Source organism: Glaciecola sp. MF2-115, from assembly GCF_047250385.1.
In the GTDB taxonomy this organism is placed as follows: Bacteria; Pseudomonadota; Gammaproteobacteria; order Enterobacterales; family Alteromonadaceae; genus Glaciecola.
In genome coordinates this window covers 57,672-115,342 of the sequence record NZ_JBLBVM010000049.1, presented here as the reverse complement: position 1 = coordinate 115,342, position 57,671 = coordinate 57,672, and the positions used below count along the sequence as shown (strand labels likewise).

51 protein-coding genes (2 of these 51 cut by a window edge) are annotated in these 57,671 nt (G+C 42.2%); 25 read left to right on the top strand and 26 right to left on the bottom strand.

From position 1 onward, the window contains the following. The 3 genes in view from hutG to hutI are tightly spaced (at most 2 nt apart) and all read right to left on the bottom strand, a layout consistent with a single transcriptional unit that may run on beyond the window. Positions 1-22, bottom strand: partial view of an N-formylglutamate deformylase gene (gene hutG / locus ACKLNX_RS08745; protein WP_411693059.1) — the beginning only. The gene continues 788 nt to the left of window position 1, outside the view; only the first 22 of its 810 coding nucleotides appear in the window; it begins with the start codon at positions 20-22; its stop codon lies beyond the left edge, outside the window. Between the two features lie 2 nt (positions 23-24). Then, positions 25-1,557: a histidine ammonia-lyase gene (gene hutH, locus ACKLNX_RS08740; protein WP_412972054.1), complete on the bottom strand. Its 1,533-nt coding sequence runs from the start codon at positions 1,555-1,557 to the stop codon at positions 25-27. Continuing rightward, positions 1,554-2,780, bottom strand: a complete 1,227-nt coding sequence (gene hutI / locus ACKLNX_RS08735; RefSeq protein WP_412972053.1) for an imidazolonepropionase — start codon at positions 2,778-2,780, stop codon at positions 1,554-1,556. The genes hutH and hutI overlap by 4 nt, the downstream gene beginning before the upstream one ends. Here hutI and ACKLNX_RS08730 point away from each other — a divergent pair. Together ACKLNX_RS08730 and ACKLNX_RS08725 are read left to right on the top strand one after the other, a co-directional pair. Then, the gene (locus ACKLNX_RS08730; RefSeq protein WP_412972052.1) at positions 2,779-4,215 is read left to right on the top strand and encodes a formimidoylglutamate deiminase; all 1,437 of its coding nucleotides are present in this window, start codon (positions 2,779-2,781) and stop codon (positions 4,213-4,215) included. The two genes, hutI and ACKLNX_RS08730, sit on opposite strands and share 2 nt — an antisense overlap. Next, positions 4,212-4,934, top strand: a complete 723-nt coding sequence (locus ACKLNX_RS08725; RefSeq protein ID WP_412972051.1) for a GntR family transcriptional regulator — start codon at positions 4,212-4,214, stop codon at positions 4,932-4,934. Before ACKLNX_RS08730 ends, ACKLNX_RS08725 begins: the two co-directional genes overlap by 4 nt. Before the next feature lie 56 nt (positions 4,935-4,990). Here the strand turns inward: ACKLNX_RS08725 and ACKLNX_RS08720 are convergent, their stop codons facing one another. Together ACKLNX_RS08720 and ACKLNX_RS08715 are read right to left on the bottom strand one after the other, a co-directional pair. Next, positions 4,991-5,389, bottom strand: a complete 399-nt coding sequence (locus tag ACKLNX_RS08720; RefSeq protein WP_412972050.1) for a diacylglycerol kinase — start codon at positions 5,387-5,389, stop codon at positions 4,991-4,993. 81 nt (positions 5,390-5,470) lie between these two features. Beyond that, a complete protein-coding gene (locus tag ACKLNX_RS08715) occupies positions 5,471-7,789 on the bottom strand; it encodes a YgiQ family radical SAM protein (protein WP_412972049.1) in 2,319 nt (772 codons plus the stop codon). A gap of 236 nt (positions 7,790-8,025) precedes the next feature. On the opposite strand from ACKLNX_RS08715, the gene ACKLNX_RS08710 reads away from it, so the two are divergent. Both ACKLNX_RS08710 and ACKLNX_RS08705 read left to right on the top strand, forming a co-directional pair. Next, the gene (locus tag ACKLNX_RS08710) at positions 8,026-8,382 is read left to right on the top strand and encodes a biotin/lipoyl-containing protein (protein WP_412972048.1); all 357 of its coding nucleotides are present in this window, start codon (positions 8,026-8,028) and stop codon (positions 8,380-8,382) included. A 21-nt stretch (positions 8,383-8,403) separates the two neighbouring features. Further along, positions 8,404-8,781: a hypothetical protein gene (locus ACKLNX_RS08705; protein WP_412972047.1), complete on the top strand. Its 378-nt coding sequence runs from the start codon at positions 8,404-8,406 to the stop codon at positions 8,779-8,781. A gap of 29 nt (positions 8,782-8,810) precedes the next feature. Here the strand turns inward: ACKLNX_RS08705 and ACKLNX_RS08700 are convergent, their stop codons facing one another. After that, entirely contained in the window at positions 8,811-9,548 is a 738-nt protein-coding gene (locus ACKLNX_RS08700; protein ID WP_412972046.1) for a hypothetical protein, read from the bottom strand. Positions 9,549-9,557: 9 nt separating this feature from the next. Next, a complete protein-coding gene (locus ACKLNX_RS08695; RefSeq protein ID WP_411693049.1) occupies positions 9,558-10,478 on the bottom strand; it encodes an aminotransferase class IV in 921 nt (306 codons plus the stop codon). A 150-nt stretch (positions 10,479-10,628) separates the two neighbouring features. On the opposite strand from ACKLNX_RS08695, the gene ACKLNX_RS08690 reads away from it, so the two are divergent. Continuing rightward, entirely contained in the window at positions 10,629-11,165 is a 537-nt protein-coding gene (locus ACKLNX_RS08690) for a hypothetical protein (RefSeq protein ID WP_412972045.1), read from the top strand. 66 nt (positions 11,166-11,231) lie between these two features. Further along, positions 11,232-13,247: an MFS transporter gene (locus ACKLNX_RS08685; RefSeq protein ID WP_412972044.1), complete on the top strand. Its 2,016-nt coding sequence runs from the start codon at positions 11,232-11,234 to the stop codon at positions 13,245-13,247. 138 nt (positions 13,248-13,385) lie between these two features. Here the strand turns inward: ACKLNX_RS08685 and ACKLNX_RS08680 are convergent, their stop codons facing one another. The 7 genes from ACKLNX_RS08680 to ACKLNX_RS08650 all read right to left on the bottom strand — a co-directional run bounded on the left by ACKLNX_RS08680 (position 13,386) and on the right by ACKLNX_RS08650 (position 20,773). Further along, positions 13,386-13,982: a porin family protein gene (locus tag ACKLNX_RS08680; RefSeq protein ID WP_411693046.1), complete on the bottom strand. Its 597-nt coding sequence runs from the start codon at positions 13,980-13,982 to the stop codon at positions 13,386-13,388. 340 nt (positions 13,983-14,322) lie between these two features. Beyond that, positions 14,323-15,021: a GNA1162 family protein gene (locus ACKLNX_RS08675; RefSeq protein WP_411693045.1), complete on the bottom strand. Its 699-nt coding sequence runs from the start codon at positions 15,019-15,021 to the stop codon at positions 14,323-14,325. Positions 15,022-15,024: 3 nt separating this feature from the next. Beyond that, on the bottom strand, positions 15,025-15,372 hold the full coding sequence (locus tag ACKLNX_RS08670; RefSeq protein ID WP_412972043.1) for a DUF4810 domain-containing protein: 348 nt from the start codon (positions 15,370-15,372) through the stop codon (positions 15,025-15,027). Continuing rightward, on the bottom strand, positions 15,369-15,710 hold the full coding sequence (locus ACKLNX_RS08665; protein ID WP_412972042.1) for a hypothetical protein: 342 nt from the start codon (positions 15,708-15,710) through the stop codon (positions 15,369-15,371). The genes ACKLNX_RS08670 and ACKLNX_RS08665 overlap by 4 nt, the downstream gene beginning before the upstream one ends. A 3-nt stretch (positions 15,711-15,713) precedes the next feature. Further along, positions 15,714-16,679 (bottom strand): CsgG/HfaB family protein, encoded by a 966-nt coding sequence (locus ACKLNX_RS08660; RefSeq protein ID WP_412972041.1) that lies wholly within the window; start codon positions 16,677-16,679, stop codon positions 15,714-15,716. Between the two features lie 183 nt (positions 16,680-16,862). After that, on the bottom strand, positions 16,863-18,764 hold the full coding sequence (locus ACKLNX_RS08655) for a hypothetical protein (protein WP_411693041.1): 1,902 nt from the start codon (positions 18,762-18,764) through the stop codon (positions 16,863-16,865). Positions 18,765-18,925: 161 nt separating this feature from the next. Then, positions 18,926-20,773 carry an alpha/beta fold hydrolase gene (locus tag ACKLNX_RS08650; protein ID WP_412972040.1) on the bottom strand — a complete coding sequence of 616 codons (1,848 nt, stop codon included), beginning with the start codon at positions 20,771-20,773 and terminating at the stop codon, positions 18,926-18,928. 289 nt (positions 20,774-21,062) lie between these two features. Here ACKLNX_RS08650 and ACKLNX_RS08645 point away from each other — a divergent pair, with 289 nt between their 5' ends. The 4 genes from ACKLNX_RS08645 (at position 21,063) to ACKLNX_RS08630 (ending at position 23,673) form a co-directional block, all read left to right on the top strand. Continuing rightward, positions 21,063-21,611, top strand: a complete 549-nt coding sequence (locus ACKLNX_RS08645; protein ID WP_412972039.1) for a DUF2780 domain-containing protein — start codon at positions 21,063-21,065, stop codon at positions 21,609-21,611. 188 nt (positions 21,612-21,799) lie between these two features. Then, on the top strand, positions 21,800-22,429 hold the full coding sequence (locus ACKLNX_RS08640) for a histidine phosphatase family protein (protein ID WP_411693038.1): 630 nt from the start codon (positions 21,800-21,802) through the stop codon (positions 22,427-22,429). Between the two features lie 6 nt (positions 22,430-22,435). Beyond that, positions 22,436-23,026 carry a nicotinamide riboside transporter PnuC gene (pnuC, locus tag ACKLNX_RS08635; RefSeq protein ID WP_411693037.1) on the top strand — a complete coding sequence of 197 codons (591 nt, stop codon included), beginning with the start codon at positions 22,436-22,438 and terminating at the stop codon, positions 23,024-23,026. Then, positions 23,023-23,673, top strand: a complete 651-nt coding sequence (locus ACKLNX_RS08630) for an AAA family ATPase (RefSeq protein WP_412972038.1) — start codon at positions 23,023-23,025, stop codon at positions 23,671-23,673. Before pnuC ends, ACKLNX_RS08630 begins: the two co-directional genes overlap by 4 nt. A 344-nt stretch (positions 23,674-24,017) precedes the next feature. Here the strand turns inward: ACKLNX_RS08630 and ACKLNX_RS08625 are convergent, their stop codons facing one another. Next, positions 24,018-26,888, bottom strand: coding sequence for a DUF2339 domain-containing protein (locus ACKLNX_RS08625; RefSeq protein WP_412972037.1), 2,871 nt, complete (start codon positions 26,886-26,888; stop codon positions 24,018-24,020). 264 nt (positions 26,889-27,152) lie between these two features. Between ACKLNX_RS08625 and ACKLNX_RS08620 the strand changes: the two genes are divergently transcribed. The 9 genes from ACKLNX_RS08620 (at position 27,153) to ACKLNX_RS08580 (ending at position 35,386) form a co-directional block, all read left to right on the top strand. Continuing rightward, positions 27,153-28,118: an alpha/beta hydrolase gene (locus ACKLNX_RS08620; protein ID WP_412972036.1), complete on the top strand. Its 966-nt coding sequence runs from the start codon at positions 27,153-27,155 to the stop codon at positions 28,116-28,118. A gap of 188 nt (positions 28,119-28,306) precedes the next feature. Further along, on the top strand, positions 28,307-29,569 hold the full coding sequence (gene kynU, locus ACKLNX_RS08615; RefSeq protein ID WP_412972072.1) for a kynureninase: 1,263 nt from the start codon (positions 28,307-28,309) through the stop codon (positions 29,567-29,569). Next, complete coding sequence (locus ACKLNX_RS08610; protein ID WP_412972035.1) at positions 29,566-29,913, top strand: MGMT family protein; 348 nt, start codon at positions 29,566-29,568, stop codon at positions 29,911-29,913. Before kynU ends, ACKLNX_RS08610 begins: the two co-directional genes overlap by 4 nt. Before the next feature lie 219 nt (positions 29,914-30,132). Continuing rightward, positions 30,133-30,714 carry a YHS domain-containing (seleno)protein gene (locus ACKLNX_RS08605; RefSeq protein WP_412972034.1) on the top strand — a complete coding sequence of 194 codons (582 nt, stop codon included), beginning with the start codon at positions 30,133-30,135 and terminating at the stop codon, positions 30,712-30,714. 162 nt (positions 30,715-30,876) lie between these two features. Next, entirely contained in the window at positions 30,877-31,176 is a 300-nt protein-coding gene (locus ACKLNX_RS08600) for a DUF2282 domain-containing protein (RefSeq protein ID WP_412972033.1), read from the top strand. Further along, positions 31,112-32,155 carry a DUF692 domain-containing protein gene (locus tag ACKLNX_RS08595; protein ID WP_412972032.1) on the top strand — a complete coding sequence of 348 codons (1,044 nt, stop codon included), beginning with the start codon at positions 31,112-31,114 and terminating at the stop codon, positions 32,153-32,155. The genes ACKLNX_RS08600 and ACKLNX_RS08595 overlap by 65 nt, the downstream gene beginning before the upstream one ends. Next, positions 32,152-32,973 carry a putative DNA-binding domain-containing protein gene (locus tag ACKLNX_RS08590; protein WP_412972031.1) on the top strand — a complete coding sequence of 274 codons (822 nt, stop codon included), beginning with the start codon at positions 32,152-32,154 and terminating at the stop codon, positions 32,971-32,973. The genes ACKLNX_RS08595 and ACKLNX_RS08590 overlap by 4 nt, the downstream gene beginning before the upstream one ends. A gap of 229 nt (positions 32,974-33,202) precedes the next feature. Beyond that, positions 33,203-33,634 carry a DoxX family protein gene (locus tag ACKLNX_RS08585; RefSeq protein ID WP_412972030.1) on the top strand — a complete coding sequence of 144 codons (432 nt, stop codon included), beginning with the start codon at positions 33,203-33,205 and terminating at the stop codon, positions 33,632-33,634. Then, the gene (locus ACKLNX_RS08580; protein ID WP_412972029.1) at positions 33,635-35,386 is read left to right on the top strand and encodes a monovalent cation:proton antiporter-2 (CPA2) family protein; all 1,752 of its coding nucleotides are present in this window, start codon (positions 33,635-33,637) and stop codon (positions 35,384-35,386) included. It begins immediately after the preceding gene. 143 nt (positions 35,387-35,529) lie between these two features. On the opposite strand, the gene ACKLNX_RS08575 is transcribed toward ACKLNX_RS08580, so the two are convergent. From ACKLNX_RS08575 to ACKLNX_RS08540, 8 genes are all read right to left on the bottom strand, one after another. After that, positions 35,530-35,820: a GIY-YIG nuclease family protein gene (locus ACKLNX_RS08575; RefSeq protein WP_411693026.1), complete on the bottom strand. Its 291-nt coding sequence runs from the start codon at positions 35,818-35,820 to the stop codon at positions 35,530-35,532. Positions 35,821-36,090: 270 nt separating this feature from the next. Beyond that, entirely contained in the window at positions 36,091-37,704 is a 1,614-nt protein-coding gene (locus tag ACKLNX_RS08570; protein ID WP_412972028.1) for a serine hydrolase, read from the bottom strand. A 298-nt stretch (positions 37,705-38,002) separates the two neighbouring features. Next, on the bottom strand, positions 38,003-38,761 hold the full coding sequence (locus tag ACKLNX_RS08565) for an SDR family oxidoreductase (RefSeq protein ID WP_412972027.1): 759 nt from the start codon (positions 38,759-38,761) through the stop codon (positions 38,003-38,005). An 8-nt stretch (positions 38,762-38,769) separates the two neighbouring features. Beyond that, positions 38,770-39,834, bottom strand: coding sequence for a phosphotransferase family protein (locus ACKLNX_RS08560; protein WP_412972026.1), 1,065 nt, complete (start codon positions 39,832-39,834; stop codon positions 38,770-38,772). Further along, positions 39,834-41,054 (bottom strand): acyl-CoA dehydrogenase family protein, encoded by a 1,221-nt coding sequence (locus ACKLNX_RS08555; RefSeq protein WP_412972025.1) that lies wholly within the window; start codon positions 41,052-41,054, stop codon positions 39,834-39,836. The genes ACKLNX_RS08560 and ACKLNX_RS08555 overlap by 1 nt, the downstream gene beginning before the upstream one ends. 224 nt (positions 41,055-41,278) lie before the next feature. Beyond that, positions 41,279-41,875, bottom strand: a complete 597-nt coding sequence (locus tag ACKLNX_RS08550) for a thymidine kinase (RefSeq protein WP_412972024.1) — start codon at positions 41,873-41,875, stop codon at positions 41,279-41,281. An 80-nt stretch (positions 41,876-41,955) separates the two neighbouring features. After that, positions 41,956-43,989 carry a putative bifunctional diguanylate cyclase/phosphodiesterase gene (locus tag ACKLNX_RS08545; protein WP_412972023.1) on the bottom strand — a complete coding sequence of 678 codons (2,034 nt, stop codon included), beginning with the start codon at positions 43,987-43,989 and terminating at the stop codon, positions 41,956-41,958. Positions 43,990-44,165: 176 nt separating this feature from the next. After that, the gene (locus ACKLNX_RS08540) at positions 44,166-46,430 is read right to left on the bottom strand and encodes an acyl-CoA dehydrogenase (protein WP_411693019.1); all 2,265 of its coding nucleotides are present in this window, start codon (positions 46,428-46,430) and stop codon (positions 44,166-44,168) included. Between the two features lie 280 nt (positions 46,431-46,710). Between ACKLNX_RS08540 and ACKLNX_RS08535 the strand changes: the two genes are divergently transcribed. The 3 genes from ACKLNX_RS08535 (at position 46,711) to ACKLNX_RS08525 (ending at position 48,875) form a co-directional block, all read left to right on the top strand. Then, positions 46,711-46,968, top strand: a complete 258-nt coding sequence (locus ACKLNX_RS08535; protein ID WP_411693018.1) for a DUF3081 domain-containing protein — start codon at positions 46,711-46,713, stop codon at positions 46,966-46,968. Positions 46,969-47,254: 286 nt separating this feature from the next. Next, positions 47,255-48,166 carry an LpxL/LpxP family Kdo(2)-lipid IV(A) lauroyl/palmitoleoyl acyltransferase gene (gene lpxL / locus ACKLNX_RS08530; protein ID WP_412972071.1) on the top strand — a complete coding sequence of 304 codons (912 nt, stop codon included), beginning with the start codon at positions 47,255-47,257 and terminating at the stop codon, positions 48,164-48,166. A 91-nt stretch (positions 48,167-48,257) separates the two neighbouring features. Further along, the gene (locus tag ACKLNX_RS08525) at positions 48,258-48,875 is read left to right on the top strand and encodes a TcpQ domain-containing protein (protein ID WP_412972022.1); all 618 of its coding nucleotides are present in this window, start codon (positions 48,258-48,260) and stop codon (positions 48,873-48,875) included. Here ACKLNX_RS08525 and glnE read toward each other — a convergent pair. Further along, a complete protein-coding gene (gene glnE, locus ACKLNX_RS08520) occupies positions 48,872-52,006 on the bottom strand; it encodes a bifunctional [glutamate--ammonia ligase]-adenylyl-L-tyrosine phosphorylase/[glutamate--ammonia-ligase] adenylyltransferase (protein ID WP_412972021.1) in 3,135 nt (1,044 codons plus the stop codon). The genes ACKLNX_RS08525 and glnE overlap by 4 nt on opposite strands. A gap of 79 nt (positions 52,007-52,085) precedes the next feature. Between glnE and ACKLNX_RS08515 the strand changes: the two genes are divergently transcribed. Then, positions 52,086-52,991, top strand: coding sequence for a DUF350 domain-containing protein (locus ACKLNX_RS08515; protein ID WP_412972020.1), 906 nt, complete (start codon positions 52,086-52,088; stop codon positions 52,989-52,991). A gap of 138 nt (positions 52,992-53,129) precedes the next feature. Here the strand turns inward: ACKLNX_RS08515 and ACKLNX_RS08510 are convergent, their stop codons facing one another. After that, a complete protein-coding gene (locus ACKLNX_RS08510) occupies positions 53,130-53,483 on the bottom strand; it encodes a GIY-YIG nuclease family protein (RefSeq protein WP_412972019.1) in 354 nt (117 codons plus the stop codon). Between the two features lie 53 nt (positions 53,484-53,536). On the opposite strand from ACKLNX_RS08510, the gene hldE reads away from it, so the two are divergent. Beyond that, a complete protein-coding gene (gene hldE, locus ACKLNX_RS08505) occupies positions 53,537-54,958 on the top strand; it encodes a bifunctional D-glycero-beta-D-manno-heptose-7-phosphate kinase/D-glycero-beta-D-manno-heptose 1-phosphate adenylyltransferase HldE (RefSeq protein ID WP_412972018.1) in 1,422 nt (473 codons plus the stop codon). Between the two features lie 42 nt (positions 54,959-55,000). Continuing rightward, positions 55,001-56,050 (top strand): XrtA/PEP-CTERM system-associated ATPase, encoded by a 1,050-nt coding sequence (locus ACKLNX_RS08500; protein WP_412972017.1) that lies wholly within the window; start codon positions 55,001-55,003, stop codon positions 56,048-56,050. A gap of 258 nt (positions 56,051-56,308) precedes the next feature. Here the strand turns inward: ACKLNX_RS08500 and ACKLNX_RS08495 are convergent, their stop codons facing one another. Then, positions 56,309-57,671 carry the 3' portion of a TIGR03016 family PEP-CTERM system-associated outer membrane protein gene (locus ACKLNX_RS08495; RefSeq protein ID WP_412972016.1) on the bottom strand. The gene runs 302 nt beyond the window's last position, so only the last 1,363 of its 1,665 coding nucleotides appear in the window; the start codon falls outside the window, past its right edge — the gene reads right to left on this strand; the stop codon is at positions 56,309-56,311.

Sequence of the window (57,671 nt, the reverse complement as noted above, 5' to 3'; positions counted from 1 at the left end):
GAATAATATCAACGACTTTCATGTTTATAACTCAAGTTGAATAACATGATCATCCAAATCACAAAGTGAGGATGAGTTGTGAACTAAATCCGCCAATGCCTCGATGTCTTTGCTCACCATGCGATCATCATCTAAGGACGGGCAGCGACCGCGTATTGTTGCAATCACATCCTTCAAGTGCGGACTAGTTTGCAGAGGTGCGCGAAGCTCAATACCTTGTGCTCCAGCCATCGCTTCAATTCCTAAGATAACCGCAAGGTTTTTGTTCATTTCTAGTAAGCGGCGTGCAGCGTGACAAGCCATCGACACATGATCTTCTTGGTTTGCTGAAGTGGGGGTGGAGTCTACAGAGCGCGGATTGGATAGCGCTTTGTTTTCACTCATCAAGGCTGCTGATGTGACTTCCGCAATCATCAATCCTGATTTCAAGCCTGGATCAGGTGCTAGGAAGGCGGGTAAACCGAAACTCAGAGCTGGGTCGACGAGCAAAGCTACTCTGCGCTGAGAAATACATCCAATTTCAGAAATTGATATGGCGATTTGATCTGCCGCTAAAGCGACGGGTTCGGCATGAAAGTTACCGCCTGAAATAATATTGCCGTCAGATAAAATCAATGGGTTATCGGTCGCCGCATTTGCTTCTATTTGCAAGATCTTGCCGGCGAATTGTAATTGGTCCATACAAGCACCAATCACTTGAGGTGCACATCGTAAGCAATAAGGGTCCTGAACTCGTTCATCACCGACTTGATGACTTTCGCGTATCGCTGAGCCTGCTAATAGGTCACGTAATCTTTGTGCACTATCTATTTGACCTTTCTGGCCGCGTAGTTGATGAATTTCATCATGAAACGGTGCGCTTGACCCCATTGCCGCATCAATAGAAAGGGCAGTGGTTGTAAGGGAAGTGATGGCTAATCGCCATGCGCCAAAGAGTCCGGCTAAAGCCAGCGCGGTTGAAGCTTGTGTTCCGTTTAATAGTGCCAAGCCTTCTTTTGCCTGAAGTACTGTGGGTGTTAAACCTTCAATGTTCAGGGCGTCTAGCGCGACGACTCTTTTGCCTTTGTAGAATACGTCGCCTTCGCCAATTAAGGCTGCCGCCATATGTGCTAATGGTGCAAGATCACCCGAAGCACCAACAGAACCTTGCGCTGGGATCACCGGAATAATGTCGGCTTTCACCATGTCTTGTATTAGCTTGATGACGGAGACTCTTACACCTGATGCGCCACGACCTAAAGACAAACACTTTAAAGCCATGATTAATCTAACGACATTGTTAGGAAGAGGTTCGCCAATACCTGCACAGTGTGAACGCACTAAGTTACGCTGCAAATTCTCTAAATTATCAGCGTCTATTCTAACTGATGCCAGTTTGCCAAAGCCTGTGTTAACACCATAGATTGTCTCGTTGCTTTTCACTCGGGCATTTAGCTTCTGTGCACCGGCTTCTACAACATCGTAAGTCTCTGGTGTTAATTCAAAGCTGAGCTCCTCTCGGTAAAGGCGTTCTAATTGAGCTAAGGTCGTTTGCCCGGGCGATAGTATAAGTGTCATGAAGGCTCCTGATGGGAAATACGTTTTTGTAAAAGTGATGCGCCAATCCAATATGAGAGTTCGGCTGGGTGTGCCGCATCCCAAACGGCTAATTCGGCGTGAGCACCCACTTTCACTTCACCGTACTCATTTTGTAAACCAAGGGCTTTAGCAGCACATCTTGTAGAGCCTGCTAGCGCCTCTTCTGGTGTCATAGAAAATTGAGTACATGCCATATTCATGGCTGTTAAAATGGATGAAATTGGGGAGCTACCTGGATTGCAATCGGTGGCAACTGCCATATCGACAGCATGTAAGCGAAAGCTTTCAATGGGAGGTTGCTTGCTTTCATTTAAGGTATAAAAAGCGCCGGGAAGCATTACTGCCACTGCGCCAGATTTTGCGAAGGTGGGAACATCGTCTTCTGCAAGGTATTCAAGATGATCCGCAGACAAGCCATTGTATTTAGCCGCTAGTAGTGCACCTTTTTGATCGGACAACTGCTCGGCGTGCAATTTAATCGGTAAACCCAAGGCACTTGCCTCGGCAAATACACGTTCTATTTGTACACATGAAAATGCGATGTTTTCACAGAAGCCATCAACGGCATCAACTAAGTTTTCACTGGCAGCTTGCCGCAAACCAGGAATTACAACATCATCAATGTAGTCATCAAATCTGTTAGCGTTTTTACCTGCGTATTCTGGCGGAAGAGCATGTGCAGCAAGCCACGTAGTCAATATTTTAACGGGTCTTAAAGTGGCGAGTTTGCGGGCAACACGCAACATGCGTAATTCATGTTCGATGCTCAGGCCATAGCCTGATTTAATTTCAACAACGCCGACGCCTTCACTAATCAAGGCATCCAGTCTTTTTAATGCACCGTTGAGTAGTTCTTCGTCCGAAGCATTTCTAGTCGCATTCACTGTAGAAACAATGCCGCCGCCCGCTTTGGATATTTCAGAATAACTAGCACCTTTCAATCGTTGTTCAAACTCTTGGGCGCGATTGCCTCCAAAAACTAAATGAGTATGACAATCGATGAGTGCTGGTGTGACTAAACGGCCTTCCAATGATTCGCTTTCAAGCTTGGTATATTCCGCTGGCAATTCATTCATTTTTCCTCGCCAAAGGATACGACCAGCGCTTACTACGAACGCTGCATTTTCGATAAGACCATAATTATTTGCACCCTGTTCCATGGTTGCCAGTGTGCAGTCTTTATACAGGAAGTCAGTTTGCATGATTGTTGCCAAGCTTATTCAATATGATATTATGTGTGCACATATTACAATTAGATTATTGCTTATGGCAACCTCAATTTTTGCGAAGCAGGTGTTGACCTCATCGGGATGGCAAGAGAATGTAGCCATTCACGTAGATGACGAAGGATACATTTCCGCTATATCAAAATCACAGAGTGGTGAAGACCATCGTGTTGGTATTCTACTTCCCGCTTTATCTAATCTGCATAGTCACAGTTTTCAGCGTGCCATGGCTGGCTTAGCGGAAAAACGAGGCTCGAATCCCATAGATGATTTCTGGACTTGGCGCAAAGTGATGTACCGTTTCCTTGAGATCCTAAAACCGCATGATGTAGAGGCAATAGCTGCACAAGTGCAAATGGAGATGCTTGAATCAGGTTACGCATCGTCAGCGGAATTCCATTATTTACATCACGATCACAATGGCGCTCATTACGATAATGTCGCGGAGTTGTCAGAACGCCTTTTTCAAGCCTCACTCAGCACCGGTATTGGCTATACGCATTTGCCAGTGCTGTATATGCATGGTGGTTTAGACAAAAGAAAGTTACAGGGCGGTCAATTGCGTTTTGGCTGTAATATTGACGAATATCAGACCTTACATAGTCAACTGAGTCAGGGGATGAAGCGTTTACCTAAGGACTTTGTGTTGGGAGTCGCTCCACATTCTTTGCGCGCAGTGAGTAAAGAAGCCTTGTTGATTGCCAATAATTTAGATAAAACGACACCGATGCATATTCACATTGCTGAGCAACAAATTGAAGTGAACGAAGTGATGAATGCATTGAACAAACGTCCTGTGCGTTGGTTGCTAGATAATTTTGATGTTGATAAGCGATGGTGTTTGATCCATGCCACGCATATGGATGAGACTGAAGTACTCGACCTCGCAAAGTCAGGCGCAGTAGCTGGGCTTTGTCCGATCACCGAGGCTAACCTAGGCGACGGTATCTTTGATGCGAATAAATTTTTGCAGGCCGGTGGGCGCTTTGGACTGGGCTCCGATTCAAATGTGAAGATAGCATTGAGCGAAGAATTACGAATGTTAGAGGTTTCTCAACGACTGCGTGATCAAAGACGCGTTGTATTGAGTAGTGATGATATGCCGTCTAATGGGCGCTATATTTATGAACGAGCAGCAACAGGCGGAGCACAAGCGCTTGGTCGCAATGCAGGACGAATCGAAGTTGGTGCGTTGGCTGATTTGGTGGCACTTGATGATGAGCATTACTCTATTGCTGGTCTTTCAAAAGACATCGTACTCGACACTTGGATTTTCGCTTGCGGCGATGAGCTAGTAAGTCATGTTTGGGCTGCAGGGCGACATGTGGTGAGTGATGGCGCGCATATTCGCCACAACGAAATCACCAATCAATTTAAACAAACGATGCAACGTTTAAGAAAAGAGTTATGACAACAAAAGCGATGACAACAAAAGCGATGACAACAAACTCCCATCAAAACGTAAGAAAAGCCTTGAGAGAGCGGATTGAATCGGGAGAGTGGGAGCTAGGAGCTTTGATTCCGGGGGAAATAGCCTTAGCTGAAGAGTATGGCTGTGCGCGCACAACAATCAACCGCGCTTTGCAGAACTTAGCGGATAGTGGTTTAGTAGTACGTAAACGCAAAGGGGGCACACGTGTTTGTAAAATGCCTGTGCGTCATGCGAAATTTGAAATCCCTATTGTGCGTGAACAAGTTGAAGCAACAGGCGCCAAGTATAGTCATCAGTTGATTAATCAAAAACAAATAGCGCCGCCCATGGCTATTCGTACTCGTTTGCAAATTCCCGCAGGACAAAAGGCTTTATTTATGGAAACGGTGCATTTATCAGACTCGCGTCCCTTTGCCTATGAAGAGCGCTGGGTTAATATTCAAACTGTGCCTGAAATACTTGACGCTCCCTTGGAAACGCTAAGCGCAAACGAATGGCTAGTTACTACTGTTCCATTCTCTAGTGGAGATGTCGTTTTCTCTGCGCAAAATGCAGATGAGCGAATTGCCGAGGCGCTAGATAGTAAAGTGGGCAATGCGATATTTGTGTTGGACAGAACGACATGGATTAATGATTCTTTCATTACTGCAATGAAGCTATACTATAAAGATGGGTATCAGTTGTATTCAACCTTGTAGCTTTTGATTCTTCGTATTAAAAGTTTCAAAAATAAACAGCTCAAAAATAAACGAGCTCAAAAATAAACAAACTCAAAAATAGACACACCCCATATCAAAATGACTAATAGCACTGCCGTAAAAACTCCAGCAGAACCTAGGTCCTTTGCTCTTCCTATCAGCTCATTGTATTCCGGCATTGTCGCATCTGAAACCGCTTCGATAGCGGTGTTGATAATTTCTGAGAATAGCAAAAAAACTAAACTTGCGATGAGCACAAACCAGTGCGTAGTTGACTGAGCTATAAAAAAGCTAAGAGGGCAAAGTAACAACGCAATAAAAGCATATTGTCTGAATCCAGATTCGTACAACCAAGCAACTTTGTAACCCTTTAATGAGCAAGCAATTGCACGCGGTATACGCTTAATACCGCTTACGTTTTTAGCAATGCTCGGACTTTTACTTTCTTTATGCATCTTATCTATACCGCAATCAACTTATACCGCTTTCGATAAAGGCACTTAATTAAGGCAACCTAGAGTCGAATTTTCACTTACTTAGCGCTTATTCTTGGGTTTACGTGCTTTGCCGTTAGCGTTAGCTGAGCCTTTGTTACCCGCTTTCGCCGCTTCTAAATTATGCGGCTGATTATCACTAAACCGCGTCAAACCTTGCTGATGCTTAGGCGTCTTGGCATTCTTCCCTTTGGCATAGGCTTTATTGGCTGAACGTTTAGCGAACTCTTTGTGATCATTGCCTTTCAATTCATTGCGGCTTTCATAAGGCACTAAACACTTAGGACCATTACCAATAAGGTGAGGCTTACCCATTTCAATCAATGTTTTACGTAGCAATGGCCAGTTGGCTGGATCGTGGTAACGTAAAAAAGCGCGATGTAAGCGACGGTGAATTTCACCTTTAGGCACTTCAACCACTTCACTCTTGTGATTAACCTTGTGTATCGGGTTTTTATTGGTGTGGTACATCGTTGTGGCATTTGCCATTGGCGATGGGTAGAAGTTTTGTACTTGGTCTAGCTTGAAGTTGCGTTCTTTCAACCACAAAGCAAGATTCAACATGTCTTCGTCTTTCGTCCCAGGGTGAGCTGAGATGAAATACGGGATAAGAAACTGTTCTTTGCCAGCTTCTTTAGTGTACTTATCGAACATTTCTTTGAAACGGTCGTAAGTGCCCATGCCTGGCTTCATCATCTTATCGAGAGGTGACTTCTCAGTATGCTCTGGCGCAATCTTTAAATAACCACCAACATGATGCATAACTAACTCACGCACGTAGTCTGGATGTTCAATCGCTAGATCGTAGCGCACACCTGAAGCGATTAGGACTTTTTTCACGCCCTCTACTTTTCGTGCTTTCTTGTACAGTTCGACGGTAGGTGTTTGGTCCGTGTCTAAATGACCACAGATATCAGGCCATACGCACGATAGGCGACGGCAAGTTTGTTCAGCTTTCGGGCTCTTACAGCGCAACTTATACATGTTGGCTGTTGGGCCACCTAAGTCAGAGATAACACCCGTAAAACCAGGGACTTTGTCACGAATTTCTTCTATTTCACGGATGATCGATTCTTCTGAGCGACTCTGTATTACACGTCCTTCATGCTCTGTAATTGAACAGAATGTACAGCCACCAAAGCAGCCGCGCATAATATTCACTGAAGTCTTGATCATGTCATAGGCAGGTATTTTTGCTTTGCCATAACTAGGATGTGGTACTCGAGCATACGGTAAATCGAATATCGCATCCATTTCTTCGGTTTCTAAAGGGAAGGCCGGTGGATTAATCCAAATCAGGCGATCACCATGACGCTGCGCCAATGCGCGTGCACAACCAGGATTGGTCTCTTGGTGTAATATTCTTGAAGTGTGTGCGTAGTGTGTCTTTTCTGCTCTTACCACATCGTATGGAGGCAACAAAACATAGGTTTTTTCCCATGGCTTACGGCGCACTGTCTTCGATGTGAATGGTTGAATGACAATGGGCTTGGCTTTTTCAGCGTCAATGGCCGCTTGCTTATCTTCTTCACCCTGAATGGCACACTTGTCCTCAATCATTTCATAAGGGCTAGTAATAGGGTCGATTTTTCCAATAGTATCAACGTGCGTTGAGTTAACGCCTTGCCAACCGGGTAGTGGCTCTTTTCGAATGACAGCAGTGCCTCGAATATCTTGCATTTGGTCTATTGTTTCACCCGCTGCAAAACGGCTAGCCATTTCAAGCAATGGACGTTCAGCGTTACCAAACATTAGCATGTCAGCTTTCGAGTCAAACAAGACCGAGCGTTTTACTTTATCGGACCAATAATCATAATGCGCTATGCGGCGCAGACTGGCTTCAATGCCGCCAATGATGACAGGTTTTTTATAGGCTTCTTTGCAGCGTTGAGTGTAAACAGTTACTGCACGATCGGGACGTTTACCACCTTCGTTGTTTGGCGTGTAAGCATCGTCGTGGCGAAGTTTGCGGTCGGCAGTGTAACGATTAATCATCGAGTCCATGTTGCCAGCAGTGACGCCGAAGAATAAATTGGGTTCGCCCAGCTGCATGAAATCGTCTTTTGAACGCCAATCTGGCTGTGAAATAATACCAACGCGATAGCCTTGCGCTTCAAGCGTGCGACCTATTACTGCCATACCAAAACTTGGATGATCAACATAGGCATCGCCAGTCACGATGATGATGTCACAGCTGTCCCAACCTAATTGGTCCATTTCTTTGCGTGACATAGGTAAAAAAGGGGCGGGATCGAAACAAGAAGCCCAATATTTAGGGAAAGAAAATAACCCTCGTTCAGCCTTCATCCTTGGCGTTTGTGATTTTCTGGTAGAAGCTTGGATGGTCGGCGTTGTTGGCATATCTTTCTCTGTATAATTTCAAAAATTCTGGTGGGTACTTGTATTTTACACCCGTAATCGAGCGCCCAAAAACGTACTTTCGATTGGCGCAAAGCGCATTATAACAGAGAAGTATCGAATAATACTCACAATACCTTGAAAGGGGAAATTAAGTGGGTGAATTGGCTTTTGGACTTTTCTTCATTACAATCGACGGTCTGCTATTTACAGAACTTTAAGTATAGGGATAGAGCTTCATGATAGAGGATGTCAAGGTACCCAAAACGCCGAAAGAATACGCGGTAGAGAACAGCGCTTATGTCATCAGTGAAATTTATGTAGGTAAAGGTGACTATGTCTATCAGGACCAGTCCCTTTTTGATGTAGAAACGGAAAACGTGATTTTAGAGGTTATCTCATCTTCGGCAGGGAAGGTTCAAACGGTTGATATAAAACGAGGAATGAGTGTGGAATCAGAGAATGTCGCGATGCGAATTGATACATCTTTTGCCGAGCCTTTTAACAAAAAGCTTTATCGAAAAATTAATTTAGAATTTTTGTCTGGCTTGATGCTTGGCGCTTTGATCACATACGTAGTTCTCAAAATAGCTTAGTAGCGCGCAGGAGTTAGAAATATGGATATTAACGAAAAAATTGCTGCAAAAAATAAAGCGCACGAGGAAATAAAAACGAGAGAAAGTAGAGAGTACCAAATTGTCTTCGTAAGTTTTATGCCGGTTGCTATCGCAATCTATATCTTGGTGATGCAAGTGCTATTCTCTTCTGAGACTAGTATTCAAGACACTTTGTTTTCAGTTGTGCTGGCCATTATTGGAGCAGGCTCAATCTGTGCTTTTACCTTAAGGTTATTTGCAAACCATCATCTTCGAATGCTCTTAATTATTAGTTCAAATGCCTGTTTGTGCTATTTCTGGTTATTTTTGGATAATAACCCACTCGGATTGCTACCGGTTGGCATTTTATTAATTGCGAATAAGTTAATAAGAAAGTAGTTATTGTCATTGAGCTTATTATAAGAAGTCTAAAAGGTGAGGGCCTTAGCCCTCATTTGTTCATAAAACGGCATCACTTCATCAACAACGGCTTTTTGCTCAGGGCTTAATTCAGAACCTTCTGGTTTACTGCCAGCAAAGCCAGTGGATTTTTCTACGCTGTGATACCAGTGTTCAGCCCATATACCGTCACTGTCTCGCCGTCCTTGAGGCCAGTTAAGCATGGCGTTTGTAATCTCTTCATCGCACTTTACATGTAAAGCTTCGCACATTGCCGGAATGGCACTTTTGGGATCAGCTAATACCGAAACAGAATCAATGATCGGTATGTCTTGCCCCGTTAATTTACTAAAGGCCTCGTAAAGTTCGAATTGACGCTTTATGCCTGTATCCTCTGCACTGCATTTCCCTCGGCTGTTTGTATAAGATAAGACCACGCAAGCAGGGGCGCGGATCAACATGCAATGTCGCAAATCTTTTGCCCATGTTAAGTCACAGTTGGGGAGCATATGTTGTGTCATGTGTTTTTGATATTGAATAGGACGCTCACAACTACCTTCACTCATGTTCCTCGCGACTTCGGCAAAACTCGTTGGCTGCGAGGCAAGTACCTCATCGAACATAGGATGCGGTTCTTTCGTTGCGTTTAAGTAGTATGCGTAGAAAGGTTCATCGATAACTTCACAATCGGGACGATTCTCCCAGCTTCGCATCATCGCAGTAGAGATATTCCGAGGGCCAGACCACATGGCAATACGTGTTGTCATTGAAGTTCCTTAGCAGCTTTGCGCTGCATGTTCTTGCTCGATTAACGCGACGTAAAGTTTTTCAAGGCGCTTGGTAACCGTATGGCTACCTTCACCAATTTTGCGGCCATCCACTTCAGACACAGGTGTTAAACCTGCGAATGTGCCGGTAATGAAGGCTTCGTCTGCCCCATAAACATCGGCTAATGTGAAGTTTTTCTCATAAACAGGCACACCATTGTTTTTACACACATTGATGACGTTTCGACGTGTTATGCCGTCTAAGCAAAAATCACCGCTTGAGGTCCATACTTCGCCATCACGCACAATAAAGAAGTGGGTTGAGTTGCAGGTAGCGACAAAACCATGCGGATCTAGCATCAGTGCTTCGTCTACTTGTGCTTTGGCAGCTTGAATGCAGGCAAATATACAATTGAGTTTGGAATGGGTGTTCAGTTTTGGATCTTGAACATCTGGGTAGCCTCTTCTCACATGAGTAGTGAATAAGCGAACGCCATCGCCTTCAGCTAGTCCTAGCGCTGTCTTATATTCAGCAATTATAACGATTGTCGCATCTGAGATAGTAACTCTGGGATCTTGATAAGGTGTGGCCTTAATGCCTCGCGTGACCATTAGGCGAATATGCACACCGTCGTCCATATCATTTGCTAGGCATGTGTCGTAAATACGTTTAACCAAGTCCTCCTTGCTAAGGCCAATATCCATGTCCAGCGCTTTGGCACCATCATAGAGTCGACGCATGTGCTGTTCAATAAATGCTAAATGGCCTTTGTGCAGTCTGATCCCTTCCCAAACGCCATCCCCCAAAATGAAGCCACTGTCGAACACCGATATTTTCGCTTCCGCTCTTGGGAATAGTTCACCATTAATATTAATCAAAATATTTTGATTTCTTGGGTCGTCCAGATATTGATGCGTGCCTTTCGCCATTTTCAATTTAGCTCACGTAAATAATTAAGTGCCTTAAAGGTAGCTAATATTTAAGTAAATTGAAATGCTTATAGACTAAACTTTTGCTTTGTTAATGACGTAACACTAGTATTGTTTACACTTCACTTATTTTATTTCTTAAGGACCGTCATGTTAGCTATTAAGCGTATTTTTAGTCTTGTTTTTCTTTTGGCATTTTTAAGCGGCTGTGCAAGTTATGATTATCCAAGTAATGTGAAAATTGGAGACACGATGGTGCAGGCTTCGGGTGAGAGCCTAGAAGGTGAAGCAGTATCAATCCCTAGTGATTTTAAGGGTGAACAAACTCTATTATTGTTTGGTTATGTTCAGGACTCACAATTTGATATTGACCGCTGGTTGATTGGATTGGACATGACTAAAACTCAAGTGAGTGTATATGAAATCCCAACCATAAAAGGCATGCTACCTAGAATGTTTAGCACGTTTATTGATGGTGGAATGCGCAAAGGTATACCCAAACAGTTGTGGAAAGGCGTCGTCACGGTGTATGCCGATGGTGATAAAGTACAGCGCTACACAGGGAATCAAAACCCAAACAATGCACGAGTTATGTTATTAGATGAGAATGGTAAAGTGCTCTATTTCTATGACCGTGGTTTTTCAGTTGAAGCGCTGAATGAGGTCAGGGCGCTGATAAAAAGTTAGATCGTATTTCAACAATTATGTGTGTAATCTAGGCTCTTTATTAATATTCATTTAGTACGGAATACTATGCCAGAGAATATGAAAGCGGGTAAAGAGCCTTCAGCGGGTAAAGAGCCTTCAGCGGGCAAAGAGCCTTCAGCGGGTAAAGAGCCCTCGGCAAACCAAGCCCCCTCAGCAAGCCAAGCCTCAGAGCCAAAACTCAAAGGAGGCCTGTTAAGCAGTAAACGCTTCCTCCCATTATTTATCACTCAATTCTTCTCAGCCTTAAACGACAACGTCTATAAGCAATCTGTTTTACTCCTCCTAATCTTTCAAGCGGCAACAGTCGCTGATGGCGCGCTTTACTCTAATTTAGCCGCAGGTTTATTTATTCTACCTTTCTTTTTGTTTTCCGGTATGTCGGGACAATTGGCTGAAAAAAATGAAAAATCGAAGCTCATTCGAATCATAAAGTTTTGTGAAATACCCATCATGGTCATTGGAGCGATATCGATATTGACTCATCTTGTCTGGTTAATGTTGGTCACCGTATTTTTAATGGGTTTACAAAGCACCTTCTTTGGTCCTTTAAAGTACTCCATTTTGCCGCAGCATGTAGCTAGAAATGAGCTAACAAAAGCGAACGGCTTGGTTGAATCGGGTACCTTTGTCGCTATTTTATTAGGCACAATATTTGGCACTTATTACATCACTAAAGAAGCCGGACCTACATATATCAGTATTGCTGTACTGGTTTTAGCAGCGATTGGTTATTGGTGCAGTCGTTTTATTCCTTTAAGTGCGGCAAACGACCCGAGTTTACGATTCACCTTTAATATATTTTCCTCTACTAAAAACGTTTTCAAAGCGCTTAATTCACAAACGGAATCGGTACGAAAATCAGTCATTGGCATTAGCTGGTTTTGGCTTATAGGTGCGATCATTTTAACGTCCTTACCTAACTACGTGAAACATGTCATGGGAGGAGATGAGCTGGTTGTCACTAGCGCTTTGGTCGTGTTCTCACTGAGTATCGCCATTGGTTCATTGCTGTGTGAAAAACTCTCACGCTCACGAATAGAATTAGGCATCGTGCCATTTGGTGCAATCCTTATAACGCTATTTCTGTATTTGTTAAGTCAAGAGCCCAATATCAACAGCTATCTTGAACCTAGCGAATCACTGCTAACATTAGGCCAAATGATAGAAACTGGCGATATGACATGGCATTTGGTTTGGATGGGAGCAATTGGGATAGCTGCTGGCTTTTACACGGTGCCACTGTACGCCCTCATCCAGCAACGAACTCGCGAAGATAGCCGTTCCCGCGTAATTGCGGCAAACAACGTGCTAAATGCACTCTTTATGGTTGTCAGCGCGATCTTAAGTATCGTGACACTGTCTATCTTTGAATGGAGCATTTCGCAATTACTGCTCTTACTTGCCGGATTAAACTTACTCATTTCAATTTATATTTACACCAAAGTGCCTGAGTTCTTCCTGCGTTTTCTTATTTATCTTCTCGCAATTTGTATGTATCGGGTGCGTACTTCTGGGGAGAAGTTTATTCCTGATGAAGGCGCGGCAGTTGTTGTAGGCAATCATGTTAGCTTTGTCGATTGGATGTTTATATTAGCGGCTTCGCCTAGACCCATTCGCTTCGTTGTATTTGCCCCGATTTATTATTCACCAGCACTGCATTGGCTATTTAAGATGGCTAAAGCTATTCCGATTGACGGTGAACGAGCCAATCCGAAAGCATTTAAGAAAGCTTTCGATGATGTAGCAAATGCTTTGGAGAATGGAGAGCTTGTTGGTATTTTCCCTGAAGGTAAACTAAGCGACGATGGCTCAATAGACATGTTCCGACGTGGCATTGAAAAAATAATCGAGCGCACGCCAGTGCCTGTCATTCCGGTGCACCTTGGAGGTTTGTGGGGAAGTATGTTTAGCCGCAAAACTAAATGGCGTTTACCGCGTTTAAAATGGTCTTTAGTCTCAGTGTCGGTGGGTGAATCTGTTGATGCGAAGGATGTTAAAGCGGATGATTTACGTGAGCGTGTGATGGCGCTGAAGCAGCAATATTCGCCGCATTCAGACTAAGCTCATTTCGTAACAAGAAAAGCCAGCAGAATGAAGTGACCCATTAAAATAGGGTTCTTCATAAACTCAGCTGGCTTTTTATTTATGCCTTACTATGACGAAATACTTTGTTCAAAGACACCGTTCTATGACCTTGTATTAAAACGCGTATCTAATTGAAAGTGAGGTTTGTTCGTCATCACCATTGGTTTTTATCGCAGCACCAATTGCAAAGTTGTCATTCAGATAATAGTGGCCACTTAGACCAAACTGATTATCACTGAAATCGCTATAGCTTTCATGAGCTGCAAAGATATCGATTTCAAATTGATCTGTTAATCTTGAACGTGTTCCCACTTTGAATGATTGACCATCATCGTTACCTCCGCCACTTCCAAAGCGAGAATCTACCTCGACATCTAGAGATAAATAACCGATTGAAGCATAAACATCGGTAGTATTGGTCACACCGAATCGATAACCAATATTGAGATCAAACTGCGTAAGATCCCAATCTATATCAGCTACATCGTCCTGAAGTCTGTTGTAGCTGCCGTCGATAAAAATATTGTCCGAAAGCAAGTACGAAGCAGATAGACCAAACCCATACGGATCTAGGGCACCAGAATCTTCGATTGATAGTGACTCGATTGAAGCTTCAGCATAATTCCATTCGGGTGACTCTGCTGCTTGCAAAGATACTGAGGCAAGTGATGCAGACGCTAAAATTGCTAGTGATGTTAATTGTTTTTTCATAATATTCCTTTGAAGAAAAAAGACTTTAGTTGTTTAGATGTGTCTTGCTGGACTTGTATTAGCTGAAGGAGTATTAGCTGAACGAGTGCCAGTTGAACTGGTATTAGCTGAACTAGTATTAACGTCAACACATCTTGTTAAATTCGAGCTAAGAATAGTATGAAGTTGCTGAACTAAAACTGAATTGAATCTGAATGGTTTCTGAATGGCTTTTTAGGTAAGTCTATCAATATCTTGAAGATTCGCTATCTAGAATAAAAAAGCCCATTTAAAAATGGGCTTTTAAGTCGAATGTTACAAAAGCTAAGCGCAATGCTTTGCTAATTAAGAGACTAGCATCTTAATTAGTAGCGCGAACCACTCCAGCTTTGTTTTGGTTCACTGCTTGCGCTTTCTGATCGGTACCTGTTTGAGCATGATAGCCGCCAAACGGCAATGTAGAGAGCGCAGTGTAATTAACCTGTTTTGCCAATGGCACATAGTCTGTTAAGGCAGTATTGATCGCTGTAGAGATTATGGCGCCAATTAAACCGCCGCCTGAGTCGCCACCGGTGTCAACAACAATGGTATCCGCATATTGCCACAACACTTCTTTGTTCGTTGTTGAGACTAGTTTGTAAGCAATGCCAACCGTTACGTTTCCGCCAACAACGTAATAGTTAGTATCCCATTGATTAATGCTGACATACATCACAGCATCAGCACCATACATCGTCTTAAACAAACCTGTATCGACGTTGACAAGTTGAGCACCATCAACAATACCTTGTTCTTGGATGAGTTTGTTTGTTACCTCAATTGGCAACACGTAATAACCCATTCTAGTGAGTGGTTCAGCAATAGTTGTAGCGTAGTATTCTGTCGCTTCGGCTGCAGTTGTATTATTAACGGCTGGGACAACTAAAATAGAAACCGGCTTTGCTTGGTACATTTTAGGAAATGCTTCTTCTTTGGTAATAAAAGTGGCACAGCCCCCTAAGCCAAAGGCGATTATTACAAGCAAAGAAATGTGTTTAAACTTATTTAATATCTTAGTCATTTCTTATGCTCCCAATCTTCTTTTCAATTCGGCGACAAGTGTTTTCGATTCAGGGTAAATAGACAATTCACGATCTAATAACGCATTTGCATTTTCTGCGTTACCGCTCTCAATCTCCATAATGGCTAGTTCGACCAACACGCCTGGTGGCACTCGAATGCCTTTCTTATCACTGGTTGCAATAATGTCGTTCAGCGATTTAACATGCTTTTGACGAGTCTCATCACCTGGTTCCTTTTTAAAGTCATACAAAGTGTTGGAATAGCTACCCCAATACAAACCACCTTGAGTGGCATTACAAGCGGATAGTAATACAACTGATGCTATGACTATTAGTCCCTTAATTTTCATTTTACATTTACCTCAATTGAATTTCCGTTTGTGACATAGAGTTTGCGGTACAGGACTAAAATACCGTCTTTGTATACTCTGACTTCGTTTGTTCCAGACCTAACTTCAAACTTGGCAACTGTATTACCGTCGAGTTTAAATGTCTCAATTTTGTCTGATAGTAAGATTGGTTCGTTTTTGTTGATTTGCAGTGACGCGCCTTCAAAATTGCCAGTGAGTAATATAAATGCTTTTGTATCATCTACTTGAGTCACTGACTCATAAGAAGAGGTACAACCTAGCATTAAGAAGCTAAACAATAAGAATATAAAACCTTTGATTGAATTTGATGCAGTCATGTCTTACTCCTTTTCTACAACGACAAGTTGAGCTAAATCTGTTTGAGCAGGTAAAGCAGAATCAAGCGATACAATAGATATTTCATTGTTGCCAGTACCCGTAAGCAGTTCAACCGTTGCAGTAGCGATAGGTTTGCCAGCTAATTCAATCATTAAACCTGTTTGTGGGTTTTTGATAAGTTTACCTTTTTGCAGAATGGTAAATTCATCGCCAACAGAAATACCTTGTGAGGCACCGCCTGTCATAATGTATTGACCATCTTGCTCAGCGATTAAGTAGGCTTTCCAAGGCGTATCTAGCAAGTTTTCCATTAAGTCGCTAACGACTTTTGAAATAGCCGCTGATATGGCTTTATCGTTCAAAGTTGAGTCGAACGCAGCACGTTCACCCACACCAAAGGTTGTATTTGCCTCAGCACGCGCTTCGCCAGAACCTTCTTCAGAGAATATGATTTGCCCTGTTTTCGTGTCTATCAGTCTAACGTTTACCGTGGCGACCGCTTGTTGAATTTTATTGCGGCTAAAGATACCTGTTTCACTTGTCGTTTTTCGACCAAATTCACTAATAGAGCCTACGATAAGGTAGTCAGCACCCACAACTGAAGAAGTGACACCGTTTAGTGCTTGTTCACTTTTTACTTTATCCAAATCGTCTCTTTCAAACATAAGAAATTGACCAGAATCAGTTAAGCGAGCACTCAGAATATCAGAGGCTTGTTTGCCAATGTTATCAAAGCTTTTATTCACAAAAATACTGTTACTATTTTTGGTTTCATCAGTAAAGCGAGCGATAGCGACCTTGCGCTTTAAACCCATAGCTGGGGCTTCAGCAATCGTGGGACTTATGACAGCTTGATTACTTTGATTCGAATTCACCGTTTGCTTTGTTGACGAGGTGCAAGCCGTGGTTAACACTACACCTAAAGCAAGGATTAAAGTGAGCTTGGTTTTGTTAAAATGATTTTTCATTTATATCCTTATAAAGCGTATATTTAAAAATGGACAATTTAGTCATGGCTTAGCCATGGTTTCGCCATGGTTTAGTCATGGATAATACAGTCATTATGCGACTAAATTAATGAAACAAAAGCGGAATATTATGGCTTCTCAATATCCCGCTGAAAATATTCGATATTTAGTTTGAATATATAATTATTTATCTTCGCCTTTCTCGTCAGGGGCTTGCTCAGCTTCGTTCCGCAAATAGCCAGCGGCCTGTTCATCTTCTTTTAAGCCTAGTTTTGCATCGCTATTTACATCCGTTTCAAAGGCACGAGATTGCTGATTGATCTGGTGAATTTGACTGGCATTCGATAAATCACGCTCGTTTGTAATTGCAGCAATCGCTTCTCTTTCTTTTAAGAAGTTTTTAATTTCAGCAACAATGCTACCAAGCTCAACGTCGTTTTTGGCCATAGACATAATGTAGCGTGGCTGCTCAAGGTTTTTCATCCCGCTCGTTGCAAAGATCGATGTTTTGATGCGAGTTGTGATTATCCAAGGTGTGATACTTGAACGCACCACTGTATTTTCAGAGCGCGTACTGTCATGAATCGACATGCCGGTGGATAGCTTTGATTCTGTGTAAGTGCCTTCGGTATTCAAATACATTAGCAGTGAAGTAAAGTGCATTTCACCCCAAAATAGATGAGACGCAGCATCAAGAATCTTGGCGGCGCTTTTGAATGTGAGCCATGCAAACAAAGTGAACATCGCAGAACTGACCGCTTGTAATAGGAAGGTCAATTCTTCATATGAACTGCCACTATTACCTGCTGACTTCCAAGCATCGAAAGCACCAATAATTGAAATCGCGTTTTGACCTAAGTAGTAAAATGAAATTGCACTTACAACAAAAGCGATTTGGCTGATCGTGGATAAAACTGTTTTCTTAGTATCTTGCGCGGTATTGTTCTCTTCTTCAGCAAGTGCTGGCTGAGTTTCTATCAAAAGTTGCCCGTTGAAGCTGCCTTTGCCATCCGACTGTTCTACTAATTTAGGATCGAATTCACGATAAATACGGTTAGGCATTTCTTTGTAGCGGCGGTTAGCTAGTACGATGTTTTCTATATTGATGAAAACTTCGTTAGGATGAACCGATTCCTGCATATTCTCTCGGTATTCGCTCACTTCAGTTTGTGGAGAGGCCATTGCCATGCGCGCAAACAGCAAAGGTAATACCGCTGCTAACACTACCAAGGTAGCGATAGTGAGTAAGCCCAAGTTAGCCCAAGCACTAAAAATACCTGATGCGTCAGTAAAGATTTCTTTGGTACCATCTGAAATCACGACCCACTCGTCAAGATACACACCTGCAACAATCGGCACTAATATAGATACAGCGATAATGACTCCAAAAGAAGCTCCACCACTACCTTTTAACACACTTGAGCCGGTTCTTTGAATAGCGCGAGCAGCGGCTGACCAAGAGGTAACCAAATATAATAGGAGTAGTGCGCCCATAATCGGCATCGCGAATAGTTCAGCTGTTTCACCCGCTAAACCTGCGGTGACAATGAAGAAGACGATTAAGAATGAAATGATGCCAGTTAAATAATTAATGACCATGCCTGCAATTTCTTGCGCCATCATGCGTAACGGGTGAGGCAGAAAGGTCAGTTTTGGGAAAATGCTGTGAACAAAGCGGCCTAAGAATCCAACAGGCTCTACAAAGGTAGTGTTCTTACGACCCATCATCATTGAATGCAGCGTTTTTGCATCGTACTGGAGCGCGCTAGCTTCGTATTTGGCTGAATCTTGCTCAGAGGATGATTTGTTTGCCGCCAATGAAGTAGGAACTGAGCGTCCAACGAAGTAACGAAATAACTGGATGAATCCTATGCTCGTATGTCGGATTCCGCTAATCAGCAGGTAGAAACCAATGATTACGTAGGCCCAACCTACAATCTTATCTTCCTTTAGTTCGGTAGCTACTTGAATTAGCGTAAATACGCCAAGTAGTGCAACCAGTACGCCGGCTAAGGCCTTAAATAAACCTTCTTTTTTAAATGGGTTTTTAATCCCTAAGGTTTGTGAGCCAAAATCATAAGCCATCTAGTATCCCTTCTTAATGAGTAATTATGTCAGTTGCATTGCCAGATCAATATCTGAGTGCTTGATTGTAATGGTTATTTTGCGCAGTAGTAAATTAAATTTAGCTAAATCAATTCATAAGTACGAATTTAAAACAGCGTACTCCTTCACTGCGCATAATATTATTCAAGTTGCGTAGAAGGTTTTTCATCCGATGTGTCACCAAGTGATTCACTTTCAATTGAGTGTTCAACTTCGAGTTCACTAACGTCCTTTATGGCGCATTCGTTATCAATAGTATTCTCAGGGGCGTTTAAAAATGAGGTCATGACTGCTTCAACGCATTTGTCATCGTAAACTAGATTGTGTGACTTTAAAGGCCAAATACGCAAATGTTGCGTTTTGTTTCGCATCGGCAGTTTTGAGTGAAAATTAACCGACCAAATAGCTGGAGTGAAAGGGTCGAGATCGCCAGCTAGAATTAATATTGGCAAATTCAATTGGTTGTAATCAAAACTTTTTATGTCGTTCACTGCAGGTTTAATATTCCAAATTTTACAAAGCTCTCGATCGAGATTGATAGTGTCGACGTCGTCCCAGTAAGGCGTTTTGTATTTTTTTGCGTTTTCTATAGCGAGTGCATAGTTGGAAAAGGGAATTTCCTCATAGCAGGCATAGCTTGAGTAAGCACCTTCGGAAAACCATGTGTAGTTAAGTAGGTCGATGGTTTCACTGATTAACTTGCTCAGCTTCGCGTAGTCTTTGTTTAAAGCGTCTTTGATGATTTGAGGGAAAGTGACTATTGCTTCGGTCTCATAGCTGTTATTCAACAGGGTATAAGCGACTAGCTCGGGTGAAACTTTTATTTTCTTCTGCCCAATCGTCCAATTTTCATCGTAATACTCAACATCGAGTGTTGGGGGATCTAGTCTCAATTGTGCCATTAATGCTTCGAATAATGTAATTGATGCTTGTCCATTCTCAAGCTTACACTTTGGGTCAGCATCGCATAAGACAAACGGTTGATTGATCACACTAGCGTTGTACTGTGCGATATCTTGGTAGGAATCAACCTCAAAGGGGTAGAGACTATCTAAAATCAATGAGGAAGCGCGCTGCGGATAAAGTTGAGCATAACGTAATGCGATTCGTGTACCATGCGATATGCCAAGCAAATGCCATTTCTCGAAGCCGAGTAACTCGCGCAGTTTATCAATATCCTGCACGGCGTAGTCGGTGTTATAAAAGTTAGCATCAATTCCCGATAACTTTTTTCGATTCGCACAATTAGTAACGGTGTGGAGGTATTTTTTGTTGTCCCATTTATAGGGATATGTGCTGAGCATATCTATTTCAAGCTGAGTAATTGCTGGACAATCTAAGTTGGCAACAGATAAGCCAGAACCGCGCATTTCCATCAGAATGAGTGGGCGGCCCGCCTTCAGAGTCGTCTCTTCTATGCCTGAGTAAAACATAGATGGGTCGCCATCGAAATCATTCATAATATAAATTGCACTGCCAGGGCCTCCGCCACCAGTAATGACAACCGGCTCACCACTCACTTCACCTTCAGGCTGAAAAATCATGATAGGAATAGATGCAACTCGGGCAGGGTTTTGAACAGTATTTGAGGAGTTCGGATTTTCTTTGACGAATAGTGTGCCGCATTTGGCGTCATACTTCGGGTATTGTTGGAGGAAAACACAGGGCTTTGTTTCGACTCTAGGTAATATTGCTAAAGATGCTTTCTTAGGCTCTTTTTGCTCGCGGCTGTCTTTTTGCTCAAGGCTGTCTGCAAGCTCAATGTTGTCGGCGCGCGCACTGGTCTCTGCATATGTATTGCTATGCCACAAAAGGACCAATGTGATCATGATACCAATGCGCGCGGCTCGCTTACCATACGCAGCTCGCTTTGCATAAGTAGCGCTTATCTCGCTTGTCACTTGCGTTTTTGATTCTAATGCTGGGTTTTTCAGACGAATAATGTTGGAAGTAATAATAAACGAAGCCCTTAACTCAAATAATTCCATGCATTAGCAGTATGCCGAGTTCGCTGTAAACTTAAAAGAGAAATTGAGTTTAGTTTGCTCTTTTCAGATAAAACCCTCAAAGCAATGCACTTGTTTAATTAAGAATACCGTCAAACTCTAATTTACCATATAATACGCAGTAGGAAGCTAGAGCCCTTGTTTACTCGTGTTACTCAAAATGGCTTATTGATAATGATTTATAGCTCTCATCTCGGTAACTTGCACTAAACTTGTGAGACTTACACTAAACTTTACGGCTCAGAAAAAATTACATTTTAAAGGAACTTTCATGAAAAACATCGCAACCCTAATACTCGTGTCGACATTGACTTTCTCTACCGCTTCGCATGCTGATGAAGGTTGGTTTGATTCTTTTAAAAACATGATTGGTTTAGGCGATAAAACCGAAGAAGTTGCTGCAGTAGCTGAAGCGTCACCGAGCATGGATGGCATGATCAGCGCCATCACGCAAAACTTAGGTGTTAGCTCAAGTCAAGCCGAAGGTGGTCTAGGCTCAATTATGAGCTATGTTAAAGATAATGTTTCTAGTGATAAATTTTCTCAGTTGTCCTCAACGCTTCCAGGTATTGACCAAGTTCTTAGCGCAGTTCCTGCAATTAGCAGTGAAGAAGGTGGCATGGCTGGACTGTTAAGCAAAGCTGCAGAATACAACGATACATTGAAAGGTTTGAACGATATGAAGAAGCAATTCGAAGCTTTGGGACTATCACCAGAAATGATCACTGGCTTCATCGAACAAGCACAAGCTTACTTAAATACGCCACAGGGTCAGGAAGCAAGAAAAGTATTAACTGAAAGCCTTTCTAACTTTATATAAACAACTAAGCGTTGGACAGCACTATTCGTATTTTTGTCTAGCGAACTTAAGCACAGGTTATAGAAAACGCATTTATTAACTAAATGCGTTTTTTCTTTGGTAAGGCTTGCAGGCATTGGCTTTACTTGTAAGGTTTCACCAGATCATTATGCAATTTCACTACATAACTTTTGAGTGGTATTTTTTACATGAACACTAAGTATTTACGCAAATTCGCATTTCTCATTTTAAGCACTTGTTTGAGCTTAACCCTGTTTTCAGCAAATGCTCATGCGCAAGAAAGCTCCCCTCGGATCGTGAACGATATCGCGTCTAGAATTTCAGGCGAAATCAAACCAGAGTCCATCGTTAATCGAGTTTATTTACTGAGACACTTTGAAAAGCAAGTGGCTGATAGTCAAGCTACTTATTCTAAAGATCCAGAATTGACCACTCAGGGCGAAATGAGAGCGCAATCGTTAGCTAAGTATTTATCAGATGCAAATATCATCGCTATATATTCAACAGACTACAAAAGAACTCAGCAGAGTGTAAAGCCAATAGCTGATAAGCTAGGTTTGCGAGTGAACTCTTATGATCCAAGTAAGTTGGAAGCCTTCGCTATGCAGTTGCAGGCAATTTCAGCGACGAGTCAAGGGGACATATTAGTTGTTGGCCACAGCAACACTACCCCTGAATTACTGAAGCTGCTTGGTGGACCACAAATATCCATGACTGAGAATGATTACGGCGACTTGTTCTATTTGAATTTAAGCGAAGATAAAGCTAAAGCTACGAGTTCGTTTCACAAAACTACGATACAAGTTCAAACAAAGTAAGCTTGCATGACGCTTTCTGAATTCATTAGTGGCTTTTTAGGCACAAACGCGATTGAAGTTACCGCTGCTGTTTGTGGCTTTATTTGTGTCTTTTTATTGATAAAAGGAAACATTTGGAACTTTGCTTTTGGCTTTGTTCAAGTCACTTTGTATGTGTGGGTGTTTTATCAAGCAAAGTTATATTCAGATGTGGGCTTGCACGTGGTTTATATGGTTCTGCAAGTTTATGGTTGGTGGAATTGGTCAAGGAACCTATCCGGCAATACGACAGTAAACGTGTTGCAAATGAATTACAGAAAACTAGGTATGTATGTCCTAATCGTGTTGTTATCCGCGACATTGTTAGGTACCTTTATGCAGCAGAATACAGATGCTAGTTTTGCTTATGCTGATGCTTTTACAACTTGTGCGAGCTTAGTCGCATTTGTGTTGATGACACGCAGATACATTGTGAATTGGTTGTTTTGGATTGCTGTCGACCTTGTTGCAATTGTGGTTTACTTTCAAAAAGAACTCTATCCGACAGTCATTTTATACCTGTGCTTTTTAGTTATGGCAATTGTTGGTTATTACTCATGGAAAAAAGAATTTAAGTGAACGAATTAGTGAAAGAACTTTTATCGACAAAACCTTTATCGACAGGTCCTTTATCGACAGATACGAAAGACTTAAAAAACGGTCAAATGGATACCATTGAAAAAGTAGTATTTATGGGAGCGCCATCAACGGGTAAGTCAACTATTTGTCAGGCTGCTGCAAGCTATTTCAATACGGTTCACGTCGATGAATTTGGGCGCACTTATTGGGAACAAAACCAAACCGATCGTCGCTTAACACCTGAGCAACTCTTATATATTGCCGAGGAACATATCGCGATAGAAGAGCGCACTTTGCCAAAGGCTAATAAATACCTTTTCGTGGATACCAATGCATTAACCACCTGGCACTTCGCCCTCGATTATCATGATTCAGCGCTACCAGAACTTTGTGCATTAGCAGATAAAAGCAAAGAACGTTATCAACATGTGTTCCTTTGCGCTGACGACATCCCATTTGAAGACACATGGGAACGTTCAGGAGACGTGAAACATAAAGAGTTCCAAGTGTTTATCACTAATGAATTAAACCGAAGAGGCATTGAATATACTGTTTTGAACGGGTCTGTGGAAAAGCGTCTAGCAACAATCGTGGATACGCTAGCTGTCGCGTCTAAAAACAAAGCACAAACAGAAACTAGTTACTGAAAAGCATAACTAACTAAACCCCACCGTCATTCCTTCACTCCACCGTCGTTGCTTCAACCCACCGTCATTCCTTCGAAGGAAGGAACCTCCAAAACACAACCACGATGCCACTTCTTCAATCGTACAAACCACGTATTTTAGTTCTTACACAATTTGTAATTTTGGGAGATTACTGCCTTCGCAGTAATGACGGGGAAAAGCTAGCAATGACAGTGCAGGGGCTAGCAATGACAGTGCAGGGGCTAGCAATGACAGTGCAGGGGCTAGCAATGACAGTGCAGGGGCTAGCAATGACAGTGCAGGGGCTAGCAATAACTGTGTGGGGCTCGCAATGTCGAGAGAGGCTAACTGTCTGCATTAGCTATCGAGCTAGCATCCTTCGCACCTAGCTTCTGATACCAAAAACTAGCAAACAGTATAAACACACCAATACCAATAAATAGCATCACTTTTTGCCATAAAACGACATTAGCAGCGTCAATTAACGCCAACTTACCTATCCCTAATAAGATTAGCGCAAAACTATATCTTACTGTAGTTTTCGTTCTACTCGTTGTAAATAGGATGCTTGCGCCATGTACTGCTAGCAATGGCGCAATCGCTAGAGTTGCATTGTAGTAGCTAAGGGCTAAACAACTTAATACGTAAGTTATGAGTAAATAACTATGCATGCTCAGTTCGATAAAGTATGAGCCTTCTTTTTGTTTTGCAAATAATGAAAGAAGGCTACGTTTTTTCAATATGTAGGCGCTCAGTAAGATTATTGCGGGTGGCGCTACAAATAGTATTGGTTCGTTGTTAATTAGTAGCAGCCATGAAACTAGCGATACAATTGCTAAATAAACCAAATGGTATACTTTGTTCTTTTTGCAAAGCGTAAAGCGTTGAGAAGTATGTTGAGAAATAGATAGAACGGCAATAGAGTAAACACAAATAACAAGCAACGCTAACAATATACTACTGAATTGTTCAGCAAGGACAATTGCAAACATAAAGCCAATAGTATTCAAGGCCCAACTACTGATGAAGCCATAGTTTGTATTTTCGTTTTGCTTTTTGCTCAGGAAGTAAGCCAAAGCAACAAGGCCTATGTATGCTGCAATTCCTATCACTGCGCTGAGACCGTCGTTAATAGCCATAAAGAACAAAGAGGCAATGGTTAATACTGCAAAGAGGAGCTTGCTTTCCAATTGTATGGTCTTCGATTTGGTTAAATACGCAAGCACAATTGCGATAGCTGGAGATAACCACAATACCAAGAGTATATCTTCTTCCAAACGGCGATATGAGGTCGGAACCCAGATAACCGGAAGCAGGAGATAGAATATAATTCTGGTGACTTCAGCAACTGTGCGCAGTGGGCTTTCAGGGTTAAATTTACGATAGAACGCCGACCATAACCACAACTGCAAAAATGCCACAATTAATGACGCTTTTGCATACATCGGTAACAAAGAAAAACGCATCGAGTTGGCATCCGCACTTCCCATCGCTGCATAGGCTAGTGGGAATAAAATCAGGGCGCAGGCAAAAACTTCGAGTACTGTTTTGTCATTTTGTGATGCTTGCACTAATTTGGCTCTGAATAATAAGGCCGTTTGAATCAAAATGGCAGTAAGACCAGCCCATTCTCCCAACCAAATATAAGCACAAGACAGCACAATGATGCTCAAGAAAACGGATTCGACAATAATGAGTAGTGGATACGCAAGGGTTTGCACATAGTTGCTATAAATCACTTTTTGCTTATCACGTGATTTGATAATTCGTAGCCAAACCGATACCAAAAGCATAATCATCACAACAATGACCCAACCATCTTGACTGGTGAGTGCAGGTTGCGGGAAGTAGGGTAATATAGCAAACAAACAGTAGCCTAATGCGATTATGGCTAAGCCTTGCCCTTGATGAATAAGTCTCGGTAAATTGTAGTGGCGACTCATGAATATTAATAACAGAGCTTCAAGCGCCCAGGCAATGCCCCAATATGTTGCATCAAGGAAAGCGACAATGCTTAACACTATCCAACTCGCCGCAACTAGCACCATAACAGCAATGTGCTCATGCTTCACTTTGAAGAACAATAAAGCCAATATACAGCCCGCTACAGCGTTGATGAGTAATTGGAGCTTAATGCTGCTGGCCATCGATGCTGCGCTTAGTCCGCCACTGAAGTTTGCATAATCAAGCCCTTGGAGTAGTAGCATTAAGGTGCCGCCTAGGACCGCGGCTTGTAAAACGAGAAAGCGCTTTGTAGGTGTTTTATGAAGAAATAGGCTCAATGCAATATAAGCTGAAAAAAGTAAATAGAATGCGTTGATCAACCACGCCGACATGAAGACAGCATTGGCGGCATCAATCCAGCCCAAGGCAATGAAAGTAAACACAAATGTTAGATCGGCTAACCAATGACCGATGTGTTTATAGGCCAAATACAAGCTGCTTGCGCTTACAAATAATAGAGCGACGACATAATAAGTAGGTTCAATGAGTGTGGAACCTGTCAACAAAGGCATCACGGTAATGCCAACAATGCCGAGCACGGCGATCACTTTTGTATCCAGCCATAAAGCAAGGTAATGGCAGGCTAAAGCGGTAGCTGCATACAAGAGCAAAACGGGTAAGCCAGGGATGAGCTGATAGACACTTCCCACAAAATAAATAGTACTAAAACCGAGCAACAAGCCTAAAGCCACAATGGCACTAGCAAACTCGCTGAATTTTGTTTTCACCTTTAATCCGATACCGCCGCCGATAACACTGATCGCAGTTGCACTCATTAGCAAGGATTTGCTTCCTGCGCCTATTTCATCAATAAGCAATTGCATTAAATAGCCGAAGCCAGCCAACACTAGTCCAGCACCGGCAATAGTTAAGAAGAATATACCCAGCATGCCGCGGGCTTTGTAGCTTTCATAAATTTTTGTAAGCGGGCTAAACCACTCAAAGATAACTGACATTAAGTGTGCAAAGTAGATATCGAGCATGGCCGGCTTTGCTTGTTTTTTCGTAGCAATGTCTTTTGGGGCACTTGCCGATTCTGTTTGAAGATTGGCAGTATTATTAGTCGGAAGTGCGGGAGTTATATCGGCGTTAGCATTCGCTTGTTGCTTTTCCAACTGTTCTATCTTTCGAGACAAGAGCATCGTTTTCAAGGTGAATTGCTCACGCACCGATTCTAGTTCTTCCCGAAGTAGCTTGATTTGCTCGTCCAATATCATTCCCTCAACATATGCTTGTATTGCCTTAATGTTTTTCTAAACATACTAATAGGAACAATACATAAGTTATTGATAATACACTGTGAAGCTAATATTTACAGTATACAAAAAATAATTGTTGGTATAAGGCTTCGAAGTCGCAAAAGTTCTAGTGAAAAATATAGCAAAAAAGTGATAAGAAATTATCGATTGAACTGTTAGGATAGATGAAAGTTGTTGTTCAAAATTAGCTAGTTAGCAATTAATAGGATTGAGAAAATGATGCGAGAAGATGTATTTTCCAGTGGAAGTAAAAGATGGTTTCTTACCGGTTTACTTGCTTTGATTTTCATTTTTGCTAATCACTATGCAAAGGCTAGCGATACACAAAACGATAATGAAGATTCAGCTCTAGAGATTGAATTTCCAAGCGCACCCAAGAACACGCCTTACGGTTTGGTAGCCAAATTGCCATATTCAGAGCCGAAAGCAAAGTACAGCTATGCAAGCGAACATCCCGATCAATACGCGGCATATTGGCCAGCTAACATTCAAAATAAAGCAGAAGGCGATAAAGCAAAAGGAGTACTTGTCTTCTTGCATGGCGGTTGTTGGCTAAGTGCTTTTGACATGGCGCACTCCTACGCTTTTGCGACGGGACTGTCTAAAGCGGGTTATCATGTGTGGTCAATCGAGTATCGGCGTGCAGGCAACGGAGGCGAGTGGCCGGTGGCAATGGATGACATCAAGCTTGGCTTACAGAAAATTAGCTCCTTGCAAAATAATGGTGTGAATATAGAACATATCAGCATTTTAGGGCACAGCGCAGGTGGGCATTTGGCGGCGATGCTCGGTGTACAATTATCAGATATTTTGCCTAACGCGGTTAAGCGAGCAGACGTGATTGGCCTTGCTGCTATTGTGAATGTTGTAGACTACGCAAATGGAAAAAATAGCTGTCAGTCTGCGACACCTAGTTTTATGGGAGGCATGCCAAATGAACAAGCCGCGGCCTATTACTTGGCTACACCCAGTAATTTTGAAGCTGGTGGTGAGAGGCTTGGTAAGTTCCAGTTATTACAAGGGGATGCGGATAGTATTGTTCCGCCGACTCAAGCTTCTCATAAAAATGCACAAACAATAAAACTTGAAGGTGTGGGTCATTTTGATTGGATCCATCCTGGTAGTGATGCGTTTAAACACTTGTTGGCTCAGTTAGAGGCGAACGCGCAAACTAAAATGTGATTTGAATCGCTATGCCAATGCGAATAATTCACTATCGTGCGATTTACTGGCTCCCGTAAAATGGCATAATTAACGTAAATCAAAATAATCAATTATAAAAGTGAAGAGGCAGATGTTTTCAATATACATCTGCAGCTCAGATACAAGGTAAACCTCAAGACATGAGTCAAGATAAAATGAATAGCCCGATGCAGAATGAAACCTTAAGTAGAAACGATGCTCAGGCACTCGACAAAAGTGATGAAATAGCGCACTTGATTGAGATGTTTGAGATCCCATCGGGCATTATTTATTTAGATGGAAACTCTCTGGGCCCGCTGCCAATAAGTGCGAAAAAAGCAGCACGTGACGTGGTTGAGAAACAATGGGGAGAAGACCTCATTACGAGTTGGAACAAACACGCTTGGATTGATTTGCCTACAATTGTTGGAACTAAAATTGCTAAGTTAATAGGTGCGAAAGAAGGGCAAGTCATTTGCTGCGACTCAATTTCAGTGAATTTATTTAAGTTACTCGCAAGCGCACTAAGCTTAAATTCATCTAAGCGAAACATTGTTCTCTCGCAGCAAGATAACTTTCCAACTGACTTATACATGGTGGAAGGCTTACAACAATTTTTAGGTGAACAACGTTGTCAATTACTCAGTTGTGATGCTCAAGATATCGAAGCTCAGCTAGAAGCAAGAGGGCATGAAATCTCGGTACTGATGTTAACTCATGTGAACTTCCGCTCAGGCTTCATTCACGATATGCAAACGTTAACGAAACTAGCGCATGAGAAAGGTGTGTTGGTGCTTTGGGATTTGGCTCACAGTGCCGGTGCCGTGCCACTTGAATTGGATGAATGTGAAGTCGACTTTGCAGTAGGTTGTGGCTATAAATACCTGAACGGTGGCCCTGGCGCACCTGCATTTGTTTATGCAGCAGAAAAACATATTCCACATATATCACAACCACTTACGGGCTGGATGGGGCATGCGAATCCGTTTACCTTCGACCCTAACTATAAAGCCGATCCGGGTATTAAAAAATTCTTGAGCGGCACACCAAGTGTGATCTCAATGTCGGTGTTGAATGCCGCATTAGACATATTTGAAAATGTGAACATGCAGCAGATTAGAGAGAAGTCAGTTGCGATGACAAACTTTTTTCAGCGCTTGATGGCACAATCAAGCTCGCTTAAAGAGCTCAAATTAGCATCACCTGAAACGCCTGTGAATAGAGGCTCGCAGCTGGCTTATACTCATCCGCAGGCATATGCGCTGTGCCAAGCATTAATTGCTCAGGGTGTTATTGCCGATTTTAGAGCTCCAGATGTACTTCGTTTTGGTTTTTCTCCAAGCTTTTTAAGCTTCGAACTGCTCTTCGATAGTGTTGAGAAATTGAAAGTCATTATGCAAACCGAGCAATACAAACTTCCTGAGTTCAATCAAAAACAAGCCGTAACGTGAAAGCAAGCCAATCTGCTTACGAAAAAATATGGGCCACAATCGATCTAGTTCCTGTAGGCAAAGTCGTCAGTTATGGTCAGATTGCAGATCTCGCTGGTCTGCCGGGGCGAGCGAGACTAGTAGGTAAAAGCTTAGGCTTCGTGCCCAAAGAGCGCACGGTAGCATGGTACAAAGTGCTGCGCTCCAACGGTCAAATCGCCTTTCCCAAAGGCAGTGAGCAAGCTCTTCTGCAAACAGGCTTGCTGCAAGAAGAGGGCGTTGTAGTATTGAATAACCGAGTAAAACTAGCTGAATTTCAATGGCAACCGGATTTAGCAGAACTTCTATTTGGCTTGAAATATTAAGCTTCGCTTTATTTTTTTCACGCTTCAGTGAAATTACTTTTTCTTCCCCTAGGTCTTATATTTGAACTCGCTAAGGCGTGAGCCAATATTAGAATGGCCATTTGACTGCAGCGAGTACAAGAAATAACTAAGCGTTTAAATGTGTTTTTGAAAAAGTAGATTTAGGGTGACTAAGTTTATGGCTTTGATTAAAACACTCTTACTTTATAGGAATTTATTATGTTTCCCTCAACCTCTATCTCAAGGACTTTTAATGGCTTAGGGCGTTCAATGAGTTCAAGGCTCTTTTCTAGCTCAAAGCTGTTTTCTAGCTCAAGGCTCTTTTTTAGCTCAAGGCTGTTCCTAGCTTTCATTTTTGCGTTTGCTTTGAGCTCTTGTGGCTTAATACCGAGTCAAGTCTCATCGTCCATTAATGCTGTGAACGTGGACCAAAGTCGTTTGGCGATAAAGGGCTACGATCCTGTCGCTTATTTTACCGAGGAAAAACCGGTGTTAGGGAGCTCACAATTTACGGCTGAGCACATGGGCGCAACTTACTATTTTAGTTCGGCCGAGCATCAATCTTTATTTCAAGGCGCGCCAGATAAATACGCGCCACAATATGGTGGTTACTGCGCTTATGGTGTGTCGAAGGAATATAAGTTTGATATCGATCCGCAGGCTTGGGCAGTTGTCGATGATAAGTTGTACCTTAACCTAAATCAAACAGTTCAGAAGCGCTGGTTAGGCGAAAAGGATGAGCTCATTATCGAAGCAAATAACCACTGGGAAGTGATTGCAGATACGCCAGTTAAGAAATAAGGGCTTCCAGTTTCATTGATATTTTAAGCTATTTGTAAACGATATTTAGTACGCGATATTTACATGAAATTCACTACCGAATGAAATTTTATGTTCCATTTAACGGTTTATATTACTATCCTGTGAATACAGGCACTTTTTGAAAACAACGAGGATTCACCTATGAAAACAAATTTAGCTATTTCAGCAGCACTTGCAACGATTATGACAACTGGCGTTATCGATACAGCAGAAGCGAGTGACAAGAAAAAGAAAGAGAAATGCTATGGTGTTTCACCTGCTGGTCAAAATGATTGTGCAAACTTAGCTGGAACACACAGCTGCGCAGGCCAATCTACAGTAGATAATGATATTGGTGAATGGCGTTTAGTACCAGCCGGTACGTGCAAAGAGCTTGGTGGTTTTGATCGCAAAGAAGCGAAAAAAATGTTCAAAGAAATGCAAGGTAAAAAGAAAGATTAGTAAATTAAGAAAGAAGCCTAGCTTCATTCAGGAGCCCAGCTGCCCTATTGGCGTTGGGCTTCGTCATTCTCATTATTCCCAAGCTTTAGCTTCAGACTTATCTTCATCAGATAGTTCTCAAAGCGGCTCCGAGGAAAATCTGACACAAATCGACTTTGTAGAAGTTCACGCGGAAAACTTTTTTGCGGCGGGCGGAGCAACACAATCTCTCATTCAAGATATCGCTCAGAAGTTTCCACTTAGCGTGCATGGCACTTCTTTGGGCTTAGGCTCATCAATGCCTGTGCCGAAGGATATTTTGCAGAAATTCACCCAGTTAGTGAACGACACTCAGCCTATGTTGGTATCCGAACATTTGTGCTTCAACCGAGCCAATGTGAATGGCAAGATATTACACAGCGGCGATCTTCTCCCAATTGCATACAATACCGAATCTTTGAACACCATTGTGTCGCATATTCAGCAAGTTCAGGAAAGCATACAGCGACCTTTGTTAATCGAAAATTTGTCGGCCTACATTGCTCCTAGTCAATTAGACCCGCACAGCAAAGATGAAATGACTGAATTTCAGTTTCTAGTCAGCATGTGTGACGCAGCGGGCTGTGGTCTATTACTCGATTTAAATAACCTGATTATCAATGAATTGAATAGAAAGTCCCTTGATCCACTTGCACTTATTCAAACACGTTTAGATGAATTACCTACGCATATGGTAGGTGAAATTCACTTGGCTGGGTTTACGCAGCCACTTAACAGCAATGAAGAAACGAGTCATACAGCTCAATTCATTATTGACGATCATGGCGCACCTGTATCCGAACAATGCTGGCAGTTGTATCAATATGCACTACAGAAATTTCCTGGCACACCCACTTTAATTGAGTGGGATACTCACATTCCTGAGTGGTCGGTGTTACTAGAAGAAGCGAATAAAGCGAGATCTTTTGCTAAGTCTGCTGAATTGTCGGAGCGCTCATGAGTCAGCACAGTAAAACTGACAGCCCTGCATATCAGCGTCAACTCTTAGCGAGCATATTTCGTGTGCAGCTTGAAAATAGCCACAATCAAAGTTTAATAGCCCTCAATGTTTATTCCAATAACTTCATCGAAAATGGCATACGAGCGCTGTCGATTAGCTTCCCTACAGTTGTCGGTTTCATAGGTGAGGATAGCTTTCGGATTCTCGCTAAAAAGTTCTTATATGAGGTACCTAAGCAAAGTTTTGACTGGGCAGAATACGGATGTGAATTACCTGATTTCATAGGGCAGCAAGATGCTTTGAATGACTATCCATTCTTAAGGGAAGTGGCGATACTTGATTGGGCTATCCATCAAGCACAACGCGCTGAGGATAGACGCTTTTTAGGCGCAAGCTTTGCTTTATTAGAAAGTGGAGATACCGCTACTTTGAAATTCGTCGGAGCGCCTGCTTTGCAAGTATTACCGTTCTTATTTCCTATTGTCGAATTGTATCAAGTCATACACGATCCTTTTCTGCAGTCAGAAGAGGGACTTGTGGCGCGCAAGAACTTATTGAGTGAGATAAAGGACCACATATCGCTGGTATTGGCTAGTGATGCAATAAACAAAGTAACACCACGGTCTATTGTTTTGTGGCGGCCAGAATATAAAGCGCAGTTTGAATATATATCAAGTGCAGAAGCACAGGTAATATCTGCAATCAACGCTAGTACTTCTGTAAATACCGTTATCGAAACGATTGATGATCATCAACTCGACCTCTTGGAGTGGTTGACGAAAGCGATATCAAATAAACTAATTTTTGCAGTAGCTTAGTCAGTACTAGTTCGGTTCAACGCATACATTGTGACGTATATCTAATGCTGCAGACGCAGTGTTTAATATAATTTTCTGCATAGACGGTCCTGTATACACAGTGCTGCTTGTTTAATGCTTGATACGCAGTGTTAGAGTAGCAATTATAAATACGTGTTATATGCGCAGAGTTGCATTGCCGAGCTAAAAATTGTTCCTAAAAGCTACTCACCACAACAAAGAGACCACCATGGCAAAGCTCATTGCGTTCTACAATTCTATATTCAGTAAAGTCGATCTACTCCAGCCTATCGTACTATTAGCGGCACGCTTCTATGTTGCCTGGGTGTTTTTCAAATCAGGCTTAACAAAACTTCGAGACTGGGATTCTACTCTGATGTTATTTGAGTACGAATACGCTGTGCCTGTCTTAAACTTCGAAGTAGCGGCTTATTTAGCGACCTTTGGCGAAATTGTATTGCCAATTATGTTAGTCGTTGGTGTGCTGGGTAGAAAAGCAGCAATAGGATTGTTTATTGTAAACATCGTTGCTGTGATAAGCTTAGAAGACATGCCGGCAGCGGCGCTAAACGAACATATTTTTTGGGGCGCATTGTTGCTTCTCGTAACAGTTTGGGGCGCGGGTAAATTGTCACTCGATCATGTACTAAGGATAAAATAAATGGCCTTACTTGGCTCAACCGCTATATTTCTAGGGGCAACACTCGTTGCTGTTCCTTTATTTAAAAAGCTAAAGCTCGGAGCGATCTTGGGTTATCTAATAGCAGGGGTTGTGATTGGGCCATCGGTTTTTAATTTAGTTAGCGACCCTTCAACTATTTTGCATTTCGCAGAACTTGGCGTTGTACTGTTGTTGTTTGTTATTGGCCTCGAGCTTGAACCCGCAACGCTATGGCGCATGCGTAATCAGATTGTATTTAGCGGTGGTTCTCAATTGCTGTTCACCGCAGCCGTCATTGCATTCTTTTGCCACTATGTGTTTGGCTTAGGATTCGTTCCTAGTATCGTCATAGGTTTGGGCTTAGCATTATCTTCTACCGCATTTGCAATTCAGCTAATGAATGAACAACGAATCCTGCAAACGCCACCCGGGCAGCAAGGCTTTTCTATTCTGTTGATGCAAGACGTGGCAGTAATCCCAATCTTACTTATTGTTGCTGCCTTAGCGCCGGTACATACGGAAATTGGTCCTGCATGGTACGTAAGTTTAGGCGCAGTTATTGGTGTTTTGTTGGTAGGGCGCTTCCTTGTTAACCCCTTACTCAGAGTCGTCGCTCGCTATGGCAGCTCAGAAGTGATGACGGCAGCTGCGTTATTTATTGTATTAGTGACTGCACTGGCAATGGACCAAGTGGGTTTGTCGATGGGCATGGGCGCTTTTCTTGCGGGTATATTACTAGCGAACAGTAGCTTTAAACATCAATTAGAAACAGAAATTGAACCCTTTAAAGGTTTGTTATTAGGCTTGTTTTTTATAGCAATTGGAATGAATCTTGACCTTCAGCTTCTATTTGATGAGCCGGTTTTTATCATCAGTATGAGTTTGTTATTGGTCGTGGTGAAAGGCATCATCATATTTTCCATTCTGCGAGCAACGAAACAAACAAAGACAGATTCTATTCGAGTATCACTGATGTTGTCGCAAGGCGGCGAATTTGCTTTCGTTGTAATGACATTGGCAGTATCAAACTCCGTATTGGATGCGAGTATAGCGGGGCAAGTCAACCTCGTGGTTGGCATATCTATGGCTCTAACTTCGCCATTCGTTATCCTTCATAGCCTTTTCTTTAAATCCAAAAATTGCCCAGCAGTATATGACTCTTTCAACGATTCTACAGAGCCAAAAGTGATCATTGCAGGCTTTGGTCGATTTGGTCAAATTACCGGCCGTATTCTTGCCGCCAACGGTATCGCTTTTACGGCTATGGACAAAGATGCTGAGCACATTGAATTTGTGCGTCAATTTGGTAACAAGGTTTACTTTGGTGATGCAACCCGTATCGATTTATTAAAGAAGGCGGGCATCGAGGAAGCAAGGGTACTCTTAGTCGCCATCGATAACAGTGAAGAAATCACTGAGCTGATTAAAGTAGTGCAGCATGAATTCCCCGACGTTAAGATTATTGCAAGAGCAAGACATCGTATGCACGCGATAGAACTCGCCAAATTGGGAGTGAGTTACTTTGTGCGTGAGATGTTCGATAGTGCGCTGTCGGCCTCTAAAGAGGTACTAAAAGCCTATGGTTACACACAAGTGCAAGCAGATAGCATGGCTTCAATCTTCTCAGAGCACGATCAAAAAATGCTTGAACGTGTGATTAAGGGGGATATGGGAATTCATGAAATGATCAAGTCGACCAAACAAAGCAGAGAAGAGCTTCAGCAATTGTTTGAAGAGGACAAGCAAGATTGATAGCAGAGCTGGTTCTTAAGCTGCATTAGCTCAGACTTCATCTAACAGATTAAAATTGAAGGGCACGACCAGAACGTACAAAGAAACGTCATTCCCAACTTGATTGGGAACCTCGTAACCACAACTACAGTTTGCACTATTTCCTAGCAAAGCAATGAAGGGTAAAGATCTATCCAGCACGGATTACATTCATTTATCAGTTGGTTTTTCCAATCTCTGTTCCACTTTTTCAAACGTTTTTCTCGTAGTATTGCGTTATGCATATCGTTAAATTGTTCAAAATAGATCAGTTTGTGTAGGTTATAATTCGCACTAAATCCTTCAATTAGCTTATTTTTATGCTGGTAAATACGTTGAACAAGATTACTAGTAACACCGATGTACAATGTCGTATTTCGATCGTTGGTGATTATGTAAACGAATGGTTGTTTCATGATTGAATTCCTTTTCAATTAGAAATTAACAATAGAGCAATTTTATCACTCTGAAAAGTACTGGTTTTAAGTTTTCTAGATGGTTTGCGAGGTTCCCAATCAAGTTGGGAATGACGTGTCTTCGAAGTGATATCATTTTGAAAAGTACTGTTTTAAGCTTTCTAAATTGTTTTCGAGGTTCCCAATCAAGTTGGGAATGACGTTGCTTCGTAGTGATATTTTAGGGCCGCTTTGTGCTTATGCCCAGCTAATTTCCTATGCTTTGCTAAGTTACTGCTGTTTGATGAAGTGCATATCGCGGTATTCGTGACTCTCTTTTTCCTTGGTAACGAAAGGATGCATCTTCATTGCTGTCACTTCATTATTAAGATTTGTTTCCATAATTAAGAATGCATCTGAAGCGGCGTTTTTGTTGTCCCATTCCACCTTAAATCGATTGGTAGCATAAGGTGTTACAGTACCTTTTAGAGTGAGCATGCGTTCAGATTCAATTCGAAGTACAGTGTCGCCTTGTGCATTACCTGTCAATTTCTCTTCAGTGATTATCATTTTACCAAACCAAGTATCTTCATAAGTTCCGATAATTTGTTCCTGACTCACTTGCATCGCTAAGTTTGGTTCTGGTACGGCTTCGTAGTTCGCTAAATATTTAGCTTCTTGTTCGTCTTGAAACTTAATAAATGCTTGAACCCAATCGCTTGGCGAGTCTTTTGGTAGCCTATCTTTTGGAATGAATGACTTTAGAATGTGCTGCATTACCGAGGAGCGAACGCCATAGTTTGAACCGTTGTTCAGCACAACGACACCTAGCTCCAATTCAGGAATTAAAGCAACATAGGCTTGATAGCCCGACAAGGTCCCAGTGTGCGAAATTAGTTTGTAGCCGAGCATGTCAGCAATACGCCAGCCATAGCCATAGGTTTTAAATAAAGTGCCGTCCCATTCCTCTTCATGGTCGGCGATGCCTAATATGGTTTTTGGCGACCACATGGTGTTGAGTACATCCGCTGAAAATGGCAGTGATTCGGGAGATAATAAGGCTTTAACCCACTTGCTCATGCTGGTGGCGTTACAAACGATTCCGCCAGCAGCAACAGACATTTGTTGCTCTTCCTGAATGCTATTTCTAGGCACAGCGTAAATGCCACGTTCATCGTTGTGAGCGTAACTCATCGCCGTGTTCTTTAACTTGTTCTTCGGTACATCTCCGGCATAGCAATTCATATCTAAAGGCTTAAAAATATTTTGCTCTACAAAGTCACCGTATGACATGCCAGATACTTTAGCGATGATTTCGCCTGCGGTGATGTATAAAACGTTGCTGTACGCATATTTTGATCTGAAGCTTGATTCGGGAGTTAAATAACGCAGATTTGCAATTACCTCAGCTCGAGAGAAACCTGATGGTTCGGGCCAGATCATGCTATCACCAGCACCACCTGTCAGGCCGCTGTGATGAACTAGCAGATCTTCAATAGTGAATTCACGGGTGACCCACGGATCATGCATCTGAAACTCAGGTAAGTATTCAGTGACCTTATCTTTCCAATCGAGTTTCTCTTGCTCAACTAGAATGCCTAAGGCTGCAGCGGTAAAAGCTTTGCTGGTGGATGCGAGTCTAAAGTAGGTGTCAGGCTTAACCTTAAGCGTCTTTTCTATATTGCGCTGACCAACACTCTCAAGGAACACCGTTTCGCCTTGATGCACGACAGCAACTGACATGCCGGGCGTGTGAAAAGCTTTTAGTGCTTTCTCCATCACTGCTTTGGTTTGCTGAGGATTAAATTCGCTTAGGTTTTCACTTGCACCTGCCGTGTTTGGGAGCGCGCTTAGAAAAGAAAAAAGTAGAATAGAAGTGACATGAAAACTGGTTGATAAGCGCATTATTTGACTGAACTCCGTGTTTCTCAAAAACTGGCGACAAGTGGGAATACTAAAAAAGGCATTATAGCTTAACTCTTTTAAGGCATTCCAACTTGTTTGTTTTAAATAACGCTATTGTTCAACGTTTATTGTTTGTGAATTAGTTATTGTTCACAATTCACAGTTCGTAATTTTCAGCTTATTGTTCATTGCTCGTTATCTAAAAATCATCATTCAAAGTTTAGATACTCAGAACACCTTTCAAGATATTCAAAGAAAGCTAAGGCTCGTTTATTCAAATTTAATGCAAATTTCGCATTTAGCTCATTTTCGCAAGCCATGATAAAGGCGCTATGCGCATAACTCGGTTTAGTATTGCCCAGGGCCAGCTTGGTACGTAGCTATTACCACCTTCCTTTTCAATGGCTTTGATGATGGCTTTGCAGCCCGTTTCAGTGTCGACCATGAAGGGGACTTTCTCTACCTTTTCATTAATTTCGCTGCGAATGAAACCAGGGTGAACTGTTGATACTTTGATAGGTGTGCGCATTAAATCAATACGAATACCTTCGCTTAACGAAGTTATTGCGGCTTTAGTTGCGGCATAAACTGTTAATGCTCGGCGGAAGCCGCGCACTGCGCTAATGGATGAAATGGTCACGAGATGACCTGAATTTTGTGCTCTAAATATTTCTACAGCCGCTTCACATTGTGCGATGGCGGATACGAAGTTAGTAATAGCCGTTTCTTTATTCGCTTTAAAATAGCCTGTGCCAATGGAAGCGCCTTTGCCCATGCCTGCGTTGACGATAACGCGGTCGAGTGAGCCTAACTCTTGTTTAAATTCGTTGAACACTGTGAACACAGCTTCATGATCATTCACGTCTAAGGACTTGATAAGCACGGTAATGTTTGGATTTATTTGCTCTAATTCGCTTTTGAGTTCTTCTAATCTCTCAACGCGTCGGGCGCACAATGCTAAGTTGCGTCCCATTTTTGCAAAGAGAATCGCCATGCCTTTGCCTAAACCTGAGCTGGCACCGGTAATTAAAATATTTTGTCTTATTGTAGATGACATAAACTTCTCTATTTATTCTTATTGATGATTTTTCTGCAACGATGCAGCAAGTAGTGTACGAAAAACCACAAGTTTTTGTACTGTGGATTGCGTGTTTGTTTATGGTGATAACGATAATAAATTTGCTGCACTATGGCGGCGAGGCGGAACAATCCATAGACTTCATAAAACGCGAAGTCCTCGGTTTTCAAGCCTTGTTTGTCGCAGTAATACTGAATCACTTCTTCACGTGTCATCATACCCGGTAAGTGCGTTGGCTGGCGGCGAGTGCTTCTTGCCAACCAATCGTCATCAGCTTGAACCCAATAAGCAAGGCTGTTGCCTAAATCCATTAAAGGGTCACCCAATGTGGCTAATTCCCAATCGAGCACGCCAATGATTTCTTGTGGGTTTTGCGCGTTCAGCACGAGATTATCAAAGCGATAATCATTATGCGTGATACATATTTTTTCTTCACTCGGGATGTTATTCGCTAACCAATCGGTGACTTTCTTACCTTTAGGTACATTCCAGGTCTTGGCTTTTTGAAAGCGTCCTGTCCAGCCTGAAATTTGACGTTGAGTATAGCCTTCGCCTTTACCCAAATGTTCTAAACAAGCGGCTTTATAATCAACATTGTGTAGCTCAATTAAGCCATCAAGGGCTGCTTCGCAGAGTTTTCGCGTATCTGCAGGAGTTATTTCTAAATCTCGCGGCATGTTCTGACGGGGAATGATGCCGTCGAGCTTCTGCATGATATAAAACTCTGCGCCAATGACTGACTCGTCATCGGTGTAACCTAGCATGTCGGGTACTTTTGGGTAGACGCTTTTCAGGGCGCTTTGTAAGCGGTACTCGCGGCCCATATCGTGAGCCCCTTTGGCTTTTGTACCAGCCGGTGGTCGACGCAAAATCACGGACTTGTTTTCAAACTCAAGGCAATAGGTCCAATTGGACGCACCGCCAGAATATTGCGTTACAGAAGGCGTACCTTGTAACTCAGGAATATTGGCATTTATCCATGTAAGCAAAGGCGCTATCGGGAGCTCTTCGCCTGGGCGCACCTTGCCTGCTTTATCTATTATCTTTGTCATTACTTATATTTCTTCAATTCTAAGCGTGTCACCATTTTCATGTGCACTTCATCGGGGCCGTCGGCTAGCCGTAAAGAACGAGCGCCCGCAGCGAAACGAGCTAATGGGAAGTCTTCACACATGCCTGCGCCACCATGGATTTGAATCGCCATATCGACCACTTCTTCTAGCATTTGTGGGATCATGACTTTGATTGCTGAAATGTCTACCATCGCATTTTTCACACCTAAATTATCAATCTTCCATGCCGCTTGAAGTGTTAATAGGCGAGCTTGTTCTATTTTCATTCGAGCCATAGCAATACGTTCGCCATTACCACCTAAATTGATGATAGGTGAACCGAAAGCTACGCGAGATAAGCCACGCTTAATCGCTAGTTCTAAGGCCTTTTCTGCTGAACCTATAGCGCGCATGCAATGATGAATACGACCTGGGCCTAAACGACCTTGTGCAATGGCAAAACCTTTACCCATACCAACCAGCAGGTTTTCTTTAGGTACTCTTACATTCGTAAAATGCATTTCACCATGACCAAACGGCGCATCGTAATCGCCATAGGCACTCAACATGCGTTTAATTTCAATACCGGCAGTATCTAAAGGCACAAGCACCATGCTGTGTTGGCTGTGTCTGTCATTTTCAGGGTTGGATAAGCCCATGAAAATACACACTTTTGCATTTGGATGTCCTAATCCAGTCGTCCACCATTTTTTACCATTGAGAATGAGTTCATCGCCATCCAGCTCGATAGTTGCAGCCATATTAGTTGCATCAGATGAGGCAACGTCGGGCTCAGTCATACCAAATACAGAGCGTATTTCACCGGTTAATAAAGGTGTTAGCCATTTCTCTTGTTGTTGTTTATTACCGAAGTGATAAAGCACTTCCATATTGCCTGTATCGGGTGCGTTGCAATTGAATATTTCAGGAGCAAATATGTAGCGGCCCGTTTCTTCGGCGAGCGGTGCGTATTCTAATGTTGTTAGGCCTTGACCTAATTCTGCATCGGGCAAAAACAGATTCCACAGTCCAGCTGCTTTTGCCTTCTCTTTCAGCGGTTCAATTTCAGGGTGAACTCTCCACTTTGTCCAGTCACTTGTGGGGTTTAACTCGGCTAATTCTTCATATACTTGTTGTTCGATAGGGGCAACGTGGGTATCTAAAAATTCGCGAATGCGGGCGATGTAATCTTGAGTTTTAGCGTTGTGAGAAAAGTCCATAAGATGTCCCTAAATGATCAACCATAAAACTACATAGTAGTGCATATCTTTGTATCAGCGAACTTTGTTTAATTTGGGTTTATTGATAACTTTGATGAATAGTGTTTTTAACTATTTCGGTACAAGCAAAAAGAGAGCGTTACTTGCGAATCGCTCTCTTTAGCTTATTCCTTATGTCACAAGACCTTTATTTACCTTTATTGTGAAAGGAGTGCTGCCTTCTATTATTGGTTTGAGTGATAGTCCAAAGGTACTTTCTCAGTAAAATGCTTGCGACACAATGACACATACTTCTCATTCCCACCTACATCAACTTGGTCTCCTTCGGATATTGGATTTCCTTTGGCATCTAGGCGCGCCACGAAGTTGGCTTTTCTTCCACAGTGACAAACGGTTTTAAGTTCAGATAGTTTATCTGCCCATGCCAATAGATAATGGCTGCCTTCGAACGTTTGACCTCTGAAGTCGGTGCGTAAACCATAAGCCAGCACCGGAACTTTCAGTTCATCTACAATCTTTAGACATTGCACAACTTGCTGCTTGGTTAAAAACTGCGCTTCGTCAATGAACATACAGCTGATTTTTTGATGCTCACATTCTTTGCGCATTACCGCAAATAAGTCCGTTTCTGGCGTGAAAAGGTTTGCGGGCGATTCAAGACCAATTCGCGATGCGATTTTGCCAGTGCCATAACGATTGTCGAGCGCAGCCGTGAATAGAGTGATATTCATACCGCGTTCTTTGTAGTTGTAAGCTGATTGTAGAAGTGATGTCGATTTTCCAGCGTTCATCGCCGAATAGTAGTAATAGAGTTGTGCCATTGATGATGGTTCTTATAGTGTGGTGGTTCTTACATACTGCCTAGCAACGCACGATCAACAATAAGTGATCAAGGCATTTGCTAAAAAGTTTCAATCCAATTCTTGAGATCGTTACTTTTCATGGGGCGCGCAAATAGATAACCTTGAATATACCGAATTCCTAAGTCTTTTAGAACCGCCAATTCGGTTTCTGTCTCAATTCCTTCGGCAACGGTTATCGCAGAAAACTCGTCAGCAATTAGTTTTGTTGCCGACACAATGGTAAGTACCTTGGTATTTAGCCCTTGTAGGAAGCTTCTATCAATCTTAATAATATCGAATGACATAGTTTGCAATTGATTCAAGGAAGAGAAACCTGTTCCAAAGTCATCAATTGAAATGTGGATACCTCGGTCTGCAAGTGATTTTAATTGCGACTTGGCGAGCTCTCCATTTTCTAACATGACGCTTTCTGTAATTTCTAAGTGAAGTCGGTCCGCAGGCAAGCCACTGCTTCGCAGAGTCTCATCAATCGTGTTAATAAAGTCTTTATCTAGTAATTGTAGAGAGGATACGTTGACAGATACTGAAGGATTATTCTCAAACTTCCAAAGAACCGCTTCGTGGCAAGCCTGCAAAAGTACCCATGCACCAATTTCAACGATACGACCTGATTTTTCGGCGAGTGGAATAAACTCGGCTGGGGATATATTTTTTCCCTTATGTTCCCAACGTAACAATGCTTCAATTGCCCATGGTTTCTTATTTTCAATATCCACTATGGGTTGAAAAACTAGGGAAAACTCTCGATTGTGCAGTGCACTTCTTAAACCGTCACGAATCACTTGATCATGCTGAAATTCATCGAAGAGTTCTGGAGTAAAGTGCTTGGCAAAGCCTTGCCCCGTTTTCTTTTGATAGTACATCGAGATATCGGCATATTGAATTAACTCATGCGGGTCTTTGCTGTCATCAGGGTATTTGGCAATGCCAATACTTGCGCCTAGTGTAATATTGTTTGATGCAATGGACATGGGTGTTGATATGCTACTTAAAATATCTTGAACCAAGCCTGCAAGCGACACAGCACCCACATATTGCGTGCAAACTAAAAACTCATCGCCACCCCAGCGACACAAAAGGTTTTCTGATTTGTCATCAAGGCCCATCACGACCTCTAGTTCTTGCAGTCGTACTGCTATTTCACTTAGAACAGCATCACCCACTTTATGCCCAAATCCATCGTTGACGTCTTTGAAACCGTCCAGATCAATAAATAACAAAGCATAGTGTTCTTTGCTTAGAGAGGCTTCCTCCAGAGTGCTTTTTAATTTCTGTAAAAAAGCATTACGATTCATTAGGTTAGTAAGCGGATCTAGATTAGATAAGCGATATATTTCGGCTGTACGATTTTCAACCTTAGTTTCAAGTGAATGGGTATAGGTGTCGAGTTGCTGATTCGCTTTAGTCAGTTGCTCGTTCATTCGGTCAACTTCTTCCTTCTCTTCATCCATCAATTTAATTAAGGATGTGTTTTCGTTTTTTAAGGCAAGTGTTTCGGATATGAAGGCGCTAACCTGTCCTGAGGTTGCAATCATCACAGTCCAATATCCAAAACCTAAAAATGAAACAAACTTAAAATAAGCAAACTCGCTGAACAAACCCATACTTGCAAAAGGGAGTATTAAGCTAGACATATACACAATAGCTAATAACCTTGATGGCGCTAGAATAGTCGTCGCTCCTCCCGCTAAGGCCGATACGATGATTGCACTTACTGTTATTTCAACCGCTTCCATATGAGGCACCATTAGAAAGCTGTAGCTGGCCCAAATTAGGCAGTTCGCAACTATGCCGATGGTAAATCGCAACACGGTAGGTTTTAGTTTTAGAGTATTTTTCTTTATCTGAGCTCTTGTATAAAGGTTATCAATTAAACGCAGAGTGTGAGCTATCGCGAGAACGATAAAGAGGGTCGTTTTGAGAGCTTGTTGTTCAGGCGTTTCAAAAGCAAAGCACAAGACACCCATGCATAGCAAGGTGATAACTAAACCTCCAATGGCGTTTCCGTACAAAAGCTGTAGGCGAGATTGGGTATCTTGTTGGCTTGAATTAAAAATGTCGTTTTGACGCATGAACCTGCCTATTTATTATGTCGTTGAAAAAACAAATAACAGTTAAAACACATGAGTTTTCGAGTATAACAGCAGAAATTAATAAATGGGTGAAAAAAAAGGCGTACACATTGTGTACGCCTTTTATAGTATTTTAATGAGCTAGAAAACAATTCGTGCGTTTCTAGCCTCTGACTTTAAGCTGCGTTTGCTGCTGAATCTTCAGATTTTCCTGCCGCAGGACCATCAGTTTCTTCTGCAGTCAACAATTCCATATCGAAAGTGAACTCGTCAACACGCACAGACAACTTACGTTTCTCATTGTACTCCAACAAGGTTGCGCGCTCTGCGTCAGTCAAGCTACCAGCTGTGTGCAAAGTATTCACCGCGTGCTCGAAGGAAATGAATGGGATAACAGGCGCAGCTTTTAACGCTTTGTGCACTTTTGATAGTAAAGGCATTGCAGCATGTTTTGCTTTAAACGCTTGTTCATTAATATCATTGCCGTCACCAGGTACTACTTTCACAAGGTGAGTTAGCTGCGCTTTAATGCTGCTATCTTGCATCGAAGCGGTTGATAATTCACGTACCAAGTCATCAGAAATATGGCTTACTGAAGACGTGTAAGTGTTAGTCAACATTCTCATCAAACCACGCGTTGGTGTGTTCGGGAAGTTGTTGATGAAATCAACAATCGCTTTTTCAGCTTGCTGTAGTGACCATTCCATCGCATAACGGAAATAAGCTTCAGCCTGGGCTCTGTCTTGAACTCGTTGCTCAAAGAAACGAATAGATGCCATTGCGCCATACAAGTAGCTCATTACGTCACCTAAACGCGCAGACAATAGCTCTGCTTTCTTCAGGTCGCCGCCTAATACTAATAGAGACAAGTCGGCTAATGGAGCAAGTTTTGCTGCCAATGCGTTGACGCGTTTCTCATAAGGGCGAACAATTGGAAGGTTCGACTCTTTCGAGCGTAAAAATGGTAAGTAACTATTTGCCATACTACGGAAAGCATTTTTAACGCTAAATTTAACCGTCTTACCTAGGACCTTATTAAATTCTGCATCGGCTGTTTTGTCGTCGCTGTGGATCAAATCGACCATTTCTTTCAAATGTGGATGACAACGCATCGCACCTTGGCCAAATATCATTAAGCTACGTGTCAGTATATTTGCACCTTCCACAGTAATCGCGATAGGAAGGGCTGCATAACCATTTGCTAATGTGTTCTGCGGGCCACGTTGTATTGCTTTACCTGCTTGAACGTCCATTGCTGAGTTCAATACGTCACGACCAAGTTCAGTCATGTGATATTTTGCAATTGCAGTAACAACAGCTGGTTTAATACCTTCGCCTAAACCTTCAGTTGTTAGCACACGCATTGCTTCTAGCAAGAATGTTTTACCAGCAATATCAGCCAATTTGTCTTGAATACCTTCGAAACGACCGATTGGAACGCCGAATTGCTCACGCACAAAAGAATACTCAGACGTTGACTTAAACGCTGACTGCGCAGTTGCAACGCCCATCGCTGGTAACGAAATACCGCGACCTGCACCTAGGCAGCTCACTAGCATTTGCCAACCACGACCGATGTTCTTCTCGCCACCAATAATGAAGTCCATTGGGATGAATACATCTTTACCGCGCGTTGTACCATTGTAGAATTTTACGCCCATCGGATCATGACGGTTACCTAGTTCAACACCTGGGTGTGATTTTGGAAGTAGGGCACAGGTAATGCCTAATTCAAGTTTATCACCCAGCAATTGCTCTGGATCGAATACTTTAAAGGCTAGGCCTAATACTGTCGCGATTGGTGCAAGAGTGATATAACGCTTGTCCCAAGTCACGCTGATACCAACGACTTCTTTACCTTCCCACATGCCTTTGGTCACGATACCAGCATCTGGAATAGAACCCGCATCTGAACCCGCTTCTGGGCTCGTTAGGGCGAAACAAGGAACGTCTTCACCCACTGATAATTTAGGTAACCAGTAGTTTTGTTGTGCTTCAGTACCGTAGTGCATTAATAACTCGCCTGGACCTAAAGAGTTAGGCACCATAACGGTTACGGCAATCGCACCACTTGTAGCTGCAATCGTTGCTACGATAGTAGAGTTTGCGTAAGGCGTGAATTCAAGACCACCAAATTTCTTTGGAATGATCATTGAGAAAAATTTGTTCTTACCAAGGAAATCTAAAATTTCTTGTGGAATATGCTTGCTATTGCCTAATTCGAAATCATCGATCATAGACAACAATTCAGCCACAGGACCATTTAGGAAAGCTTGCTCTTCTGCGCTCAATGTTGCTTGAGGAAGGCTGCGCAGGGCATGCATGTCAGGTTTGCCTTGATAAATTGAAGACTCAATCCACACATCACCAGCATCCAAAGCTTCTTGCTCAGTTACTGAAATTGGTGGTAATACTTTTTTAAGGTTTGTTCTAATACTCATAATTAACTTATCCGCTCATCTGACCAGTTGAATAATCTATACTACATGAAAATAAATAAAGATCAAAATAATTTGATTAAAATTTGTGCAGAATTGCCTAAAAGCATTACTATCTATCCGTATTTACTCAAGTTATTTATCGTGCTGAAACACAATTTACTTACAACTCTGTACTGATCTTCATACGCGCTCTTCAGTGTATAAGTTTAGTGTGGATACAATTCTTTGCTTGCTATTTAATGTAAGTAATAACGCTGGCTTACGAAAGGAGGGAAGGAAAATGAAAAATAATCTCGATAACAAGATGTTGCTGAGGGTCTTCGAAAAAATGCGCCAACACGGAAAGCATATAGATGGCGCACATCACCTAAATGGCATAAAAGCGTACACAGACTTCGACGGTTACACCTTGTTCTTGGAGGATGCGACAGTGAAGCTTAGCTACGGTTTTCATAACCAGTATCACTTTGATTACGATAATCAGGGCCAGTTTGATGCTTTCGAGAAGAAATTGACGAGCATTGATAAGGAGTATTAATTAGGGCATTTAATCAGGGCATTTAATCAGGGCATTTAAACAAGACTATTAATTAGCACTTTTGATCTGTATTCTTACACAGCAGAGTCGTCAGTCGAATACCACAATCCACTGCTTTATATGAAGAGCTCGACGATGTAGAATACACAAAAAGTCCCTTGATGAGTTTAAAGTGGAAACGACTGACAAAAAAAATAACAATCAGGATGCAGACAACTCTATTAAAACTGGTGCAAGCATCCCGACACCAGAGGTAGAAAAGTCAAACAAGCCAATTAAAGCTGTAATGGCACCTCCTTTCACCGCTGCATTTTTTCACCCACGGTATTGGGGCGTGTGGTTTGGCGCAGCAGTTTTATATCTCATCACATGGTTACCCTTACCTGTCATCAAATTATTAGCTAGAGTAATTGCGAAACTGCTTTTTTGGTTTGCACCAAAACGGATTAAAATAGCCAAGCGTAATTTAGAGCTATGTTACCCACAATGGTCTGAAGAAAAACGCCAAAAAGTGTTAAAAGACAATGTGTTTCGTACGGCAATGGGTTTATTTGAAACGGGCATGGGCTGGTGGTGGCCAGAATGGCGTGTACGCAGAGTTGCAGAGGTTGAAGGTCTTGAGCATGCGTTGAAAGTGCTAGAATCGGGTAAAGGCGTATTCGGGCTTACTTTACACAACGTGAACTTGGAAATTGGCTGCCGCATTATTGGCTATGCATATCCATGTATCGCGTTTTATCGCAAACACAACAATCCCTTAATTGACTATATGCAATACTATGGCCGAGCGCGTTCTAACAAATACATGATACACAAACGTAACGCGAAAGCCTTGATTCAAGCAATGAACGAAAACGAGTTTTGTTTATATTTCCCTGATCAAGATTATGGCAAAGGTACGAGTGCCTTTGTTCCCTTCGGCGGCGTTGCGCGAACGGCAACCACCACGGCCACTTTAATGTTTGCCAATCGAGCTAATTGTGTTCCTTTGATGGTCGTGTCTCAACATAGCAAAAAGGGCTACAAGGTAAAAATTGGTGCACCAATTGATTATTTGGCCGATACAAATCAAGAGACAGCACTAACTAAGCTAAACGAGGACGTACTTAAAGTGGTTAATGAGCAGCCGGAGAGTTATTTGTGGATGCATAAGCGCTTCAAAACCCGTCCTGAGGATGAACCCGAATCTTTGTATTAGAGCTCGAAACTCTTAATACACATAACTTAATACACATAATCAATTCGGATAGGCCTTATCGTAGAAGTCCTATAAAATATTAGGTGAGTAAATGGCAAATAAAGAAGTATCCAAGTCGTGGTTAAAGCATATCGCACTTGCCCTTGTTGTATTAATAGGGGCTATAGCTGTTTTGTTATTTATGCCTGAACCCGATGACTCGATGCAAGCCAATAAACCAAAAGAAAGTACGAGCATAGAAGAAAATCTAGCAGACTTCTATCGCGAGTTTCGACTCTCATCTAAAGATCCTATTCAAGCCGAGTATGGCGATTTTGTGGTGTCTTTAGAACTACCTGAAGAAAGCCAAACTGAGCGCCTAGTGGCAATTTCCAATGTCGATAAACCACCAGAGGAAACTTGGCAGGGCGAGTACAAATTTAGAAGTTTTGCGAAAGACACTACGATCAGAGTTGAAGCAATGAAATACGCCGAGGAAGAAGGTATGCAGCTTATCTGGGATCTGAACCAAGACTTTATTATCCGCCAACGATTTCTAGTTGAAAACAATTTATTAGGTACGCTAGATGAAGTGGCTGGGGCAATAGACAGCAACTTCATCCCAGAAGTGAATGTATATTTCTGCAATAAAAAACGTACTATCGTTATTTCTGAGCGAGCCGGCACTTACGTGAAAGAAAACTGCCAAAAAACCGGCTTCATTAATTAAGTTTCGTCTGCAAAAACACTCGCATATGTGCGTTGAATAACACTCATGTGAACATCTAAATTGGGTACCTTTTTGTTAGTGCCAAAAGCGCCTAAACTCAACTTATGCAACTGGTTGCGAATAAATAAGTACGCCTCCTGCAATGTTTCGTTCTGCTCTTGGCTGATCACATTGACGTCTGCGAGCGAATCTAAAATGCGCAAGTTGTCGCTCCATTTGCTCAACTCGCTAAATTCATTCGCATGTCGTAAAACCCAATACTGTGTCAAAAACTCCAAATCAGTAATTCCGCCAGATGTTTGTTTCAGATCCGCACTGTGCTCATCTGATTTATCCAAATGAACGCGCATCTTTTCGCGCATGTCAGCCACTTCTTTACGAAGTTTGTTAGCGTCTCTTTTCTTCGCCAATATTTGCTGCCTAACTTGGGTAAAAGACTCACGTAGGCTGTCATGTCCATATACATAACGAGCGCGAACCAAAGCTTGATGTTCCCATGTCCATGCGTCGTTTGCTTGGTATTTAGCGAAGCTATCAATATGACTAATCAACAAACCTGAGTTGCCTGAAGGGCGCAATCTTAAGTCGATTTCATATAGGTCGTTCAGATAGGTTTTTGTTGTGAATATGTGGGTGATACGCTGCACAAGCTTTACGAAGAATTCACTGCAAGAAACTGACTTTTTGCCAGTGGTCATTGTAGACAGCGGAATGTCATGCACAAAAACAATATCAAGGTCGGAACCGTAACCAAGCTCAATACCGCCTAGCTTGCCATATGCAATAACGCCTAAGCCCTTATTTTGCATAGAATAGCCTTCCGGTGCGCCATAACGCTCAACCATTTGTTGCCAAGCGATATCAATAGCGTGCCCAAGCAATACTTCTGCTAAGACCGTGAGTTTGTCACTCACATTATTAATGGGAAGCGTGCCGCTAATATCTGCTGCCGCAATGCGTAATTGCTGAGTTAGTTTAAAGTAGCGCAGCGCATCCATTTGCGCTTCAACATCATCAGGCTCTACCCGCAGTAATTGCAGTCTTAGTTCGTTTTCATATTCTTGGCGCCATGTGGCTATATCAATTTGATCGGGTCGCAAGTAAGCAGGTTGTAGCAATTCATCTAGTAAGAGAGGGAATGCTTTGATTTGCTTGGCCACCCAGTGACTGTTTGCAGAAAGTGTAATTAGTCGCTCACGAACAGGTGGGTTTTCTAGCAGTAGATCAAGGTATGCCGTGCGCCCAACTATCGTTAATAGGATGTCGAATATTCTTTCAAATAGCTCGTTTGCGTGACTTTTTGTCTTCGTCTTCGTACTTTTTTGTTCGGCTTTTTCTAATACTTCTTCTTTTGCTTCTTCATTAGCTATTTGAATATCATCATAAGCTAATACTTCATCGAGCAATTGTGGAATCAGCTTGCTGAGTGTGTTTCTGCCTTTCTGACCAATCACATGCTTTGTACACTTATTCTTGAATTCTATTAGTTGGGCACTAAGCTTTTCGGCAACTTGTTCTCCATCGGCAATGTGCGGCGTAAGCAGCGTTAAAAACAGCGCTGTCATCTCCTCATTATCTAAACTCAAAGACCATAGATCCGAGTACGATTGATTTGATACCTCGTTGTCCTCTTCATTGCTCTCTTCAATGAGTAGCATAAAGTGAGCGTTGATTCGCTTCATATGAAAGTGCACTTGGCCTAAATCATTGTCTAACAAAAAAATCAATCTCTGATGATCAATATGGTCAGTAAGCTCGCTGGGTAGTTGTTGCGTTTGCTTATCGTCAAATGCTTGCAAATAATGCTCTACTTTGCGCAAAAATAAATAGCTTTCCTGCAGTTCATTCGCATCTTTGGAGCTAAGGAATTGATGTTCAACAAGCGCAGCAAAGGAGTCCAGAATAGACTTTCTTTGACATTCGGTTACCTTACCGGCGTGGATCATTTGCAGTGATTGTACAAAAAACTCTACTTCTCGAATACCACCTCGGCCTAATTTGATGTTGTTGGTCAAGTTTCGTCTTGCTACTTCATTTGAGATCAGTTGCTTCATGTTGCGCAAGGACTCAATGGTTGTGAAATCAAGATACTTTCGATAAACAAATGGAATGATGATACTTCTTAGTTCTCGCACTGCGCCTGAATCTGGATTAATGATCCGTGCTTTTTGCATAGCAAATCTTTCCCACTCACGTCCTTGTTCAAGGTAGTAAGATTCGAAAGCTGGCATAGATACGACTAGCGGACCACTTTCACCTAAAGGTCGCAGGCGCATATCTACACGGTAAACTTGGCCATCTATTGTTGTTTGATGCAAAGCGGCAATTAACTTTTGTGCTAAGCGTGTAAAGAAGCTTTGGTGATCGATGGGCTTACGCGAATGATTCGTTTCCCCCGATTCTGGATAAACGAAGATTAGATCGATATCGGAAGAAAAGTTTAGCTCGCGTCCTCCTAATTTTCCCATTCCAATCACAATTAATTCTTGAGGTTCCCATCTAGGGCCTTCGTTATTCAAATCTGAATGGGTAAAGTTGACGTCCACTGGAGCTGGCTCACCATATCGCTCGCATGCTTTCGTGTACAACCAAGCATTAGCGGAGTTAATTAAGACATCAGCGAGGTGTGAGATAGCTAGCAGAGAGTGCTTAATATCTGCTTTATAGAGTAAATCACGCCAGGCGATAGCGAGCATTTTTAAATGGCGAAATTGACGTAAAGCAGCATGCAAGCTAGCCTCATCCGTCACTTCCATCAGTTTGGTCTGAAGTTGCTCGAAGTATTCTGAGTAACTCTGCCCATCATGTTGCTGTTTGCTCACAAGCTCTGGCAATAGACGCATAAACGCGATGGGGTAGAGTTGTGCGGTACGAGATATAAAGTCACTTAGGGCAAATGCTCGGATGATGTCAGCGGAATGCGTTTCCAGCAGCTGAAAATACGAAGACCTTATTGCACCTTCTTGATTTTGAGCATTTTCATTATTCGAATTTTGATTTTCCGAGCGTGCAGTTGTGCTTCCTTTAGAAGCCACACTTTCAACTTTCGATATAGCACTTTCGAGCTTCATTTTAAATTCAGCTAGTTCATGCTGAGCTCGTTCAACTAAAGTATTTGGTAATGCGTGCATTTTAATTCATGTGCTTAATCGACAATAATTGTATTATGGTATAGTTTTCAACTAAATGTGTAGTCTGGATTACCCAAAAATGGAACAACTGGTAAAACTTGTACCTATATCATCAGAAATTCTGATTTATTTGGCCATCGATATCTCAATCGCCATCTTATTATTGCTATCTATTCGCTCATTATCGGGTTGGTTTACCAAATTGAGTGTGCGAAATGAGTTAGGCGAGAAAGATAACTTCGCATTTGGCATTAGTATGGCGGGTAGAATGTTATCGCTTACTATCGTGCTATCAGCAGTAGTGGGGCGACATATGGACCTTGGCTACGAAGCATCTGCTTTAGGGATGTTGTTGTATGGTGCGGTGGGTATTGTCTTGGTAAGAGTCGGGCGCTTTTTTCATGACAAGTTAGTCTTAAATCGCATGGATAAGAACAAATTAATAGCGGAGAAAAACGTATCGGTAGCATTAATCGACGCTAGCAGCTCTATTGCCAGTGCAATTATTATTAAAAGTATTATTAACTGGTCTGTCGGAACAGATGTGAATACCTTAGTTGCCATTTTATCAGGAACGATGATTACACTCAGTATTCTATTACTGACGACTCGCCTTTACGAAATTTCATATGCGAGTAACAATCAAAATAGTGGCTTACAAAGAGCGCTAAGTCAGGGACAAATGGCTCTGGCAATTAAGCATTCGGGCAATTTAATTGGTACTGCCATTGTGGTGTCGTCTGCAGGCGCGATATTAGTGTATGAGCCTGAATCCTATGTGAGCAACATGACTGGTTGGCTTATTACAGGTGTGAGCTTCTCTATTTTTCTCATGTTACTAACGAACATTTCAAAGCGGATTATTCTCAGCGGTGTTAATTGGAAGAAGGAAGTGGACTTACAGCACAATGTTGGTATTGCTAGTATTGAGTTTGTTTTAAGTGTGGGGTTGGCAACGCTGGTTGCGCAGTTGTTTATTGCTTAAGTGGCGCTTATTGGTTGTCGTGCCGTTGCTGCTTCACGAGGGTTTATCCCTTGTTAGCTAGCCATTATTGATTGATTAGCCATTTTTTATTGGTGGCAAGTATCTTCTAGCTAGTCGGCTTACTTAGCGTACTGATGTTTACAACTTAGCTTTTATCTTCAGCATCGTTTCGCTTTGAATTTGCTTCGTTTCGATCAACAAATGTTCAAAGGGTAATTTAGTTGCGCCCAATATAAGCTTGTCTTTACTTTGCCGTGATTGCTTTTTGAGCCATAATTCTAATTTTAAGGCATCAGATTGCGTGCCGACTTCAGCGCAAAATAACAAGTTCAACGGGCCTTTGCCTTTTAGTGCTTTCGCACATTTCGGGTGATTGCTCGCGTGCTCAAAGAATCGACGCGCTGGATCGACCGTTATGCCACAATAAAGCTGGTTTAGTTTGTTTTTTATGAGGTAGATAAACCAAGGTTTATCTGACTTTTTCTGATTCATTGTTATACTCTCAAGCAATTCAAAAAAAATAGCAATTCACAAGACAGTTAATCATGCAAATACCTGATTTTAGTAACGCAAAAATTCTTATTATTGGTGACGTAATGTTGGACCGTTATTGGACTGGGCCGACTTCACGCATTTCTCCCGAAGCGCCTGTGCCTATTGTGCGTGTCGATGATTCAGAAGACCGTCCTGGCGGTGCTGCAAACGTAGCCATTAATGCGGCGACATTAGGTGCTCAAGTTGTGTTGATGGGTATGACCGGTGAAGACGAAGCTGCTCAAATACTCACCGATCGCTTAGCTGCAATGAATGTTCGTTGTGAATTTTCTAAAGTGGCCACACAAGACACCATTACAAAACTACGCATTGTTAGCCGCAATCAGCAACTCTTGCGCTTAGATTTTGAAAAGTCTTTTGCAAAAGATGATAAATCGGAATTAATCGCCAAATTTGAGCAAGAAGTACAAAAGAGTGACTTAGTCGTTCTATCCGATTACAGCAAAGGCTGTTTGTCCGACCCGCAATCCTTAATTTCATTAGCTCGCAAATATAATAAGCCTGTTGTGGTTGACCCTAAAGGTAGCGACTTTGGAAAGTACCATGGCGCAAGCTTGATCACGCCTAATATGTCTGAGTTTGAAGGCGAGATGGGCGAATGTGAATCCGAAGATGAATTGTTTAACAAAGCGCAAGAGTTGAAGAGCAAGTGCAACTTAGAAGCGGTCTTAGTGACGCGTTCTGAAAAAGGTATGTCTTTGTTTCAAGAAGAAGCGTATCACTTACCGGCTCATGCTAAAGAAGTATATGATGTGACGGGGGCAGGTGATACCGTTATCTCAACACTGGCTTGCTGCATTGCGGTGGGTTTACCATTAGAGCGAGCATGTCAGTTTGCTAATCATGCTGCGAGTGTCGTGGTAGGTAAACTAGGAACATCGACAGTGTCAACAACCGAACTTGCGATTGCTGTGAATGCCCAAGTGCACCAAGGCGGTGGAGTCATGAATGCCGAGCAATTGCGTCTTGCTGTGCAACAAGCTCAGCATAAAGGCGAGCGGGTTGTGATGACCAATGGTTGCTTTGACATACTACATTCAGGCCATGTCGCTTACTTAACGGAAGCGGCTACATTAGGTGATAGATTGATAGTTGCGGTCAATACCGATGACTCAGTGCGCAAACTTAAAGGTGAAGGGCGCCCAATAAACAATCTTCAACGCAGAATGGCAGTGTTGGCAGGCTTAAGCGCCGTCGATTGGGTGGTGCCTTTTAGTGAGGACACTCCACAATCCTTAATCGCCAACATACTTCCTGATGTATTGGTAAAAGGTGGCGATTATCAAATACATGAAATAGCGGGTGGAAAAGAAGTTATCGCTAATGGTGGCGAGGTACGCGTGCTATTATTCGAAGAGGGTGTATCTACCACCGGAATTATTTCACAGATTGTGAATGCAGACGCAAAATAGTGTATATTATCGGCGTTTTCAAATAAGGACAGACAACAGAACATGTACGAAAGTTATTACGGACTCAATTCCAAGCCTTTTCAGCTAACCCCTGATCCAGCCTTCTTCTATGCCAGTAAATTACATAAGCGTGCTATGTCTTATTTACAATATGGATTGTCGCAAGCTGAGGGCTTTATTGTTATCACTGGCGATATCGGTACCGGTAAAACGACCATTGCAAATAGCTTGTTAGATAGTCTTGAAGAAGATATTTTCGCTGCACAAATCGTTACACCTAAGTTGTCACCAGATGAAATCGTTAAAATGGTTGCATCTAAGTTCGATATTGATGTTGCAGGTAAAAGTAAAACCGAGATTCTTGAAGACCTTGAACGTTTCTTAAATAAATTATCAGAGCAGGGTAAACGTGCGTTGCTTTTAGTGGACGAGGCGCAAAACCTGCCTTTGGAAACTATCGAAGAATTGCGTATGTTGTCTAACTTCCAAAAAGCCGGTAAGCCTTTGTTACAAAGCTTTTTGTTAGGGCAAGATGAGCTGCAACCTATACTTCGTGCACCTAACATGGAGCAGTTTCGACAGCGTATTGTTGCATCTTGTCATTTGGCGCCATTGAATGCGGAAGAAGCGAGGGAGTATATTGAGTTTCGACTAAATCATGCTGGATATGAAGGCGACGGTTTGTTCAGTGATGAAGCCTTTGCTGCTATTCACAATTTTTCTCGCGGTGTTCCAAGAAGAATGAATACCTTGATGGACCGTATATTATTGTATGGATTTCTTGAAGAGGTGAAGCACTTTGAAGAAGAGCAAGTTGCTATTGTGATAGAAGAAGTGAAGTCTGAAATGTTTGTGCCGGATAACGCTATGCCTGGAAGAGATGAAACTTTCGCCGCTGACTCAGGCGGTACTAGATTCACTGCTAGAGGTACGGAAATTCATGAAGCACAGTATTATAAAGATATGCTAAATGAGCTCGTAGATGCTTTAGACGACGCTTTAAAGCATAAGATTAAGCTTACTCAGTATATTGATAAGATTTTGAAGAAGAAGTATCAGGCTTATGTGCGTTTGAAAGGGGATGATGAGTAGTAGAGCTCATCTTTACCACACCCTGGAGATCTTTTTAGAACAACCGTCATTCTTGCGCAGGCAAGAATCCTCAACCCTCCTCGTCATTCTTGCGAAGGCAAGAATCTCCTTCCTATATCGCATTATGTCTTTAATTCCAGGTGATGTTTTAGGAGATATCTGCCTTCGCAGATATGACGGAAGGGGAAGCAAATAAGACGGAAGGGGGAGCAAATAAGACGGAAGGGGGAGCAAATATGACGCAAACCAGCGTGAGACTTACTTTGAAAGTCTATACTTCAGGTTAAGCGATACTCGGCGGTCTTTAATATCACCAGTAAAACCTAGTGAACCTACATTTCCTACTGTCCGTCCTTCAGTTTCACGTTGTAAATATCTAAAGTCCAATGATAAATCGAAATATCGGCCAATAGGTCGGCTCAAACTTAACTTGGTAGTTAAAACTTCTGACTCACCTGATTCTCCAGCCAGAATATTATCGGTGTGCGAAGCATTAGCTGTCCAACTGATATTTGTTTTCGGGCCAATCATAAACGCAACTGATGTGCCTGCAGAGTAAGTGCGTGATAGGCGGTCAGATTCCAAATATTCATTAGTAGAATAACCTCCATTCAATGACAATTTAGTTCTACGAAGCTCCGTACCCAACTCCCACGAAAGCCCCTTTCTTAAAATAAGTTCGTCATTAATCTCTGAATTTTGGGAGTTAAATTGGATGAACTGTTCGTTAGGTTGAAGTCGGTAATTAAGTGAGCTTGGTTGAAAGCACGCTGACAACTCCACAAGACCGTCTGTACAAACGAAAACACCTAAATTACTGGGCTCTGCAATAAGCCGAGAGAAACTTGTAACTTCCTCACTATATCTGATTTGGGTTCGGAGTTTTTTAATTCTGTGTTGAAAACTAAAGTTACCGCTTTCACCAAAGAAACGACGGGTATAACCGGCGCTCATTTGTGTGCGAGGTGTAAATTGCCAATTTGCGTCCAGGCCCAAGTAGCCTTTGTTATCTTCATCTTCTTCTATGGCTTCATCTTGTGCTCGGTTCCAAGTGAGCGTGATGCGTTTGTTTTGAGATTCTCGCCACATAAAACCAGCACCAACAGTGTTGTATTCTCGAAATTTTGAGAAGGTCTCATTGTCTGACTCTACTTGGTTTGCTTCGTGACTAGCAACAACTATTAGGCCGAAATCGCTAATAATGCGATAAGATAAATCACCATTAATGCGTCTGTTAGTATAATCACCGTTTACACTGCGATCTGAAACGCTGAAGTCGCTTTGTATCTGAGCACTGAGGCGTTCAAAGTTGTCTCCAGTAAATGTGCTGGTCGCAATGCTAAACACGTCGCTATTTAGCTGATTAAGTGAATTTTCGCGTTTTTCACTTTCTGTAATCGAGTAATTAATTTTCGTTGTGTGACCAAAGTAATCACCTCTGGGAAGTGTGAAATCGGCACCAAATCGGTTGGATCGTGTTTTTGTGAGGTTATCTGCGTTTAGCAAAAAATCATCAACTAAATAGCCAACTGTAGCCCGAGATTGATAGTTTAATGCACCGCTTGCGGTAAATGTGAGTAAATTCTCAACGGCTGCAAAACTGCCACCATAGGCAAAGTTT

Bases quoted from the DNA above. Each gene is read 5' to 3' on its own strand.
- lpxL (WP_412972071.1), top strand. From the start codon at position 47,255: ATGGCACCTCCTTTCACCGCTGCATTTTTTCACCCACGGTATTGGGGC.
- ACKLNX_RS08545 (WP_412972023.1), bottom strand. From the start codon at position 43,989: ATGCGTCAAAACGACATTTTTAATTCAAGCCAACAAGATACCCAATCT.
- kynU (WP_412972072.1), top strand. From the start codon at position 28,307: ATGCAGAATGAAACCTTAAGTAGAAACGATGCTCAGGCACTCGACAAA.
- ACKLNX_RS08510 (WP_412972019.1), bottom strand. From the start codon at position 53,483: ATGAATCAGAAAAAGTCAGATAAACCTTGGTTTATCTACCTCATAAAA.
- ACKLNX_RS08640 (WP_411693038.1), top strand. From the start codon at position 21,800: ATGAACACTAAGTATTTACGCAAATTCGCATTTCTCATTTTAAGCACT.
- hldE (WP_412972018.1), top strand. From the start codon at position 53,537: ATGCAAATACCTGATTTTAGTAACGCAAAAATTCTTATTATTGGTGAC.
- hutI (WP_412972053.1), bottom strand. From the start codon at position 2,780: ATGCAAACTGACTTCCTGTATAAAGACTGCACACTGGCAACCATGGAA.
- ACKLNX_RS08700 (WP_412972046.1), bottom strand. From the start codon at position 9,548: ATGACAACACGTATTGCCATGTGGTCTGGCCCTCGGAATATCTCTACT.
- ACKLNX_RS08710 (WP_412972048.1), top strand. From the start codon at position 8,026: ATGATAGAGGATGTCAAGGTACCCAAAACGCCGAAAGAATACGCGGTA.
- pnuC (WP_411693037.1), top strand. From the start codon at position 22,436: ATGACGCTTTCTGAATTCATTAGTGGCTTTTTAGGCACAAACGCGATT.
- hutH (WP_412972054.1), bottom strand. From the start codon at position 1,557: ATGACACTTATACTATCGCCCGGGCAAACGACCTTAGCTCAATTAGAA.
- ACKLNX_RS08665 (WP_412972042.1), bottom strand. From the start codon at position 15,710: ATGACTGCATCAAATTCAATCAAAGGTTTTATATTCTTATTGTTTAGC.
- ACKLNX_RS08535 (WP_411693018.1), top strand. From the start codon at position 46,711: ATGAAAAATAATCTCGATAACAAGATGTTGCTGAGGGTCTTCGAAAAA.
- ACKLNX_RS08525 (WP_412972022.1), top strand. From the start codon at position 48,258: ATGGCAAATAAAGAAGTATCCAAGTCGTGGTTAAAGCATATCGCACTT.
- ACKLNX_RS08565 (WP_412972027.1), bottom strand. From the start codon at position 38,761: ATGTCATCTACAATAAGACAAAATATTTTAATTACCGGTGCCAGCTCA.
- ACKLNX_RS08555 (WP_412972025.1), bottom strand. From the start codon at position 41,054: ATGGACTTTTCTCACAACGCTAAAACTCAAGATTACATCGCCCGCATT.
- ACKLNX_RS08560 (WP_412972026.1), bottom strand. From the start codon at position 39,834: ATGACAAAGATAATAGATAAAGCAGGCAAGGTGCGCCCAGGCGAAGAG.
- ACKLNX_RS08550 (WP_412972024.1), bottom strand. From the start codon at position 41,875: ATGGCACAACTCTATTACTACTATTCGGCGATGAACGCTGGAAAATCG.
- ACKLNX_RS08730 (WP_412972052.1), top strand. From the start codon at position 2,779: ATGATTGTTGCCAAGCTTATTCAATATGATATTATGTGTGCACATATT.
- ACKLNX_RS08580 (WP_412972029.1), top strand. From the start codon at position 33,635: ATGGCCTTACTTGGCTCAACCGCTATATTTCTAGGGGCAACACTCGTT.
- ACKLNX_RS08675 (WP_411693045.1), bottom strand. From the start codon at position 15,021: ATGACTAAGATATTAAATAAGTTTAAACACATTTCTTTGCTTGTAATA.
- ACKLNX_RS08645 (WP_412972039.1), top strand. From the start codon at position 21,063: ATGAAAAACATCGCAACCCTAATACTCGTGTCGACATTGACTTTCTCT.
- ACKLNX_RS08720 (WP_412972050.1), bottom strand. From the start codon at position 5,389: ATGCATAAAGAAAGTAAAAGTCCGAGCATTGCTAAAAACGTAAGCGGT.
- ACKLNX_RS08680 (WP_411693046.1), bottom strand. From the start codon at position 13,982: ATGAAAAAACAATTAACATCACTAGCAATTTTAGCGTCTGCATCACTT.
- ACKLNX_RS08605 (WP_412972034.1), top strand. From the start codon at position 30,133: ATGTTTCCCTCAACCTCTATCTCAAGGACTTTTAATGGCTTAGGGCGT.
- ACKLNX_RS08685 (WP_412972044.1), top strand. From the start codon at position 11,232: ATGCCAGAGAATATGAAAGCGGGTAAAGAGCCTTCAGCGGGTAAAGAG.
- ACKLNX_RS08590 (WP_412972031.1), top strand. From the start codon at position 32,152: ATGAGTCAGCACAGTAAAACTGACAGCCCTGCATATCAGCGTCAACTC.
- glnE (WP_412972021.1), bottom strand. From the start codon at position 52,006: ATGCACGCATTACCAAATACTTTAGTTGAACGAGCTCAGCATGAACTA.
- ACKLNX_RS08725 (WP_412972051.1), top strand. From the start codon at position 4,212: ATGACAACAAAAGCGATGACAACAAAAGCGATGACAACAAACTCCCAT.
- ACKLNX_RS08620 (WP_412972036.1), top strand. From the start codon at position 27,153: ATGATGCGAGAAGATGTATTTTCCAGTGGAAGTAAAAGATGGTTTCTT.
- ACKLNX_RS08705 (WP_412972047.1), top strand. From the start codon at position 8,404: ATGGATATTAACGAAAAAATTGCTGCAAAAAATAAAGCGCACGAGGAA.
- ACKLNX_RS08670 (WP_412972043.1), bottom strand. From the start codon at position 15,372: ATGAAAATTAAGGGACTAATAGTCATAGCATCAGTTGTATTACTATCC.
- ACKLNX_RS08695 (WP_411693049.1), bottom strand. From the start codon at position 10,478: ATGGCGAAAGGCACGCATCAATATCTGGACGACCCAAGAAATCAAAAT.
- ACKLNX_RS08575 (WP_411693026.1), bottom strand. From the start codon at position 35,820: ATGAAACAACCATTCGTTTACATAATCACCAACGATCGAAATACGACA.
- ACKLNX_RS08660 (WP_412972041.1), bottom strand. From the start codon at position 16,679: ATGAAAAATCATTTTAACAAAACCAAGCTCACTTTAATCCTTGCTTTA.
- ACKLNX_RS08540 (WP_411693019.1), bottom strand. From the start codon at position 46,430: ATGAGTATTAGAACAAACCTTAAAAAAGTATTACCACCAATTTCAGTA.
- ACKLNX_RS08585 (WP_412972030.1), top strand. From the start codon at position 33,203: ATGGCAAAGCTCATTGCGTTCTACAATTCTATATTCAGTAAAGTCGAT.
- ACKLNX_RS08515 (WP_412972020.1), top strand. From the start codon at position 52,086: ATGGAACAACTGGTAAAACTTGTACCTATATCATCAGAAATTCTGATT.
- ACKLNX_RS08715 (WP_412972049.1), bottom strand. From the start codon at position 7,789: ATGCCAACAACGCCGACCATCCAAGCTTCTACCAGAAAATCACAAACG.
- ACKLNX_RS08570 (WP_412972028.1), bottom strand. From the start codon at position 37,704: ATGCGCTTATCAACCAGTTTTCATGTCACTTCTATTCTACTTTTTTCT.
- ACKLNX_RS08500 (WP_412972017.1), top strand. From the start codon at position 55,001: ATGTACGAAAGTTATTACGGACTCAATTCCAAGCCTTTTCAGCTAACC.
- ACKLNX_RS08650 (WP_412972040.1), bottom strand. From the start codon at position 20,773: ATGGAATTATTTGAGTTAAGGGCTTCGTTTATTATTACTTCCAACATT.
- ACKLNX_RS08655 (WP_411693041.1), bottom strand. From the start codon at position 18,764: ATGGCTTATGATTTTGGCTCACAAACCTTAGGGATTAAAAACCCATTT.
- ACKLNX_RS08690 (WP_412972045.1), top strand. From the start codon at position 10,629: ATGTTAGCTATTAAGCGTATTTTTAGTCTTGTTTTTCTTTTGGCATTT.
- ACKLNX_RS08600 (WP_412972033.1), top strand. From the start codon at position 30,877: ATGAAAACAAATTTAGCTATTTCAGCAGCACTTGCAACGATTATGACA.